This window comes from Pseudovibrio flavus, assembly GCF_009711345.1.
GTDB classification, from domain to species: Bacteria; Pseudomonadota; Alphaproteobacteria; order Rhizobiales; family Stappiaceae; genus Pseudovibrio; species Pseudovibrio flavus.
On record NZ_SMMA01000060.1, the window covers coordinates 72,290 to 118,409 of the forward strand.

The 46,120-nt window shown below is 52.3% G+C and carries 41 protein-coding genes and 1 tRNA gene; 18 read left to right on the plus strand and 24 right to left on the minus strand.

Features of this window, described 5'->3' with window-relative positions; genetic code table 11:
* The first annotated feature begins 63 nt into the window (after positions 1 to 63).
* The 6 genes from E1162_RS08660 to sseA all read left to right on the plus strand — a co-directional run bounded on the left by E1162_RS08660 (position 64) and on the right by sseA (position 6,146).
* Positions 64 to 138, plus strand: a tRNA-Asn gene (locus tag E1162_RS08660).
* A gap of 362 nt (positions 139 to 500) precedes the next feature.
* Positions 501 to 1,139 (plus strand): hypothetical protein, encoded by a 639-nt coding sequence (locus tag E1162_RS08665; RefSeq protein WP_155129527.1) that lies wholly within the window; start codon positions 501 to 503, stop codon positions 1,137 to 1,139.
* Between the two features lie 219 nt (positions 1,140 to 1,358).
* Positions 1,359 to 2,402: a cysteine synthase A gene (locus E1162_RS08670; protein ID WP_155129530.1), complete on the plus strand. Its 1,044-nt coding sequence runs from the start codon at positions 1,359 to 1,361 to the stop codon at positions 2,400 to 2,402.
* 611 nt (positions 2,403 to 3,013) lie between these two features.
* Complete coding sequence (gene cls, locus E1162_RS08675; RefSeq protein WP_155129533.1) at positions 3,014 to 4,435, plus strand: cardiolipin synthase; 1,422 nt, start codon at positions 3,014 to 3,016, stop codon at positions 4,433 to 4,435.
* 134 nt (positions 4,436 to 4,569) lie between these two features.
* Entirely contained in the window at positions 4,570 to 5,283 is a 714-nt protein-coding gene (locus E1162_RS08680; RefSeq protein WP_155129536.1) for an alanyl-tRNA editing protein, read from the plus strand.
* 14 nt (positions 5,284 to 5,297) lie between these two features.
* A complete protein-coding gene (gene sseA, locus E1162_RS08685) occupies positions 5,298 to 6,146 on the plus strand; it encodes a 3-mercaptopyruvate sulfurtransferase (protein WP_155129539.1) in 849 nt (282 codons plus the stop codon).
* Positions 6,147 to 6,239: 93 nt separating this feature from the next.
* Here sseA and E1162_RS08690 read toward each other — a convergent pair whose 3' ends face one another.
* The 8 genes from E1162_RS08690 to E1162_RS08725 all read right to left on the minus strand — a co-directional run bounded on the left by E1162_RS08690 (position 6,240) and on the right by E1162_RS08725 (position 14,917).
* The gene (locus E1162_RS08690) at positions 6,240 to 7,034 is read right to left on the minus strand and encodes an amino acid ABC transporter ATP-binding protein (RefSeq protein WP_155129542.1); all 795 of its coding nucleotides are present in this window, start codon (positions 7,032 to 7,034) and stop codon (positions 6,240 to 6,242) included.
* A 42-nt stretch (positions 7,035 to 7,076) separates the two neighbouring features.
* Positions 7,077 to 8,204, minus strand: a complete 1,128-nt coding sequence (locus E1162_RS08695) for an amino acid ABC transporter permease (protein WP_155129545.1) — start codon at positions 8,202 to 8,204, stop codon at positions 7,077 to 7,079.
* A gap of 1 nt (position 8,205) precedes the next feature.
* On the minus strand, positions 8,206 to 9,402 hold the full coding sequence (locus tag E1162_RS08700) for an amino acid ABC transporter permease (RefSeq protein ID WP_155129548.1): 1,197 nt from the start codon (positions 9,400 to 9,402) through the stop codon (positions 8,206 to 8,208).
* 84 nt (positions 9,403 to 9,486) lie between these two features.
* The gene (locus E1162_RS08705) at positions 9,487 to 10,518 is read right to left on the minus strand and encodes an amino acid ABC transporter substrate-binding protein (protein ID WP_155129551.1); all 1,032 of its coding nucleotides are present in this window, start codon (positions 10,516 to 10,518) and stop codon (positions 9,487 to 9,489) included.
* 547 nt (positions 10,519 to 11,065) lie between these two features.
* Positions 11,066 to 11,401: a lipid-A-disaccharide synthase N-terminal domain-containing protein gene (locus tag E1162_RS08710; RefSeq protein ID WP_155129554.1), complete on the minus strand. Its 336-nt coding sequence runs from the start codon at positions 11,399 to 11,401 to the stop codon at positions 11,066 to 11,068.
* The gene (locus E1162_RS08715; RefSeq protein WP_155129557.1) at positions 11,401 to 12,183 is read right to left on the minus strand and encodes a glycosyltransferase family 2 protein; all 783 of its coding nucleotides are present in this window, start codon (positions 12,181 to 12,183) and stop codon (positions 11,401 to 11,403) included. Before E1162_RS08715 ends, E1162_RS08710 begins: the two co-directional genes overlap by 1 nt.
* A gap of 78 nt (positions 12,184 to 12,261) precedes the next feature.
* The gene (locus E1162_RS08720) at positions 12,262 to 12,942 is read right to left on the minus strand and encodes a phosphatase PAP2 family protein (protein ID WP_257098872.1); all 681 of its coding nucleotides are present in this window, start codon (positions 12,940 to 12,942) and stop codon (positions 12,262 to 12,264) included.
* 250 nt (positions 12,943 to 13,192) lie between these two features.
* The gene (locus tag E1162_RS08725; protein WP_155129563.1) at positions 13,193 to 14,917 is read right to left on the minus strand and encodes an ArnT family glycosyltransferase; all 1,725 of its coding nucleotides are present in this window, start codon (positions 14,915 to 14,917) and stop codon (positions 13,193 to 13,195) included.
* Between the two features lie 311 nt (positions 14,918 to 15,228).
* Here E1162_RS08725 and E1162_RS08730 point away from each other — a divergent pair, with 311 nt between their 5' ends.
* Entirely contained in the window at positions 15,229 to 15,849 is a 621-nt protein-coding gene (locus tag E1162_RS08730; protein ID WP_155129566.1) for a CAP domain-containing protein, read from the plus strand.
* A 149-nt stretch (positions 15,850 to 15,998) separates the two neighbouring features.
* Entirely contained in the window at positions 15,999 to 18,044 is a 2,046-nt protein-coding gene (locus E1162_RS08735) for a M3 family metallopeptidase (RefSeq protein WP_155129569.1), read from the plus strand.
* A 190-nt stretch (positions 18,045 to 18,234) separates the two neighbouring features.
* Here the strand turns inward: E1162_RS08735 and E1162_RS08740 are convergent, their stop codons facing one another.
* The 7 genes from E1162_RS08740 to E1162_RS08770 all read right to left on the minus strand — a co-directional run bounded on the left by E1162_RS08740 (position 18,235) and on the right by E1162_RS08770 (position 25,397).
* Entirely contained in the window at positions 18,235 to 18,627 is a 393-nt protein-coding gene (locus E1162_RS08740; protein WP_155129572.1) for a DUF423 domain-containing protein, read from the minus strand.
* A 182-nt stretch (positions 18,628 to 18,809) separates the two neighbouring features.
* The gene (locus E1162_RS08745) at positions 18,810 to 19,238 is read right to left on the minus strand and encodes a GNAT family N-acetyltransferase (RefSeq protein ID WP_155129575.1); all 429 of its coding nucleotides are present in this window, start codon (positions 19,236 to 19,238) and stop codon (positions 18,810 to 18,812) included.
* A gap of 14 nt (positions 19,239 to 19,252) precedes the next feature.
* Positions 19,253 to 21,079 (minus strand): single-stranded-DNA-specific exonuclease RecJ, encoded by a 1,827-nt coding sequence (gene recJ, locus E1162_RS08750; RefSeq protein WP_155129578.1) that lies wholly within the window; start codon positions 21,077 to 21,079, stop codon positions 19,253 to 19,255.
* Positions 21,080 to 21,173: 94 nt separating this feature from the next.
* Positions 21,174 to 22,169 (minus strand): class II fructose-bisphosphatase, encoded by a 996-nt coding sequence (glpX, locus tag E1162_RS08755; RefSeq protein ID WP_155129581.1) that lies wholly within the window; start codon positions 22,167 to 22,169, stop codon positions 21,174 to 21,176.
* A gap of 60 nt (positions 22,170 to 22,229) precedes the next feature.
* Entirely contained in the window at positions 22,230 to 23,555 is a 1,326-nt protein-coding gene (locus tag E1162_RS08760) for a homoserine dehydrogenase (protein WP_155129584.1), read from the minus strand.
* Between the two features lie 24 nt (positions 23,556 to 23,579).
* Positions 23,580 to 24,797, minus strand: a complete 1,218-nt coding sequence (locus E1162_RS08765; protein WP_155129587.1) for an LL-diaminopimelate aminotransferase — start codon at positions 24,795 to 24,797, stop codon at positions 23,580 to 23,582.
* 273 nt (positions 24,798 to 25,070) lie between these two features.
* Complete coding sequence (locus E1162_RS08770) at positions 25,071 to 25,397, minus strand: hypothetical protein (RefSeq protein WP_155129590.1); 327 nt, start codon at positions 25,395 to 25,397, stop codon at positions 25,071 to 25,073.
* A gap of 471 nt (positions 25,398 to 25,868) precedes the next feature.
* On the opposite strand from E1162_RS08770, the gene E1162_RS08775 reads away from it, so the two are divergent.
* Both E1162_RS08775 and E1162_RS08780 read left to right on the plus strand, forming a co-directional pair.
* Positions 25,869 to 27,677 (plus strand): PHA/PHB synthase family protein, encoded by a 1,809-nt coding sequence (locus E1162_RS08775; RefSeq protein ID WP_155129844.1) that lies wholly within the window; start codon positions 25,869 to 25,871, stop codon positions 27,675 to 27,677.
* Positions 27,678 to 27,728: 51 nt separating this feature from the next.
* Positions 27,729 to 28,349, plus strand: coding sequence for a DUF6653 family protein (locus tag E1162_RS08780; protein ID WP_155129593.1), 621 nt, complete (start codon positions 27,729 to 27,731; stop codon positions 28,347 to 28,349).
* A 71-nt stretch (positions 28,350 to 28,420) separates the two neighbouring features.
* On the opposite strand, the gene E1162_RS08785 is transcribed toward E1162_RS08780, so the two are convergent.
* The 3 genes from E1162_RS08785 to rplM form a co-directional block, all read right to left on the minus strand.
* Positions 28,421 to 29,974, minus strand: coding sequence for a M14 family zinc carboxypeptidase (locus E1162_RS08785; RefSeq protein WP_155129596.1), 1,554 nt, complete (start codon positions 29,972 to 29,974; stop codon positions 28,421 to 28,423).
* Positions 29,975 to 30,324: 350 nt separating this feature from the next.
* Positions 30,325 to 30,801 carry a 30S ribosomal protein S9 gene (gene rpsI, locus E1162_RS08790; protein ID WP_155129599.1) on the minus strand — a complete coding sequence of 159 codons (477 nt, stop codon included), beginning with the start codon at positions 30,799 to 30,801 and terminating at the stop codon, positions 30,325 to 30,327.
* 10 nt (positions 30,802 to 30,811) lie between these two features.
* A complete protein-coding gene (rplM, locus tag E1162_RS08795; RefSeq protein ID WP_155129602.1) occupies positions 30,812 to 31,273 on the minus strand; it encodes a 50S ribosomal protein L13 in 462 nt (153 codons plus the stop codon).
* A gap of 284 nt (positions 31,274 to 31,557) precedes the next feature.
* Here rplM and E1162_RS08800 point away from each other — a divergent pair, with 284 nt between their 5' ends.
* Positions 31,558 to 31,878 carry a hypothetical protein gene (locus tag E1162_RS08800; protein WP_155129605.1) on the plus strand — a complete coding sequence of 107 codons (321 nt, stop codon included), beginning with the start codon at positions 31,558 to 31,560 and terminating at the stop codon, positions 31,876 to 31,878.
* A gap of 2 nt (positions 31,879 to 31,880) precedes the next feature.
* Here E1162_RS08800 and E1162_RS08805 read toward each other — a convergent pair whose 3' ends face one another.
* Both E1162_RS08805 and E1162_RS08810 read right to left on the minus strand, forming a co-directional pair.
* Positions 31,881 to 32,366: a hypothetical protein gene (locus E1162_RS08805; protein WP_155129608.1), complete on the minus strand. Its 486-nt coding sequence runs from the start codon at positions 32,364 to 32,366 to the stop codon at positions 31,881 to 31,883.
* Between the two features lie 302 nt (positions 32,367 to 32,668).
* The gene (locus tag E1162_RS08810) at positions 32,669 to 33,100 is read right to left on the minus strand and encodes a PaaI family thioesterase (RefSeq protein WP_257098873.1); all 432 of its coding nucleotides are present in this window, start codon (positions 33,098 to 33,100) and stop codon (positions 32,669 to 32,671) included.
* Between the two features lie 205 nt (positions 33,101 to 33,305).
* On the opposite strand from E1162_RS08810, the gene E1162_RS08815 reads away from it, so the two are divergent.
* On the plus strand, positions 33,306 to 34,133 hold the full coding sequence (locus E1162_RS08815; protein WP_155129611.1) for an enoyl-CoA hydratase: 828 nt from the start codon (positions 33,306 to 33,308) through the stop codon (positions 34,131 to 34,133).
* Between the two features lie 14 nt (positions 34,134 to 34,147).
* Positions 34,148 to 34,597, plus strand: a complete 450-nt coding sequence (locus tag E1162_RS08820; protein WP_155129614.1) for a CoA-binding protein — start codon at positions 34,148 to 34,150, stop codon at positions 34,595 to 34,597.
* A gap of 56 nt (positions 34,598 to 34,653) precedes the next feature.
* On the opposite strand, the gene E1162_RS08825 is transcribed toward E1162_RS08820, so the two are convergent.
* Positions 34,654 to 36,342: a tetratricopeptide repeat-containing sulfotransferase family protein gene (locus tag E1162_RS08825; protein WP_371311866.1), complete on the minus strand. Its 1,689-nt coding sequence runs from the start codon at positions 36,340 to 36,342 to the stop codon at positions 34,654 to 34,656.
* 286 nt (positions 36,343 to 36,628) lie between these two features.
* Between E1162_RS08825 and E1162_RS08830 the strand changes: the two genes are divergently transcribed.
* Positions 36,629 to 37,912, plus strand: a complete 1,284-nt coding sequence (locus E1162_RS08830; protein ID WP_155129620.1) for an O-acetylhomoserine aminocarboxypropyltransferase — start codon at positions 36,629 to 36,631, stop codon at positions 37,910 to 37,912.
* 89 nt (positions 37,913 to 38,001) lie between these two features.
* On the opposite strand, the gene E1162_RS08835 is transcribed toward E1162_RS08830, so the two are convergent.
* Positions 38,002 to 39,114 (minus strand): COX15/CtaA family protein, encoded by a 1,113-nt coding sequence (locus E1162_RS08835; protein WP_155129623.1) that lies wholly within the window; start codon positions 39,112 to 39,114, stop codon positions 38,002 to 38,004.
* A gap of 163 nt (positions 39,115 to 39,277) precedes the next feature.
* On the opposite strand from E1162_RS08835, the gene E1162_RS08840 reads away from it, so the two are divergent.
* Positions 39,278 to 39,481, plus strand: coding sequence for a DUF2842 domain-containing protein (locus E1162_RS08840; protein ID WP_155129626.1), 204 nt, complete (start codon positions 39,278 to 39,280; stop codon positions 39,479 to 39,481).
* Positions 39,482 to 39,514: 33 nt separating this feature from the next.
* Here the strand turns inward: E1162_RS08840 and E1162_RS08845 are convergent, their stop codons facing one another.
* The gene (locus E1162_RS08845) at positions 39,515 to 40,588 is read right to left on the minus strand and encodes a polysaccharide deacetylase family protein (RefSeq protein ID WP_155129628.1); all 1,074 of its coding nucleotides are present in this window, start codon (positions 40,586 to 40,588) and stop codon (positions 39,515 to 39,517) included.
* A gap of 125 nt (positions 40,589 to 40,713) precedes the next feature.
* Between E1162_RS08845 and E1162_RS08850 the strand changes: the two genes are divergently transcribed.
* Entirely contained in the window at positions 40,714 to 41,883 is a 1,170-nt protein-coding gene (locus tag E1162_RS08850; protein WP_155129631.1) for a GNAT family N-acetyltransferase, read from the plus strand.
* A 49-nt stretch (positions 41,884 to 41,932) separates the two neighbouring features.
* Here the strand turns inward: E1162_RS08850 and E1162_RS08855 are convergent, their stop codons facing one another.
* The gene (locus E1162_RS08855) at positions 41,933 to 44,197 is read right to left on the minus strand and encodes a sugar transporter (protein ID WP_371311867.1); all 2,265 of its coding nucleotides are present in this window, start codon (positions 44,195 to 44,197) and stop codon (positions 41,933 to 41,935) included.
* A gap of 220 nt (positions 44,198 to 44,417) precedes the next feature.
* Between E1162_RS08855 and E1162_RS08860 the strand changes: the two genes are divergently transcribed.
* Both E1162_RS08860 and E1162_RS08865 read left to right on the plus strand, forming a co-directional pair.
* A complete protein-coding gene (locus tag E1162_RS08860; RefSeq protein WP_155129634.1) occupies positions 44,418 to 44,975 on the plus strand; it encodes a polysaccharide biosynthesis/export family protein in 558 nt (185 codons plus the stop codon).
* Between the two features lie 130 nt (positions 44,976 to 45,105).
* Positions 45,106 to 46,120: glycosyltransferase (locus E1162_RS08865; protein ID WP_155129637.1), on the plus strand; the 1,015-nt coding region annotated here is incomplete at its 3' end.

A 46,120-nucleotide genomic window follows, 5' to 3' on the forward strand; every position in this document is an offset into this window, starting at 1 on the left:
TCTTGTGTCACTATCTCAACGGATAGTGTTATATATACCTTTCTTTGAAAGGGTTTGGGATATTCCCCGGTAGCTCAGTGGTAGAGCAAGCGACTGTTAATCGCTTGGTCGCTGGTTCGAATCCGGCCCGGGGAGCCACTTTTTTCTTCCCCCTCTCCCATGACACGATTGTGAAACGGCTCTTAAGCTGCTGTTTTCTTTAAAGCGCTGCGTTTACGGCCACGGTTTATTAACCGCTATATATTCCCCAAGGGAATGTGGCAGGTACGCCGCACAATCGCCCTTTTCTCGTTAAAATAAAATTACTTAGCCAAAAGATCAGGGCTACATATCAAGGGCAACTACATCACATTCTAGAAAGAAAGCCGCCCTACAATCTATGCTTTGTAGAACGACCTTTTTCGCCCTCTATATTACGTAAACGTAAGGTGGGGAGATTAAGTGAAAAAGCTCCGATACACCAACACCCTGAAAAGAATTAAAAAAGCGGGTTAAATGAAATGATCGGGACACTTCTTTACCCTAATACCGGACATCACACTTTCTATGCAGCCTCAATGATGGTCGCAGCGAGCTTGGCGATTTTAACGCCAGCAATCGCAACGGCTCATGACAGCATGAGAGGCAAAGCGGAAACCAAGATCGACAAGCCGCAAACCACTGCCATTCCTCAAGATTATCTAGCAGTTACAGTAGGTAAGCCTGCCAAGCCAGAGAATGTAGATCCGCTGGAAGGCGATTTTGCGATCTGGGTTGGCACTGTAAAGCTTGATGGCAAAGACACCCTTTGGGTAGAGCTTATCGATGACTATGGCGAGGTGATTTACAACTCCCGCATAGAGCCAAACGAGACCCATATTCTGCCTGACGGTAGGGCTATCGCGGTCCGCTCGGCCAAAGCCAATCTTGGTGAGCAGAAGCCGAAAATCAAATCACCATTCCCGCTCAATAAGTCCCAAAATCGTGTATCCTCTCAAAAGCCGATCATCGTTACGCAGCAAGCGCATTACGCTCTTGATAAGAAGCTGCAAGTCGAATTCATCGAGTTTGAAGAGAGCAATGACAGCCAGTCAAAGGCCGATCACCTCCTCAAAGTTGGCAGAAATCTGGACCAACTCTGGCAGGATATGATCGAGTAGAAGGCAAGCTGGTTTCTCAAACAGCTTTCCAAAGTTCATTTGCTAGATTCATATTCTATCTACTTCCGCATTAAGAGTATGCAGTTGCTAAAACGACTGCATCACCAACAGGGTTTGCCTTGAGCGCTCCTTCGCACCACTATAAGTTTTAGGTGGCTAGAAAACCTCGCCCGAAAAGGGCAGAGCCACGCCAAAACGATTGCTGGATGCGAGGAAACGATGCACGTTAGAAACTCCCTCATCGAGGCCATTGGAAATACGCCGCTTATCAAGCTCAAAAAAGCATCTGAGCTAACCGGCTGTGATATCTACGGTAAAGCGGAGTTTATGAACCCCGGCCAGTCGGTTAAGGACCGCGCCGCTCTGTTCATCATCGAAGATGCTATCCGCTCCGGCAAACTCAAGCCCGGCGGCGTGATCGTAGAAGGCACTGCTGGCAACACCGGCATCGGCCTTTCTCTGGTGGGAAATGCGCTTGGCTTTCGCAGCGTGATTGTTATTCCCGAGACGCAATCACAAGAAAAGAAAGACATGCTGCGCATCGCCGGTGCTCAATTGATTGAAGTACCAGCAGCACCCTATTCCAGCCCCAACAACTACGTCAAAATCTCAGGACGCCTTGCAGCACAGCTCAACGAGAGCGAGCCAAATGGCGCGATCTGGGCCAACCAGTTTGACAATACCGCGAACAGGAACGGGCATATCACCACCACAGCGCAAGAGATCTATCAGCAGACCGATGGAAAGGTAGACGGGTTCATCTGCGCAGTTGGTACAGGCGGAACTCTTGCCGGTGTGGGCATGGGCCTGAAAGACAGAAATCAGGATATCAAGATTGGTCTTGCAGACCCACACGGCGCGGCGCTTTACAATTACTACGCCAATGGCGAACTGAAAGCAGAAGGTTCGTCCATCACCGAGGGTATTGGACAAGGACGCATCACCGCAAACCTTGAAGACGCGCCAATAGACCTGCCGTTTCGCATTTCAGATAGTGAAGCGCTGGAGGTTGTATTCGACCTTTTAGAGCATGAAGGTCTATGCCTTGGCGGCTCCTCCGGCATCAATATCGCAGGAGCAATGCACATGGCCAAAGAAATGGGTCCGGGCAATACCATTGTGACCATTCTTTGCGACTATGGAACCCGCTATCAGGCCAAGCTCTTTAATCCAGAATTCTTGCGCTCAAAGGATCTACCCGTCCCAAACTGGATGGAAAGAAAACCACAGATCTCTGTACCCTTTGAAAGCGTAAAAGCCTGACCTTGGAACTCCCGAGGATCACTGTCGCCCCATCGCCGCCCCTTCACAAATAAAACCAGAATGGGCGGCACCTACTGCGTCTCTAGCCGCCTTAAACGTAAGACGTAGCTCTGTCGCCGCATACAGCTTTGGCCCGATCCGGTAAGCGACGCTGATTGACCCGTCACACCGCCAAAGCCGCTCACGAGAACACTTTCCAGCCGTAATACGCACAAAACATGCTGAACTCACTTCGCAGCTAACGTGACACGCAGTGTTGATCTCATCAAAAACACCAGTGCTTTCCTGAAGTTTCTCCCCGTGAGAGCGCCTAAGCGACTAACACCCTAAAAAATCATAAAAAAGCGCCAAACCACTGCCATTGGTTGAGCATTAAAGCGGAGACCACCTAACGTTCTCTGCCCACCAAAACCAACAAGAATAGACCGAAGGCAAACCTTTCCCTCTGAACACAAGAGAGGGAGTTTTCACCAACCCATCAACACTCTCATCACTTCAAGCGCACCTCCCTCAACTCGCGGAGTATTTTTATCTCTCAGTGACTTGTCAGAGGGACGCGAATGCCCTCAGTATGCTACTTAAAGACGAGTGTTTAGATCAACAGATGCAATATGATCGATATCGTTCCGCTAATAACGTTGTCCGCGCTGTTCTTTTATCTGCTGGCTGCCATCTGCGCGGCCCGCGAGATTATGTGGAGCCGCACCTCTCAGGGCAGCATCGCGTGGCTACTCTCCCTCTTCTTTCTGCCGTTTCCTACCGCGATCCTCTACATGATTTTCGCATGGAAGAAGTTTGATGATTACAGCCGCATCCTCTTGGAAAACGGCGTCTTCGAAGACGATATCTTCAAGCGACACGGAGCGCTGGTAGACCACAGGGCAAACGAAGAGTGGCCGGTTCATAACCGCATCACGCCGCTACCTTTTTTGAAAGGCAACCAGACTGAGTTGCTTATTGATGGCACTGCGACTTTCGATTCTATTCTGGAGGGAATCCGCAACGCTAAGGAGTACATTCTCTTCCAGTTCTTCATTGTTCGTGATGATGAATTGGGCAAGAAAATCGCTGCCGCCCTTATTGAGCGCGCTCTGAACGGTGTAGCCGTCTATTTCCTCTATGATGATGTTGGCTCCCGTAGCCTGCCACAACACTACCTTGACCGTTTAACCGAAGCAGGCGTTCAAGTGAGCGGCTTTAACGAGCGCCACAAACTGCTGCGCGTATTGGGCCCAATGCGCCTCAACTACCGCAACCACCGCAAAGTCGTTGTGATTGATCACAAATACTGCTGGATCGGCGGACACAATGTCGGCATCGAATATCTTGGAGAAGACCCGCACTTCGGTCATTGGCGAGATACACATGTGAAGGTATCCGGCCCTGCAGCGCTTGGCGCGGGCCTCTCCTTTGCGGAGGACTGGCAGTGGTCTACAGGCACCACCCTTGACCTGTCCCTTCCAGAAGATATCGAAGTCTTTGGTGATGAACCGGTCCTCGTTATGCCAACCGGTCCGGCGGACCCGCTAGAGGATTGCTCTATCGCGTTTGTGGAGACAATTTCCCGCGCTCGTGAGCGTCTTTGGATTGTTAGCCCCTACTTCGTGCCGGGCCTTGAGATTTTGACAGCGCTTTATGCAGCAGCTCTACGCGGCGTTGACGTGCGCATTCTTCTTCCCAAAAAAGCTGACCACCGCCTTGTTTGGCTGGCAAGCTATGCCCACGCAGATGATCTGGCGAGCCACGGCATCAAAGTCTATCGCTATCTGGATGGCTTTCTGCATCAAAAAGTCGTTCTGGTGGATGATAAGCTTGCAGGTGTTGGTACGGTCAATTTCGATAACCGTTCCTTCAGCATCAATTTCGAAATCACGCTCTGGTTCACAAAAAAGCACTCGGTGGAAGCTGTGGCTGAAATGCTGGAGCAGGATTTCACCAAGGCGCAGCAGACCGATAAGCAGGAACTTTATAACAGGCCGTACATCTTCAGAATTTTGGCGCAGGCGGCCAAGCTTCTATCACCTATTCTCTAGACCTGTGTGGCTTCTAGCGCTCGTTAGTTGTGTTGAAACACCCTCAAGCTTTGCTGGCAATTTTCACGCCCACACAGGCAAGAAAATCCATTAGGATCTCCTTGATTCCGAAAAGATATTTGAAAGACACCCGTATGAGCCAACCCCTTTTCATTGAAGACGCCTATTTGCGTAGCTGTGAGGCAACTGTAACCGGCATCACCGATGGCGGCGTTATTCTGGATCGCACGATTTTCTACCCGACCGGCGGCGGCCAGCCCGGAGATAGCGGTGCACTTGAGCTTGCAGATGGCACACGGCTGACCATTGTCGACACTGTTAAAGGTGAAAATCCGGGTGAAATCATTCACGTGTTGGAGGAAGGTAGCCCCCTACCCAAAGTTGGCGATGCGCTGACCATTCATATCGACTGGGAGGTTCGCTACAAGCGCATGCGGGTGCACACTGCCATGCATCTTTTGTCGGTTGTTCTTCCCTATGCGGTGCCAGGCGGACAGATCGCTGATGGCACCGGACGTCTTGACTTCAACATCCCCGAACCCAATCTGGATAAAGACGAGATTACAAACGCGCTTCAAAGCCTCGTCGATGCAGATCATCCGGTAACGCAAGACTGGATAACTGACAAGGAACTTGAGGCAAACCCTGAACTTGTGAAAACCATGAGCGTAAAACCTCCAATGGGCACAGGGCGGGTTCGTCTAGTAAAAATAGGCGAAGACATTGACCTACAGCCATGCGGCGGAACCCACGTTTCTAACACCGCGCAAATTGGTCGTGTTCAAATTGGCAAGATTGAAAAAAAGGGCAAGCTCAACAGGCGCGTTCGCCTTGCATTGCTTGATTAGGAGAGGATAGCGAAATGGTTTCCAGTTCATTGGTAAGTTGTGACTGGCTGGAAGAACATCTTGGAGCGCCGGATCTGGTGGTTCTCGACTGTTCTTGGTACCTGCCAGACATGGGCCGTGACGCCCGCGCTGAATATGCCACAGCGCATATTCCAGGTGCCATCTTCTTCGACATTGACGCACATTCTGACAAGACCACTGACCTGCCTCATATGCTTCCAACCGCTGATGCTTTCCAAAAAGCGATGCAGGAAATGGGCATTGGCGATGGCAAAACTGTTGTTGTCTACGATGGCATGGGTATGTTCTCGGCAGCCCGCGTTTGGTGGACGCTGAAACTCTTCGGTCTTGATGACGTGTTCGTTCTCAATGGCGGCCTGCCAAAATGGAAAGCAGAAAACCGCCCACTTACCGCAGATGTTAAAACCTATCAGCCTGCCCATTTCACCATCCGCTTCAACCACGCCATGGTTCGCACTCTTGCTCAGGTTCAAGAGGCCCTCGAAGACGCTGGCACCGTTGTACTGGATGCTCGCTCTGCAGAGCGCTTTGCAGGCAGCGCACCAGAGCCTCGTCCGGGCGTGCGCGCAGGCCATATGAAGGGCGCGAAAAACTTGCCATTCGGTCAGGTTCTAAATGCCGATGGTACCTTCAAGAGCAACGAGGAACTCGCCGCCGTATTCGCAGGCAAAGACATTACACCAAACACGCAAGTCGTCACCTCTTGCGGCTCGGGCGTTACCGCATCCATCCTTGCTCTGGCACTTTCCGAAATCGGCCATCACAAGGCTGCAGTATATGATGGTTCTTGGTCCGAATGGGGCTCCAGCCCACTTACAGAAGTTGTGACTGGCGCGGAGTAATCGCCAATTACATCTCCAGAGTTAGAAACAAAAAAGCCCGCTCGAAAGCGGGCTTTTCTTTTAGCGATATTCGCCAGTTCCTGCTGATAGAAATCAGTGGTGCAGGATCTGGGAAAGGAACAGCTTGGTACGTTCGTGCTGAGGGTTTTCGAAGAACGGCTCTGGCTCGTTCTGCTCAACAATCTGGCCCTGATCCATGAAGATAACGCGGTTTGCCACTTTACGGGCAAAGCCCATTTCGTGGGTTACGCAAAGCATGGTCATGCCTTCTTCAGCCAGACCAACCATTACGTCCAGCACTTCCTTGATCATTTCAGGGTCGAGAGCAGAAGTCGGCTCATCGAACAGCATGATCTTAGGGTTCATGCAAAGCGAACGGGCAATTGCCACACGCTGCTGCTGACCACCGGAAAGCTGACCAGGGTATTTGTTGGCCTGCTCAGGAATTTTCACGCGCTCAAGATAGTGCATGGCAATTTCTTCTGCCTGCTTCTTTGGCATCTTGCGCACCCAGATAGGCGCCAGCGTGCAGTTTTCCAAAATGGTCAAATGCGGGAACAGGTTGAAGTGCTGGAAGCACATGCCAACCTCGCGGCGGATCTCGTCAATCTTCTTAAGGTCAGAAGTCAACTCGATACCATCAACGATGATCTGGCCAGCCTGATGCTCTTCAAGACGGTTGATGCAGCGGATCATAGTAGACTTACCGGAACCGGAAGGACCACAGATAACGATACGCTCACCACGCATAACCTTCAGATTGATGTCACGCAGCACATGAAAGTCACCGTACCACTTGTTCATATCTTTGATTTCGATAGCGACGTCCGTGTCGGATACGCGCATTTTTGAGCGGTCTGCCATGACGGCAACATTATGATCACTCATATTTTTCTCCAAACTCATAAAATCTCTTCAAAGCTACGGACGTTAGTGACGATCGCCAGCGCTTAATTTGCGTTCCAGATACATCGAATATCTCGACATTGCAAAACAGAACACAAAGAAGATAGCGGCGATAAACACATAGAGCTCCACAACTGTGCCATTCCACTTGGAATCTGCAAGCACTGATTGTGTAAGTCCCAGCGGATCAAGCAAGCCAATTACCGAAACCAGCGTTGTATCTTTAAACAGGCCGATGAAGGTATTCACGATTCCCGGAATAGAAATCTTCAAAGCCTGAGGCAGAATGATCAGTCGCATGCTCTGCCAGTAATCAAGGCCAAGCGCATCTGCTGCCTCATACTGCCCTCTTGGCAGCGCGGCCAAACCACCACGGATCACCTCGGCCATATAAGCAGACGCAAACAACGTCACCATAATGACAACACGCAGGATGATGTCGAAGTTGGTGCCACGCGGCAGGAAGTAGCTGAGCAAGGTGGAAGCAACAAACAGCAGCGTAATCAGTGGCACACCACGAATAAACTCGATGAAACCAACACAAAGGCTCTTAATGAAAGGCATGTCCGAATTACGCCCAAGCGCCAGCAGAATACCCAGTGGCAGCGAGAACGCGATACCGGAAACACCGATGATCATGGTGAGCAGAAACCCACCCAGCTTCTTGGATTCCACTTCAGAGAAGATGAAACCATCACCCCAGATCAACATGTACGCAACGAATGGGTACAATAATGACAACAGCATCATCTTCCCGCGATGCGGGGTCTTGTCCCAAAGCAGTGGAACGAGCGCAACACAGAGCAGAACAAAAGCCAAATCAGCACGCCAACGCAAATCATGCGGATAAAAACCATAGATAAACTGGTCAAAACGTGCGCCGACTACAGCCCAGCAGGCTCCGTTGTTAGAAATCTCCAAACAGCTACGATAGGAATCAGCCGTCCAGACAGCATCTAATACCGCCCATTGAACGATGCCCGGCAACATCCAAGCAAGGAACAAGAAGGAAAGGATGGTTAAAGCAGTGTTTAGAGGCGTCGCAAACAGGTTTTCTTTGGTCCAACCAAGCACGCCAGTGGTGGAAGCTGGCGCTGGACGCTGCGGTTTCTCTTCGGTTGCTACATAAGCAATGGAGCTTTTATCACTCATCTTAGCGCTCCTTCAGCTTTACCGACTCATTGTACTTGTTCATCGCAGCAGAGATCAGCAGCGAAGCTGTGAGATAGAATGCCATCAATAGAAGAATAGATTCCAAGGCCCGACCAGTCTGGTTCAGGGTAATTCCGCCCAACGTTCCGGTTACATCCATGTACCCGACAAAAATCGCAAGAGACGAGTTCTTGGTCAGGTTCAAGTAGTTACTGATCATTGGTGGAATAATAATACGCAGCGCCTGCGGTAGAATGATCAGGCGCATGGTGCGGTTTGGGCGTAGGCCCAAAGCGTAAGCCGCTTCTGTTTGCCCCTTGCTGATTGCCTGAATACCCGCACGCACAATTTCAGCAATAAACGCGCCGGTGTAGATAGAAAGCGCCAACCAAAGGGCCACAAGCGAGTTACGCATATGGATGCCGCCCTTGTAGTTAAACCCTTTAAGTTCCGGATATTCTAAAGAAAACGGAGACCCCATTGCGAAAAAGGCAATGGTGGTAGGAATGATAAGAAGCCCTAAACTAACAAGCATTACCGGAGCGATTTGCCCGGTACGTTCCTGACGAGCCCGTGCCCAACGACGGAAATAGATGATACCGGCAACAGAAGCTACCAGAACAGCCAGAACAACCCCCGCTCCATCATGTGAGATTACTGATGGAATATAGAAGCCTCGGTTTGTCGCGACAAAGGCTCCATCAAGCATAGGCGTTGCAGCCTTCGGGCGAGGAAGAATTTCGATGAAGATGCCATAGAGCAAAAGGATCTGCATCAAAACTGGTACGTTACGGCATCCCTCAACGTAGACAGCAAGTAGTCTTGAAACGAGCCAATTTTTAGAAAGTCTCAGAACGCCGGCAACCACACCGATGACGGTCGCAAGAATACACCCAAGAACTGCGACCAGAAGCGTATTGAGAATACCAACAAGCGCGGCCTTCCAGTGCGGAGAGCGCGAGTCATACTCGATCAAACGCTGGTTAATGTCATAGTAGGCCGGTTCAGTTAGAAAACCGAAGCTGAAGTCCTGGCCCTGTGCTGCAAGGTTTACAATAATATTATTGATCAGGAAGGCACCCAGTAGCATTACAATAAACAATGCAATGACCTGGATCGTGGAGGACCGGTACCGGGTATCGGTCCACAACATCCCGATGCGGAACGTCTCCGTCGGAGGAAGTGTTGTTACACTCATGAGCTGCCCGTTCTGCTATTTATAGTTATTTATAAAATAAGGGCGCTATGGTGTTTGCCACAGCGCCCTTATTGCTAGACCGAATTAACGGAATGGAGGCGCGTAGAGCAGACCACCGTCGGTCCACTGTGCGTTCAGGCCACGGGAAAGACCAATTGGGGTGCTTTCGCCGAGGTATTCTTCAAAGAGTTCACCGTAGTTGCCAACGGACTTGATCGCACGAAGAGCGAAGTCGTTGTCGAGGCCAACCATTGCGCCGTACTCACCTTCTGCACCCAGAAGACGTGCGATTTCGGTGTCAGCACCTGGCTCGGTGGACTTTGCTTTCTGATCGTCAGCGTTTGCTGCGGTGATACCCTTCTCTTCAGCGATGATGAGAGAGTTCAGAACCCAGCGTACGATGTCGCTCCACTCTTCGTCGCCCTGACGGACGAGCGGGCCGAGTGGCTCTTTGGAAATGATTTCAGGCAGAACGATGTGATCTGCAGGGTTTTCGAAGCTTGCGCGGCTTGCTGCAAGACCAGAAGCATCGGTGGTGTAAACGTCACACGCACCAGCGAGGTAGTTCTGGCGAGCTTCAGCGTTTGTTTCGATCGGCACTGGCTCGTAAGACATGTTGTTCTTACGGAAGTAGTCAGCGAGGTTCAGCTCGGTTGTTGTACCGGTCTGGATACAAACAGTTGCACCGTCCAGCTGAAGAGCGGACTCAACGCCAAGCGCTTTAGGAACCATGAAGCCCTGACCGTCGTAGTAGTTTACGCCTACGAAGGTGAAGTTCAGGTCAGCATCGCGGCTGAAAGTCCATGTGGTGTTACGTGCCAGCATGTCGATCTCGCCGGAAGCAAGAGCGGTAAAGCGGGTCTTACCAGTGGTGGAAACGAACTCAACAGCGTTCGGGTCACCCAATACAGCAGCAGCAACAGCGCGGCATACGGAAGCGTCAAAGCCCTGCCACTCGCCGTTGTCGTCTGTGAAGGAGAAGCCGGTCAGGCCGGTGGAAACACCGCAGTTCAGCTTGCCACGTGCTTTAACGTCTTCAAGAGTAGATGCGGACGCTGCACCAGCAGTAAGTGCCATCGCTGCGCCGAGTGCTACCGGAAGGAAATTGCGTTTCATAGAATTGGAGCCTCTTCTGTTTCCAATTTTGTGCTTTGCTTAGTCACGAAGCAGCCGACGAACCTGCTACTGCAAGTTCCTCTAGAAAGCGCGTTAATCAACTTTCCAGAGCCCCCCTTGGCCCCAACCGCCTCATACCCATGTATTCCATGATATTTCTTGATGCAGGTCAAGAGCTAAAAACAATACAATTTGGTATAATTAGACGATCAGATGAATTCTATAAGGTTAATTTTCGACCTTTTACCAATATGCACCAATCATAATCATAACAAGCACAAGATTTGTGCATTGCACCAAATGTTTATATTGTCATTTATTCAAATTAACCTTCAGTATAATCAGATCAAATACAACTATACTGAAATAAACAATAAGAGACGGGAAACGAAACCTGCAACTCTAAATAAAATTTTATCAGTATATACCCGTAGTGTTCACAGGGTTTATTTGTGCTCAATTGCCTTAAAACTATGCAATAAAAAACCGCTTGGACTTAACGTCATCCAAGCGGCCTTAGGTAATAATAGATTCTAAAATCAGCGAGTTACCCTAATTTTATTTCTTTAAACGCCCGCCGCTCCCGCTTTTCTTTGTAGATAAGCCAGAGGTTGCGGAAATAAATTATAAGGCCAAGGGATTGCCCTGCAATGTAGACGGGATCTTGCCTAACGATTGAGTACACGAGCAAAAGCACACTACCACCGATGGAAAAAAACCAGAAGGCGACAGGAACGATGGAACGCCCTACCCGTTCTGACGCGACCCATTGAACCACAAACCGCATCATAAAAAGCGCTTGAGCTACAAGGCCAAGAATTACCCAGAAGTCGAGTTGATCTACAAAGACAACCCGCAGCCAATCTAACAGTGAGTTCAGCATTAAACCGCAGGCTCCTTATGCCAATCGGTTTCCTGCGCGGCAGTAACCTGAGTGACATCGGGAAGCGTTCTGCGCCGCTTGATCAGCCACCAGACCCCAACAAGATCCAAAGCCCCCTCAAGCGCACGACCTACAATACCGTATTTGGAATTGCCGAACCGCCGTTCGCGATCAACCACATCAACATGCACAACCTTGAAACCTTCGCGGATTACAAGTGCTGGCATAAACCGGTGCCAACTATCGAAGTATGGCAACGCGAGAAACACATCCCTTCGCACTGCTTTTAGCCCGCAGCCACTATCTCTCGTACCATCCCGAAGCAAGCTGCCCCTAATAGCATTGGCTGCTTTTGATGCGTACCGTTTGAAAACACTCGCTTTGCGCCCGACCCTTTGCCCAGCAGCTATGCCAACTTCTGCCCCACCTGCATCGAGCGCCGCGATCAAATCTGGAATGTAAGCTGGATCATTCTGCCCGTCCCCATCAATGGTAACAACGATCTCGCCCTTGGCATGACGAAGACCTGTGCGAATGGAACAGCTCTGCCCGCAAGATTTTTGATGGTGGAAGCACCGCAACCAAGGAACGTCCCGCGCCTTGTCGATCAGAACCTGCTGAGTTTGATCGGTTGACCCGTCGTCGACAACCAGAACCTCAAAGGCCCGATCATCGAGGGCTGATCCAATTTCATCAACGAGCGAAATAATATTGTCCTGCTCGTCCTTTGCGGGGATCACAACGCTTAAAAAAGGAGAATTATTGTTGGGTTCAACAGCCAATTGACAACGCCTCTTGATGCACAGTTCAGACGCGTTGTCCCTTTTCCGCTTTGTATTAATTCAATTTCAAAACGCCGGCTAGTAAGCCCTGCTTTTAGAGGCCCGAAGCGACCTTAAACTTGCCCAGGATGCGATTGGTGTTATGTGGCCTTTGCCCGTAAACCGGAAACCGATCCTACGCTTAGCCATCCAGCGTGCGCAGTAAAGGGAAAACGCAGCTCCCAAAGCGATGCCTGTTACGACATCGCTCGGGTAGTGAGCTCCCACGAGGATACGGCTAAACGCGATCCAAAAACCAACCACCAATATCAGCCATCGATAACTAGGGAAGATCAAAGCAAGGGCAACGGACATTGCAGCGATTGAGGTTGAATGGCCACTTGGAAAGCTGGTGTAGCGGCTATGCAGCTCTAACGGGGAGAAGAATATTGGCCCCACCTGCTCCATCAGAACCGGGCGAGCGCGGCCTAGCCCCCATTTGAACAACACAACTGTGATACCGCTGGCAGCAACGGTGAAGAAGATGTAAGCCGCGTAGGTATAAAGCGCTGCGAAGCCCACACGGCTTCTGAACGCTAACTGACGAACATCAACGCAAAGCAACCCAAGACATATCACGCCAGAGCCGATCAACATCCAATGGGACTTGCCAATATCGGTTATGCTTCGAGCAAAGCCTTTGAGCTTTTCATCAACGCCCGCTACCCATTGATGGACATGAACATCGAAGAACACGAAGGCTATACCTGCCAAAAGCATTAGAACTGCAAGAATATCTTGGGGCTTAAACGGTGCAGCTGTTGCAGGAGTAACAGCGCTTACCCGATTTGCCCTGCCCCTAACAACTGACAGGCTCCTTCGAAAACTGCTTGGTATCCTCAAAGGGTTCCAAAGGGCTTCGGTAGCACTGCTCCCTTTATCAGCAACGGGTGTCTCCGCTTTGCTCTCTACTCCAACAGTTTTATGAAGTTTGAACTCCTCAGCCGTGTCCCTTTCGGCTACGGATTGGTCAGTCATTCTTAAAAAGCCCGAATTCCAAATTTCGCCCGCCATTGAGATTAATTCCCGATGCCGTGGCAAATTGTTTGAGCGCTACTCCATCCCTAGCAAGAGCTGCGTCAAACGCCCCAATATGTCTTCGCTCCACCACAGCAACACGGCACTCACCCGCCGGTGCATGGCTTAAAAAATCTGCGGCTTGCTCTGCATTTCCAAGTTTCGTTCTCGTCCCCATGAGAAAAACAAAACTCGGTTCGCTGAAGCCCACGCTGACAACCTGCGCGGATTGACAACCGCTTTGTGAATGGATCACCTCCACCAAACGCGAGGAAATCCAAAGCGGTGACATACTTGAAAATACATATACCCAAATAGAAGAGGTTACAACCAGAGCGGATAGGCAGAGGGGGATAACAGAGTGAAGAATCCGGCCCTTAATTATCTGCGACCCAGCGTAAAGCGACAAAAGAAAACCAAAGAAAACCAACACCACTCCGGGCGGCGACGGCCAATCACCCAGAACGATGGGGACGATAATCGCGCCCAGCAAAAGCACTAGGCTAATCAAAGGCGCCCAAGCAGCAGACCACGCTCGTAACACCTTCCCTCTCTCGCCCTGCAGCGCTAGCGGATCAAACATTACACCTGCAACCGCCAGCGACAGCGCAGGCATCACTGGCATGGTGTAATGAGGGAGCTTGGTGGAAACCAGCTCGAACACGATCCATGTTGGGACCGCCCAGCATATGGCAAAGAGAAGAAATGGCGATGCACGAAGCTTCAAAAACGCCTTAGCGTAGCGGATGACATAGACGTTCAGAGGCCAGAAGATCACAAAAGCAACCAGAAAATGAGTGAAGGGCGGCGCCCCATGCCCTTCTTTTCCAGTGCCGACTTTAGCTAGAAAATCACCACCTAGCGCCTGCTTATAAAAGGCACCGTCCGTTGCGATAAAAATCGCGATAAACCACGGTAGAACAAGCACTAGAAACAGCACAAGGCCGTAAAGGTTCCATAGTTTCTTTAGGGGAATAAGCGAGCGATCAAAGACGGATAAGGCCACTACAGTTAGGCCAACCACCAAAACTATAATCGGCCCCTTGATGAGAACACCGCCAGCAAGGGCAGCCCAAAACAGTAGCTTAAGCCATAGACTTGCCTGCTCTACGGGCCTTAACCAAAGCCTTGCCAATGCCCCCATAGAAAGAACAGTGAACGCCAATAACGTGGCGTCCGTCTTGGCTATGTGACTTTCAGCGTTGAGGATGATGGATGACGCTGTCAAAAGCCCTGCCGTAAACGCAGCGGGTGACGACATAAATGCAAGCGCAAGCCAGTAGGTGAATAGAACCGCCAGCGCACCTCCAGCGACCGATGGCAACCGGTAAACCCAAAGCGGAGCCTCAGCGCCAAAGCCGAGCACTTTGGCAACGCCGACTTGTAGCCAGTGAATCCCAACAGGCTTTTTGTTTCGTGCCTGATCCTGAAAGCGAATGGAAACATAATCGCCTGTTTCCATCATCTGTTTGGAGGCTTGCGTAAAGCGCGGTTCATCGCGGTCAAGCGGGGGAACCTGATTGATACCGGGCAAAAATAACAGCAGACTGAACGCAAGAAGAACGACAGGCGCTATCCAGCGCGCCCCAAGCAGCTTTAGCACCACAGGCACACTAAGCGACGTTTCCGTTTGTTGGCCTTGCTCAGAAGAAGAGCGGCCCTCGCTTGCTGCCTGCATACCTACCCGTTCCGTTTTAGCCCTCTACAGCGCCTCAACCTGAAGGCAAGCTGAAGACAGCCAAATTTTCCCGCAACGTCGCTAGGCTGACAAACCTACCCTTTTCGCCCCAGAGAATTGCTTGGATAACCCTATGGGACCTGTGAAAACTGGAAGGTTTCATGAACGCCTGCCACACTTTTCCAAGCCAAGCTGATAAATAGACAAGTAAGAATTCGGGCTCCCCCACCTCATCCCCAAGGCTGTTGCTTATCTAGAGCCAGCAGCGTCAGGCAACGGGCATTGTTCTGTGCTCATGCGAAAGGTTTAAAATGATAAGATCTGAAAAGATCACGGGCTTTTTGCTGCAAAAATCACGAGTGACTGCACTCGCGCTTGCATCATCTCTGGCTATTCTTAGCGCAGGTTGTAGTTCTATTAGTGACTTCACCTCAAACGCAGAACTCCAACATGCACGCGTTAACGAGCATGAAGTCCTTCGCCAAACCAACGCTTGGCGCGCACAGCACGGCATGAAACCGCTGAAGCTGGACAAGCACCTCAATGAGGTATCGCAGGATATGGCAGACCATATTGCCCGCCGCGATTCCCTTGACACACCCCGCCACTCCGCATCCAGCCTCATGCGTCGCACCGCTGCCAACGATTATAAGTCCTCCGCAGGTGCAGAAAACCTCGGCGCAGGCTATGCCAATATTTCCGCAGTTATGCATGGTTGGAAGACGTCGGCAGATCACAACAAGAACCTGCTGAACCCGCATGTTACCCATCTTGGCGTCGCCCGCACCAACCGCCCTGATGGCACCTACCGCAATTTCTGGGTAATGACGCTGGCCGCACCGCGCCCGATTGAAGCGCCAAAGCCAGCGGAATCCAGCGCGACTAAGACCGCGCAAACAACACTCAGCATCAACGGCATGAAAGTGCGCTAAACGCGTAACAACGACCAAAGATTAAAGGCCCGGACACGCTCCGGGCCTTTGTTTTTTCAGTGCTCAACTTTCTTTCTATTAAAGCCGGGGTTTACGCTGCACGGCCGCGCCACCATATTCAGCTGGTAGAATTCAAAGTGGAGCAAAAGATGAGCGTATCGCCAAACATTCTTCTGGAGACTTGGAAAACAGCCTACGGCATTCCTCCGTTTGCGCAGATCAAGCCGGAAGACTTTGAGCCAGCCTTTGATGTTGCCCTGAAAGCGGCAGAAGAAGAGGTGCAGGCTATCGCGGACAACCCGCAGGCTCCGACCTTCGAGAACACCATTATCGCCATGGAAAAGGCGGGCAAGCAGCTGGAACAGGTTGCAGGCGTGTTCTTCAACCTTACCGGCTCTAATACCAACGAGACATTGCAGCAGACCGAACGCACTGTTGTGCCAAAGCTCGCCGCCTATGGCGCACGGGTAAAGCTGAACCCTACCCTGTTCAACCGCATCAAAACACTCAAGGACAATGAAGCCTCCCTTGGCCTTGATGCTGAACAGGCCCGCGTTCTTGAGCGCTATTACACCAGCTTTGTTCGTGCAGGTGCCGCCCTTGGCGAGCAAGACAAAAAGCGGATGGCTGAAATTAGCGAGCGTCTTGCAACACTGGGCACCCAGTTTGCGCAAAACGTTCTTGCAGATGAAGCAGACTACAAACTCGTTCTGGAAAACGTTGAAGATCTCGAAGGCCTGCCTGAATTCCTCGTCGAGGCAGCGAAAGAGGCTGCCCGCGAGCGCGGACTAGACGACAAGCACGTTATCACCCTCTCACGGTCTTCCATCGAGCCATTCTTGCAGTTCTCCACCCGCCGCGATCTGCGTCAGGAAGCATTCGAAGCGTGGTCAAAGCGCGGCGAGACCGGCGGCAAGACAGATAACCGCGACCTCGTTCGTGAAACCATCGCCCTGCGCAAAGAACGCGCCTCCCTGCTCGGCTTTGATAGCTTTGCCCACTTCAAAACAGAAGACACAATGGCGAAGACACCCGAAGCAGTGAACGAGCTTTTGATGAATGTCTGGGCTCCGGCCAAATCTCGCGCGCTGGAAGAGGCAGGTAGCCTCGCCGCTCTCTCCAAAGCAGCTGGCGGACCAGACGCAATCGCTCCTTGGGATTGGCGCCACTATGCAGAAAAGCTACGCAAGGCAGAGCATGATCTGGACGAAGCCGAGCTAAAACCATACTTCCAACTCGACAAGATGATCGAGGCTGCTTTCTACACGGCTAACCGCCTGTTTGGTCTCAGCTTCAAAGAGCTGGATGGCATTTCCCTTTATCATGATGATGCACGCGTCTTTGAGGTTCTGGACCGCTCCGGCAACCATCTCGGCATCTTTATCGGTGACTACTTTGCCCGCTCTTCCAAACGCTCCGGCGCATGGATGAGCGCGTTTAGAGAACAGCACGGCCTTGAAGGCGAAGTACGCCCGATCATCGTGAACGTGATGAACTTCTCCAAAGCACCAGCAGGCCAGCAAACCCTGCTAACCTTTGATGATGCCCGCACCCTCTTCCACGAATTTGGTCATGCCCTGCACGGCCTCATGTCCAACGTCACCTTCCCGCTGATCTCGGGAACCAGCGTTGCCCGTGACTTTGTGGAGCTGCCGTCCCAGCTTTACGAACACTGGCTGTCCGAGCCTGAAGTACTTCGCAAGTTTGCTGTTCACTATCAGACCGGCGAGCCTATTCCAGAAGCATTGATGCAACGCTTGCTGGATGCCTCTAACTTCAACCAAGGCTTTGCGACGGTTGAGTATCTGGCAACGGCTATTGTCGATATGGCGATCCACTCCCGCGACCATGCGGCGGACTTTGATCCGATCGGCTTTGAGCGTGAGGTTCTGGCAGAAATCGACATGCCTAGCGAAATCATCATGCGCCACCGCGTACCGCACCTTGCGCACGCGTTCTGCGGTGATGGCTACTCGGCAGGCTACTACAGCTATATGTGGTCGGAAGTGATGGACGCAGATGCATTTGAAGCGTTCAAGGAAGCAGGTGATCCATTCCACGAAGAGACCGCACGCAAGTTGGAAGAACACATCTATTCTGCTGGCGGCAAACAGGACCCAGCGGACGCCTACATGGCATTCCGTGGCCGTATGCCGGAAGTAGAAGCACTTTTGAAAGGTCGCGGCCTTATCTAAGGCTGCGATCCTGCAATAATTGGTAGAACCACAAGCCTCGCACAAGCGCTGGGTACTATGGTTTTGAAGTAATGTTCCTGATGGGACGTTGCTAAATGATGCACCAAACTTCATAAGCGGGTGGCTTTCACCCGCTTTTTTTTCATGAAAAATCAGTTTTCAGAGGAAGTTAGATGCAGCGGCTCCGCTTCTAGCGGCGTTTGAAAGCACGGGCGATACCGCCCAAGGCAACAAACAGCCAGCCTACAATCATCAAAAGACCGCCAAATGGAGCAGCATTCAGGAAAAGGCTACGGCCAACGAAGAAGCGCAGGGCGAGATCACCGCAAAACAAACCAAGCCCGCCGAAAACAAGCAGCATACCAAGCGCGACAAAACGAGAGCGTGTAAGCGCAACAGCAATACCCATTGCAATGAAGGCGCCAGCGTGAAGCATCATCATCTGTGCGATGATATCGATGTAGGAGCTGCCAACGATGTGCGAAGAGTAGGCCGAAGCGATAACGGCAATCATGCCTGCCACACCGCCGAGCGATAGCCCGAGACCCAAACCAGATGAGAGTTTTGCTGTGTCGTGTGTCATAGAGCGCGCTGTTCCTCTACTCCCGTTAAGCACAATATATAAGGGAACAATGCTAGATTGCACCCTTACCAAGGTGTGCATGAGGAGAGCGGGCATTGCAAGCCCTCTGGCAAACACCGCCCCCAAAAAGAACTGGGAAGGTAAAGGCTTTCAGTATTGAAAAGCCAAAGGTAGGCAGGAAATCAGCGTGCCATATCGATTTTATCAAGGCCCGGTGCATATCCGTTTGGCGTAACGCGAACCACCTTAAAACCCATCAACTCATAAAACCCGCGCGTATGCTGCGAAGTATCAATTGTAACTTTTGCGTTTGGGTCCAGCCGGTAAATTTCATCCAGCCTGTGCTGAACCAGAGCTCGGCCATAGCCAATACCTTGATAGTCGTATCCGACCATACCCCACATAAAGCCGTAGCTATCCCCTTTGCGGAAAAAGCCACCACAGGCAACAGGACGCCCCCCTTCCAGTATGGTGTAGTAAGGGTCATGCACCGCTTTCAAAAACGCGACGAATTCAGAAAGCTCGTGATCAGCAAAGTACTTGGGCATGTTTGAACGAAAGAGCTCGATACAGTCGCCATAGTCTTTGTCTTCGTATGGTCTTATTTTCATCGAGCTCCTCGAATCTATTGTTTGCAGCGCGCAGGATCACAAACGTCTATTATCCGCATTTGCACCTTGGGCTGTCCTTGCCATGTATCAATTGATAGCGTGCCAGCGATGTGTAGAGCCCGCCCGCGAGCGCCCATAAGAGCCTTGCCAAGCGGTTGATCTTCCGCCTTAAAAGCAATGGCCTTAAGCGTGCTGCCATCATTGCCGCCCAAGGTAGCGCGAATATGTCCTTTACCGACCACATCCACATATTTGATATTGGCAGATGGTAGTACGAAGATTGGCTCAGGATGAGCTGCTCCGTAAGGCCCTGCCTTTTCAAGAAGTTCCAGAAGGTCAAGACGCGCACCTGCAACGGTGAGAACCCCATCAACGGTAAGCTCCTGATTGCTCAACGCTTCCTCGACATCAGCAGAGAGGCGCTCATCCATGAAAGCCTCAAGCTCATCCAGCTTGTCGCGGTGAACGGTCATACCCGCAGCCATGGCGTGGCCGCCGCCTTTCATCAAGATACCGGCATCAACTGCCGCTCTAACGGCAGAGCCAAGGTCAACGCCCTGTACGGAACGGCCAGAGCCAGTACCAATACCGTCAGCATTAAATGCAATTGCGAAGGACGGGCGCTGATAGCGCTCCTTCAAGCGGGACGCGATAAGGCCAACAACACCGGGATGCCATCCATCTGAACCAGTCAACATCACCGCAGGGCCGCCAGCTTTTGCTTCCATCTTTTGGAATGCCTGTCCCTCACCTTCTTCGAGCATAATTGCTTCCAGCGCCTGACGCTCTTGGTTGAGGCGCTCAAGAGTTGCGGCAATGCGTTCAGCTTCATTACGATCTTCGCAAGTCAGCAGCTTCGCACCGAGCGCAGAATCGCCAATACGGCCGCCAGCGTTGATGCGCGGACCAAGCATAAAGCCAAGGTGATACGGTGTTGGTTTGCCGCTGACGCGGGAAATATCGGAAAGAGCAGAGAGGCCAACGTTACGCCGCTGCGCCATGACTTGAAGGCCCTTGACCACGTAAGCGCGATTCAAACCTTTGAGCGGCACCACATCGCACACTGTTCCCAGTGCGACAACATCAAGCATATCCATCAGGTTCGGAAGTCGAGCCGCCATAGGGCCGCCGAACTGACGAATCTCTCGGCTCAGTGCCACAAGGAACAGGAAGGTCACGCCAACAGCTGCTAGGTGCCCCTGCCCCGACAGATCATCCTGACGGTTCGGGTTTACAAGCGCATGTACATTCGGGAAGGTTTCACCAACCTGATGGTGATCCAGAACAACAACTTCCAGACCAAGCTTCTCAGCCGTCTCGAATGCCTCAAACGAGGTACTGCCACAGTCCACGGTAATAAGCAGCCGAGCGCCAGATTCGTAAAGCTGGGTGAGCGCGGTCGGGTTCGGGCCGTAACCGTCGATAATGCGGTCAGGAATATAAAGATCAGGCGTAATACCAAACGCCTTTAGGTAACGCACCAACAGCGCAGATGATGTTGCGCCGTCTACGTCATAGTCACCAAAAACAGCAATGCGCGTGCCTTCAGCAATTGCCTTCATGACACGCTTGGCGGCTTTGTCCATGTCCACCAAGGTGGAAGGGTCCGGCATTAGATCCTTGATTGTCGGATCCAGAAACTGCTCGGCATCCTGCAGAGCCACCTCACGACCAGCCAGCACACGACCAACGACCTCGTGGATTTCTGTTCGCTGAGAAATAGCCATAGCCTGTGATGCAGCTTTTGCATCCAGACGCTCGCGCCAGACTTTTCCGTTGGCTGAGCGGTTTACGCCCAAAACGGTGCGACGGGCTTCATTAGACAAAACAGACGAGCTCATGAGGAGGACCTGCAATTAAGACTTCGGACAAAGCAAACGGGCGGATACATATTGCACCCGCCCGTCAAAATTAAAATTCAAACCACGCAGGAACTTAATCCAGATGGAATTTTTCCAGCTGGGTGTGCTGTGCCTCGATATAGCGCACGGTGCCGGTGGTGGAACGCATAACCACAGTGTGAGTGGTGATTGCGTTACGGCCCAGCTTCACACCTTTAAGGAAGTTGCCATCGGTCACGCCGGTTGCCGCAAACAGAACGTCGCCGCAAGCCAGTTCTTCGAGGGTGTATTTGCGGTTCGCATCGTCGATGCCCATGCGTTTAGCGCGCTCGCGCTGCTCTTCACGGGTGATAACAAGACGACCCTGCATCTGACCACCGATACAGCGCAGAGCTGCAGCAGCCAGAACACCTTCAGGCGCGCCGCCAATACCGACGTAAAGGTCGATACCAGTTTCTTCGGAGTTGGTGGTGTGAATGATGCCTGCAACGTCACCATCACCGATAAGGTAGATGGAAGCGCCGGTTGCGCGGATATCATCAATCAGCTTTGCGTGACGTGGGCGGTCAAGTACGCACACGGTCAGCTCGCTCACCTCAACGCCTTTTGCCTTGGCAACGTTTTCGAGGTTGGTTGCAATTGGCAGGTCCAGATCAATGGTGCCAGCAGGGTAGCCAGGACCGATTGCAATCTTTTCCATATAGCTGTCTGGTGCGTTAAGCAGGCCGCCTTCCGGTGCCAGTGCAATCACGGCGATGGAGTTAGGCATGTTCTTCGCGCAAAGGGTGGTGCCTTCAAGCGGATCCAGTGCGATGTCTACCTTCGCACCAGCCTTGGTACCAACCTTCTCACCGATGTAGAGCATAGGCGCTTCATCGCGCTCGCCTTCACCGATAACAACCGTACCGTCAATCGGAAGCTGGTTCAGTTCCCGACGCATCGCATCTACCGCTGCCTGGTCGGCAGCCTTCTCGTCACCGCGACCACGAAGACGCGCTGCAGAAACCGCTGCACGTTCTGTTACACGTGCCAGTTCCAGTGTGAGAATACGGTCCAGAACGGTTTCTTCGTCCTTCTGACGCTCAGCCATATTTACCTTTTTAACCTCTTGGGTTCTCCATGAGGGCCGGGAGATGGCCCTTGGGAGGTATTACTTCAATTTCTCGATCCGCAGAACCTGCGGCTTGCCCATGGTTACATTGTCGGAAGCAATTGCTTCCAGAGCTTCGCGAATTGCTAGCTCGGTCGTTTCATAGGTTATCAGGATAACCGGCTGCGGCTCGGCAGGCTTGGTTGACCCTGGCGCAAAACTTTTTGCTTCACGGCTGCGCTGAACGATGGATTCCAGAGAGATGTTCTTCTCTGCCATACGCCGCGCAATCGTTGCAAAGGCACCTGGAATGTCCACCACAGAAAGACGAATGTAATAGCCGCCCTCGTGTAGTCGCATCCGCGCCTTTTCATAGGGAGCCAATGTCTCGGCCTTCTGGCCAAACACTGCCTGCATATTGCCACGGGCAATATCTGCAATATCGGAAACAACTGAAGATGCTGTTGCATCACCACCTGCGCCCGGACCAACCAGAATAACCTCGCCCACCGCGTCACCATCTACGGCAACCGCGTTCAGCACCCCGTCAATGCGCGCAATGGCGGATGACTTAGGCACCATGGTTGGATGCACCCTCTGTTCGATGCCACTGTCAGTACGCTGCGCCACGCCCAACAGCTTGATCCGGTAACCCAGCTCATCGGCAGCCTTGATATCCGCGGTCGTAATGGACGTAATGCCCTCCACATGGATAGCATCACTGTCCACCTCGCAACCAAATGCGAGAGAGGTCAGCAGAGCAAGCTTATGCGCGGTGTCAAAGCCTTCGATGTCAAAGGTTGGATCGGCCTCCGCATACCCCAAACGCTGCGCATCGGCAAGACATTCTGCAAAGGAAAGTCCTTCGCGCTCCATGCGGGTGAGAATGTAGTTACAGGTACCGTTCATGATGCCGTAAACGCGCTCTACATCGTTACCGGCAAGAGACTCGCGCATGGTCTTCACAATCGGAATACCACCAGCGACGGCAGCCTCATAGTTGAGGCTGACGCCCTGTTCTTCAGCCAGACGAGACAGCTCTACCGCATGTTTTGCAAGAAGGGCTTTGTTCGCTGTTACGACGTGCTTGCCAGCCTTGAGAGCTGCCATAACACTTTCGTAGGCAGAACCGTCTTCACCGCCGATCAGCTCGACAAAAACATCGATTCGCTCGCTTGTTGCCAGAGCAACCGGATCGTCGAACCATTCGACCTTTGTCAGGTCAACGCCACGATCCTTGTTGCGGGAGCGTGCGCAAACGGCTGTCAGCTCGATTGTGCGCCCGCACCGCTTTTCAAGCAAATCTGCTTTGTTCAAAATGATCTTTACAAGTGAAGCACCTACGGTTCCTAGTCCCGCGATGCCGATCCGCAAATAGGTATCCATCTGTCCGTCTAGTTTCGAGTAAAATCAGCGCGACTCTTCAGCCGACTGCAAATTATTATTTCCGATCCCGCATTCATCAAAGAACCGGCGAATGCCGCGTGCTGCCTGACGAATACGCTGCTCGTTCTCTACAAGGCCGATACGAACATAGTCGTCGCCGTGCTCACCAAAACCAATGCCCGGTGCAACGGCTACGTCAGCCTTTTCAATCAACAGCTTGGAAAATTCAAGTGAGCCTTTAGCCTTGAACGGCTCTGGAATTGGACACCAGGCAAACATACTTGCCTCTGGTGCAGGGATCTTCCAGCCAGCGCGGCCGAAGGATTCCACCAGAACGTCACGGCGCTTGCGGTACACTTCACGCATCTGGACAATACAGTCATCCGGACCATTAAGCGCAGTCGCAGCAGCAACCTGAATTGGGGTAAACGCACCATAATCGAGGTAGGACTTTACGCGTGCGAGAGCGGCGATAAGACGCTCGTTACCAACTGCAAAGCCCATACGCCAACCCGGCATGGAGAAAGTTTTGGAGAGCGAAGTAAACTCAACCGCAACATCCATAGCGCCCGGAACCTGCAAAATAGAAGGTGGCGGTGTGTCACCGAAGAAGATTTCCGCGTATGCCAAGTCGGAAAGCACAAAGATTTCGTGCTTGCGAGCAAAGGCAACAACGTCCTTATAAAACTCCAGATCCGCACATGCTGCTGTCGGGTTTGCAGGGTAGCAAAGCACAACGGCAATTGGTTTTGGAATGGAGTGAATAACGGCGCGTTCAAGCGCTTCGAAAAGCTCAGGTCCCGGCTCCGCAGGAATGGAACGCAAAGAACCACCGGCCATCAAGAACCCGAAGGCATGAATTGGGTAACTTGGGTTCGGTACAAGAATAACATCGCCCGGCGCGGTGATCGCCTGCGCCATGTTGGCAAAGCCTTCTTTGGAACCAAGGGTGGCAACAATCTGCGTTTCAGGGTTCAGCTTAACCCCGAAGCGGCGCTCGTAGTAGTTAGCCTGTGCGCGGCGTAGACCCGGAATGCCTTTGGAAGCGGAATAACGGTGTGTACGCGGGTTCTTGACAGTTTCCGTCAGCTTGTCAACGATGTGCTGCGGGGTCGGCAGATCAGGGTTGCCCATGCCCATATCAATGATATCGGCGCCCGCCGCTCGTGCTTTCGCCTTTAGACGGTTAACCTGTTCAAAGACATAGGGCGGCAGCCGACGTGTCTTATGAAAATCGTCCATACCGAAAGCCTCGCGTTTCCTTAATTTGTATCTTGTTGAGTAATTTGGATTTTGGACGCAGCTTCTTCTGCGCATCTTGGGTTTTAGCAGCTAGCAAACAAATTTGCATTCGCCGCCCCCCCAGTAGCACACCACTTTTTCTCGTTATTCTGATGGTTTCGCAAACTTTTTTGCAAAACCCTGAAATATCTGCATCAACAATGGAGCTATTATTCAGTTTTTCAGAAAGTAGAACCGCGTGCGACCACTTAAGGGCAAGAAAATTCGATCGCTTTACTGTGCGTTCTGTCTGGCGGAATCCGCAATGGCCTGTAGTTCTTCCACCTGACTCTTGAAGTCAGAGTTCTGCGCCGCTTCAGACTGGGTGTCTTCAGCAATAGCAAGCAGACGAGACTTTTCTACAGTGCGTTGCTCATCTGGCAACAGCCCTTCATCAGAAAAATCTGCAGGCTCATAGGCAGGGCCGGTGGCCGTCTGCTGGGTCTCTTCGTCAAGCGCTTCATAAAGGGTCATCTTTTCGCCCAAGGCACAAGAAGCAAGGCCTGTACACACCAGCATGCTGGCTACCAAGCGTACCATACCCTCTCTACTTAGGGTCATTTGCCTTTCCTCCCGGATAACGACTGCCCATCCGGCCATAACCGGAACGCGCAATCGAAGCGTTTTAACGAGTTGAAGCTGTATAGCCTTGCTCGCACTCACTCATCAACCAAGTTTACCGCAAATGCCTATCGAATCTGCGGATTTCTCACAGGAGCCTTTCCTATGGCTTAACAGTTTTCAATCGCAATCATAACTCCTGTTATCTTCTATCATAGAGGAACTTTGAGTAAAAATGCGGCACTGCAATACAAGGTGAACACCCAACGCCTAACGCTTGAGCACCTATCGCCTATGGTTTCATAGGAGCTTGAATAGAAATAGGTTATAATACCCTAATATTTACACCCCATCATTCGGGGGCTGTCCAAACTATCCTTAGCTGGTTTTAAAAGCATAGATTTTTAATAGTTTTTGACTGGAGAGCGGCCTCGAATGCTTAGTATTGATCATGGAGAACTGCTGAAAGCGATGGCTGGCGATTCCAAAAACCCCATGCTCCAGTACATCCTCGATAATCCTGAGGAATTTTCGAAGAATCTTGCGCGCGTTTTCGAGAACGGCGGCAAGGCTTTATCTGCATATCTTGAACCACGGGAGAAGGGCCAACGCGGGCCGGAAGGGTCAGAGCACCTGACAACCGTTGTGAAGACGCTGTCGGAAGTGGGCGAGTACTGGATGAAGGACCCTGCCCGCGCCATGGAAGCGCAAACCCGCCTCTGGCAAGGCTACATGGGAATTTGGAACAACACCTTGAAGCGCATGGGCGGCGAGGAAGAACCGCCTATCGTCACACCAGATGATGCTGACAAGCGCTTCAAAGACCCTGAATGGACGGACAACAACTTCTTCGACTTCCTCAAACAGATGTACCTTGAAACCGCCAACTGGGCGGAAGACATGGTAAATGAGGCCGAGGATATTGACGCGCATACCCGCATGAAAGCGGAGTTTTTCGTCAAACAGATCACCAATGCGCTATCGCCTTCCAACTTCGTTCTGACGAACCCTGAACTCCTGCGCGAGACGATGTCCTCCAATGCAGAAAACCTCGTGCGCGGCATGAAACACCTTGCTGAAGACATTGAGGAAGGGCACGGAGAACTCAAAATCCGCCAGACCCGCACGCAGGACTTTGAAGTGGGCGGCAATCTTGCGACCACACCGGGCAAGGTCATCATGCAAAATGATGTCTGCCAGCTCATTCAGTACGAGCCTGTGACGACCAAGGTGTTCAAGCGGCCACTACTCGTCGTACCGCCGTGGATCAACAAGTACTACATTCTTGATCTTAACCCGCAGAAATCATTCATTAAGTGGGCCGTAGAACAAGGGCACACCGTCTTTGTCATCTCATGGATCAACCCTGATGAAAGCCAAGCGGCGAAAAGCTGGGACCATTACATGCAGGAGGGCATCCTGCAGTCCATCGAGCAGATCAAAAAGACCACCGCTCAATCAACCATCAATGCAGTAGGCTACTGTGTCGGCGGTACTCTTTTGGCGATCACCCTCGCCTATCTGGAAAAGACAGGGCAAGCCGACCGTATCGCCAGCGCCACGTTCCTGACCACGCAGGTTGACTTCGAGCATGCTGGTGACCTTCTGGTCTTTGTTGATGATGAGCAGGTCACAAATCTGGAAGAGGCCATGAACCGCCGTGGCTATCTGGAAGGCGGCAAGATGGCGGCAGCTTTCAATATGCTGCGGCCGAACGACCTCATCTGGACGTACGTGGTCAACAATTACCTCAAGGGCAAAGAACCGTTCCCGTTTGACCTGCTTTACTGGAACTCTGATTCCACGCGCATGACGGCAGCAAACCAATCGTTCTATCTGCGCAATCTCTACCTCAACAACATGTTCTCCAAGGGAGAGCTGGAGATCGCCGGCATCAAGGTTTCGCCGACGGATATCAAAATTCCGGTCTACACTCTGGCAACCAAAGAAGATCACATCGCCCCTGCCCGTTCGGTGCTTAAAGGCGCAAGCCTGTTCAGCGGTCCGGTGGAATTCGTTCTTTCCGGCTCCGGCCATATTGCAGGCGTGGTCAACCCGCCAGAAAAGAACAAGTACCAGTACTGGACCGCACCGCAGATTTTGGAAGACCTCGATGAATGGTTGAGCGCCGCCGATGAAACAACCGGTTCATGGTGGCCACATTGGGATAAATGGATCAAAAACCTGAACTCAGATGTGCAGAATGCGCGTAAACTCGGCGCACGTCGCACAAAACTACTGGAAGATGCCCCCGGCAGTTATGTTAAAGTGAAAGCATAAAGTTCGAGGGCGCCGAAACACGGGCAATCAGGTTGTTGCAGGCGCTTGTTGGTGGTTCAAGGAGATAGAACAATCAGCACCAATCGTCACAGCACGCAGGGCTTCCGGCCAAAGCAGCTCCCTGTCGGGCAGATTAAACTCATGGGTATGGATGTGCGCAATTGGGGCAAGAACCAGAGCGCACTAACTTTCTATTCCCGCTTGCTGGCCCTACCCTACTTTGTTGCAGCACTGTGGACCCACACACTATGGGATATGCAGAGCGCACTGGGGCTATGTGCGCTTGGCATTGCGTGGCTTTGGCTAACACCGCGCCTCTACAAAGGCTCAGGCTCTGCAAATAGCTGGTACGTACGCGCCCATTTCGGCCAGCGCATTTGGCTCAACAGAATGTCCGTTCCAGTCCCGCCGGAAGTACACTTTCGCGCTCTTGCCATGGCTTTTGCTGGCGTTGTGGGCTTTGGCGTAGCGATTTGGGGCGCAACTGACGCAAACATCGTGCTTGCAGCCTCAGGCGTTGCAGTTGCTTATGCAGGACGCCTCGGATTTCTGGATCAGATGGCAAAGCTTTACGCGCAGATGCAAAATGCGCATCCGGTCTACAAAAACTGGCAGAGAACACCAGACAACGATAACGCTCTAGGCATCACCAAACAGGTGGCTAAATCCTGACGGAGCGGTTCATTTTTGAATAGAAAAAGGCGGGTCACCTGAACCCGCCTTTTCTTTAGTCCCTAAGAAAGTCAGTTGAGCCGCGATACTGGCAGCAGGCCATTGCCCAAATAGGCTCTAAACGGACCTTCCTGATAAATCGCATTCGCAGAATCCGGCTCCAGCATTAGGCCAGCCAGAACGCCCTCCGCCCCAAGCGTCGGCACGACCAGATCGCCACGCTTCAGCGTTATCTCTTCGCTCTTCGTTTTCAGATCCATTTTGCCAATGAAGTCACGAATACCCTTCTTGTAGGTATCACCAGCTTCAAAAGAAACCACCTGCATCTGCGTGATATTGGCTGGACGCTCGCTCTCAACTCGCTCAAACGGGATATGATGAGCACCGAGAATATCAGCAAAAATGTCCTGATCGCTCCGAATAACATAGGCTTTCGGCAGAGAAAGGAAGCTGCCTGCAACGATCCGGTCCTGATTAACAAACGACTGCATGACGCTCTCACCGCTTTCGACGGCGGTAAGCGGCACGTCTACACGCGGTTGCTTGTCATTCTTGGCAAAGGCAACATCAAGAGCAATCTTACGCTCGCCCTTAGGGCCAGAATTCCACTCGGCCTTAGCGCGGCGGGTTAGCTCCAGAATTTCGTCATGGCGCACATCAATAGTTTCAAGCAGCGTCTGAGCACTCACATACTGCTTGCGCACCCGCTCCTTGATGTTTCGAGGCGTCTCGAACTGCTGGTCTTTCCCATCAAGACGGTTTTCGACGAGAACCGAAAGCGCTCCCTGCATAGCGGCATAGTTCCGTAAGTTGGAAATTCCCAAACCACCACGGCTCACGCTCTGTTCCAAGGTAGTGACCTCACCGCGATAGCGCTGTGCAGCAAGCCCCTTCTCTTCGACCGCCGCGATCAACTCCGGTAGAAATACCTCTTCAGAGAACTGGCGCAGTGCATAGTCGATGTTCGGGTTGTTGCCCACTTCGAACTGCGCTTCTACGTCAGTGTAAAAGCCCTGCTTCTTGGAAAGGACGGATTTGGAGATACCGGACTCGTGCGCGTCGTAAACAACATCAGGCGTGAAGGCATCCAGCGCATCAACGTACAAGCGCGCCTCACCGGAAAGCAGCGTAACATAGTCGACGTTCGGGTTTTCTTTGGCGGCATTGTAGCGCGAAGACAGGTCTCGCCCATCCGGATTAGCCATCGCAATAAACACGAAGTTCATAGAGTCAAGCAACGAGGAAAGCGGACCAACGGCGATATCGCGCGCAAGCATCTGCAAGGCTTCGGCGCCGGACGGCTCATTGCCGTGCTGGGAGCCGATGAGCATAACGGTCAGCCGGTCTGTCCCGAGCGCACGACGCTCATGAAATGCCGCAGACTTCGAAAGCAGAAGGGCCTCAACAGGCCGTCCACCGGCTGACTTTCCAAGCCAGCGCACACTGGCAACGCTGCTCTTTGCTGCAAGCTCGCTATAGAACTTGGAGATCTCGGAGGACGACGGCAAAGCATAATCTCCGGTCGCCTCAAACGGCGTCTGCAGGTTCACAGCCTCAGCCACCTGCCCCGTACAAAGCAACGCTGCGAGCGCGTAAATAGGAAAGCTGCGTTTCGTGCCGCTCATAAATAACTCTACAAGACCTAATGAAGACAAAGATGTTTCCAAGGCAGATAGAGCGTTTTATCGCAGAGGAATATTCGGCATTCTGACTAAATTGAGTAGTTTTTACTTATAGGCCGAACAAAAATATCTAAGAGGAAGCTCGCGGCCTCCCCAATCGATAAGCATAGCAGCACCGTGGTAGCGCCAGCCTTAAGCCCAGCTTATGAGCACCACCTCAGGCAACACAAGCGCACCTTGGAACCGTGACTTCCAGCAGCTCGCCCCAGCTCCGAAAACAACGCCCGCCCAAACGCAAAAAAGGCGCCCCGAAGGACGCCTTTTCCGAAATAGTCTTTCCAGACCAGAAGCGATTAACGCTTGGAGAACTGGAAGGAACGACGTGCTTTTGCACGGCCGTACTTCTTACGTTCAACAACGCGGCTATCGCGGGTCAGGAAGCCTTCCTTCTTCAGGATAGGACGCAGCTCTGGCTCGTAGTAGGTCAGGGCTTTAGAAATGCCGTGACGTACTGCGCCAGCCTGACCAGACAGACCACCACCGGTTACGGTGACGTTGATGTCGTACTGGCCATCGCGGTCGGTCAGCATGATCGGCTGACGAAGGATCAGCTGAAGTACTGGACGCGCGAAGTATGCGTTGAATTCTTTACCGTTTACGATGATCTTGCCGGTACCTGGCTTGATCCAAACGCGTGCGATAGCGTCTTTACGCTTACCGGTTGCGTATGCACGGCCTTGAGCGTCGAGCTTCTGTACATGTACAGGAGCTTCAGCTTCTACTGGGGCGATTGCCTCGCCCAGATCTTCAAGAGAATGAAGGTCGGACATAAGTTACCCCTTAGCGCTTAGCGTTCTTAGCATTGACGCCCTTGAAGTCCACCACTTCTGGGGACTGGGCTTCATGCGGATGTTCTGCGGAAGCGTATACACGCAGGTTCTTCAGCTGTTTGTTGCTGAGAGGACCACCAGGCATCATGCGCTGAACAGCTTTTTCCAGAACGCGTTCTGGGAAACGGCCTTCCATGATAGCGCGAGCAGTACGCTCTTTGATACCGCCTGGGTAACCGGTGTGCCAGTAGTACTTTTTGTTTTCGTACTTCTTGCCGGTCAGGACAACTTTGTCAGCGTTGATGACGATTACGTTGTCACCATCGTCGATGTGCGGAGTGAAGGTCGCTTTGTGCTTGCCGCGCAGACGGTTTGCGATGAAAGACGCCAGACGTCCAACCACAACACCTTCAGCGTCGATCAAGATCCACTTTTTCTCGACCTCTGCCACTTTGGTAGAGTGCGTTTTCATTATTTCTGTACCGATATTAGGACAGTTGAAATTACTTGGGAGAGCGAGCGTCAGCGAGTATGTCCGCGACACTGTTTCTCTTCGGCTGGGTTGATAGGGTAGGAACGGCCCTTCGTCAAGCACCTTTTTTACACTCGCCATTTTGAAAATCGTTATAAATCAATAACTTAAAAAAACGGTATTATATTACCACACTTTTTTCGTGGGTTTTGAGGCGATTCCCACAAGCCAAAGCACGAAAATCCCCCTCGCCCTTCATTTAACTGTGCGGTAACATGGCCTCTATGGCTAGTGCTAGGACCAGTTTGCTCTGTCTTTCAATGCTCGTAGGTTTAACGATGCCTGCAGGTGCGCTGGAGTTTCGGCCCCCACCCGCCAAAGACGGCTTTTCCTATCCCGAATGCTATTGCACCAATAGAGGCATAAAAGTTGAGCTGGGAGATTACTCCTGCCTGACCATTGGCAGCAAGCAGGTTTTCGCGCAGTGCCAGATGTCGCTCAACAACCCCATGTGGCGAACCATTCAGGAAGGTTGTCCGCAGGCGAGCTTGATCGAAAACGACAAGCCTTTAGCTAGCCAACGAACCGATAACCAGAAAAACTAGATTTATAGAGAAGCGACCTGACCGCTTATGCTGGCGATCTGATGTGCCAAACCTTCCAGCCCCATTTCAAAAAACAGGAAGTCAGCACCAAAACAAACGGCGTAGTAGCTCATTGCCCAACCCGCTAGGCGATAATCCTTCAGCGACACGGGGGCATACTGAGCGGGATAAACCCAGCCCCAACGGCTGCGAGCAAACACGATGTTCGTCAGGTTATTGGCAAGCACCAGATTAAAGAACGCAAGCGTTGCAAAGACGGCAGGATAACCAAGGAAAGCCGTTCCATCAAAGAACGACCACTCTCTAAACGCACCCATAAAGCGTGGAGCGTCTGCAACGTACAGATCCCAAAGAACCGGAACTATCAAAATAATCGCAGCGTTCAGGGCGAGAAAAGCAACATACCCCAAGCCAAGCAGTGTCGGCACCAGACGAATAGGTGCAATGAAAAAGTCCAATAGGAAATAAAGAAGATCCCGCAAGAACATCGCCGCCCCCGATTATTCAAATCAGCTACCGCGGCTCCCTACCCAATCAACCGCGTGCCTATAGACAGAAGTCTAACGGCATGTTCGGGGATACGACAAGATTAAACCTCATAAAAAGAGCGGTTTAATCGCAAGAAATAGCCAATACTTAACAAGGGGTTTCTTGAATATCCTAAAAAGAGGAAAACAAGCGCCTGAAACCGCGCATCAACTGCCCATACGCTTCACAATGGCAAACTTTTCCAGCTCCGAAAAAGCCCATATCTGCAGCAGACAACTGATTCCCCTAGGGGACGAAACAATCACGAAGGCGGGATGGAATAGGTCGCGGTCGCATGCGCGATAATGTCATCGCTGCCGTCATTGGCGATCTCGCAGTCAACCACCACAAGGCGCTTGCCCTTTTTAAGAATGCGGCAGGTGGCGATAATATTGCCCGCCTCTGCCTTGCGCAGGAAGTTGATGTTGAGATTGGTGGTCACAGCCAAAGCCTGCGGCCCGATGCTGGAGAGAATGACAGCGTACGCGGCAAAGTCCGCCAGTGTCATCAGCGAGGGACCGGAAACAGTGCCGCCGGGACGAAGATGATCATCCCCCGCCTCAAGCCGAACACGGGCTACGCCCGGTTCAAGCTTTTCGACGAAGTAGACCCGTCCATTTGCATGCATTTGTGGGAAAACAGCGTCGAGAAAAGCCGTCAACTCTTCTGGCGACATCCGCACTGGCATATCCATGAAGCCCCTCCTCTTCACGGGCTCTCTTATTACACAGATTCTACTAGGGCGCGAGCTGCCCCTTAGTAGTAACCGGTAAGTAGATGGGAAGGGATATTGGCAGTATTTACAGCATCCAGATCATTTTGGCCGCGAAGTCTTGCGCTTTTTGCGCTCCCGTCGCAAAGATGGGGCCGACAAGAAATCCATGCGTGGGGAGAACTCTATGAGCGGTACACAAGCAGCTCAGGCAACCAACGAGGCAAAGCCGCTGGTCGCAACTTTGGTCCATAACGGCGTAAAACGCATCGTCATGCAGCGCCCGGAGCGTATGAACGCGCTCTCACTGGACATGATGGCCGCGCTCAAGGCAGAACTCCTCAGCGCGGCAGAGGACCCGGAAGTTCGCGTTGTCCTGCTGGGCGCTGAAGGCAAGGTGTTCTGCGCAGGCCACGATCTGAAAGAGCTTACCGCAGCACGCGCTGAAGAAGATGGCGGCAAGGCATTCTACCTGAAAACCTTCGAGCAATGCGCAGACCTGATGCAGACCATCGTTAATCTGCCAGTGCCGGTCATTGCCGTTGTAACCGGCGTTGCCACGGCTGCAGGCTGTCAGTTGGTTGCGACTTGTGATCTTGCAATCGCAACCGACAACGCAACCTTCTGCACACCGGGTGTAAACATCGGCCTGTTCTGCTCCACTCCAATGGTTGCGCTGACCCGCAGCGCTTCCCCTAAGCAGGCTATGGAAATGCTGCTGACCGGTGAGAGCATCGATGCATCTACCGCAAAAGACTTCGGCCTGATTAACCGCATCGTACCGCGTGACTACTTGGAAACAGTCGTACAGAAGTATGCTGAAACAATCGCAGCCAAGTCCGCCCTTACTGTGAAAATCGGCAAGGAAGCCTTCTACAAGCAGTTGGAAATGCCTCTTGGCCAAGCCTACGAATATACCGCACAGGTAATGACAGAAAACATGCTGGCGAACGACGCAGAAGAAGGCATCAACGCTTTCTTTCAAAAGCGTAAGCCGGAATGGAAAAACAGCTAATAGAGATTACCAGTATGAGTGAAAGCACCCTCACCGTAAATCACGCGGCCTATGAAGACAGCTACATCTCTGATGTGCTGAGCGAAGCCCGCACCATCGCTGTTGTGGGCGCAAGCCCTAAGGAAGAGCGCCCAAGCTTCCACGTCATGGAATTCCTGATCCATAAGGGATACAAGGTCGTTCCAATCAATCCGGGCCTTGCAGGCGGCGAAATCCTCGGCCAGACCGTTTACGCCTCCCTCGCCGACGTTCCGTTTGCGATCGACATGGTAGACATCTTCCGCAACGCAGAAGCTGCTGGCGGTGTAGTTGATGAAGCACTTGCTCTTGAAAGCCTGCCAAAGGCCATCTGGATGCAGCTTCAGGTGATCAACCCGGAAGCTGCAAGCCGCGCTGAAGAAAAAGGCGTGAAGGTGGTTATGGACCGCTGCCCGAAGATCGAGATCCCTCGACTGGGCCTATAAGCCAAGAAACAACGAAGGGGCCGAAAGGCCCCTTTTCTTTTCCCAGATGAAATCAATTAGTCCTTCTGGAATAGCGACGCCAAGGACGTGTCCTCATAAGCACGCCATAGGTGGCGAGCATCCTTGGAAAAGCGTTTGGCAGCTTGGTGGTTCGGGTCGCCGTCCGGCGCTTCCTGCATCTCGAACGGCGCAAGAACGTCTTCTTCGAACGCTAGTCCGAGGTAGGAAAGCAAACGCTGGCTGACACCGAGCGGATCGTCCACCAAATCCTCACAGTTGAGGTGATAAACGGCGCCCGGCAGCACCTCGTCCCAATGCGCCATCAGGGCATCATACTGGCCGCGATACCACTTCAGCTCTTCCGGCGTATAGCCATAGATCGCGCTGTTACCAAAGTGCCGCTTGAATATTGCCAAGTTGCTCGCGTTGGTCTCACAAGCCACATTGATAATCTTGGCATTCGGCAAAATCGCTTTGATAAAGCCAACGTACTGCCAGTTGTTGAGCTGCTTATCACAAACGAACGCTGTCAAACTGTTCAGCTGCTTTATGAGCGCCAGATACTGACCGCCAAGGCCTGTGCGCTGCGCTGGTCCCAAATTCTGGAACTCATCGAAGAACTCACCTGGACGCTGTGAGAAGCATAGGCGCTGAAGGTAGCTCAGCTCTCCCCCGCCATGAACTTTAGAGTGGCTCGCAAGCATCTGCTCCACCAAGGTGGAACCGCTTTGCGGCATACCGACAATGAAAATCGGACGCTTCGAGTTGGCACCGCCTTCAAAGCTGGCACAAAACTCGGCGCTAAAGCACTCACGGATAGAAGCAAGCTGCAGCTCTAGCGCTTCTCTGTCGAATGGCAGATTGCGCGAGCGAATACGGTTGGAGATGATAAACGCGGCGGCGGCATCTTCAAAGCGCTGCTCACGCTCATAAACAAGCGCCAAACCATTGGCGAGGTGCGAGCGTTCCTGACTGTTCTCTGGCAACACCACAAGCAGCTTTTCCGCCGCTTTAAAGAGCCAGTCATTGGAAGAAACTTTGTTAAGCGCGGAAAGGCGCTGGAAGGCTTCTGGGTTGAAGCCTTGTGCAAGAACCGTGTTGAATTCCTGTTCTGCCTTTTCAAAGAGACCAAGCTCTTCAAAGGCACGGCCAAGACGAATGCGCGCGCACTGATAGCTCGGGTGAAGCTCCAAGCCCTTTTGCAGCGCAGCTGCTGCTTCTCTTGCTCTTGCGTTGGTAAGATAGAAGGTACCGAGCATGAACCATGTTTCGGCGTTCGATGGCTCGATCTTCAAAGCCTTAAGCAACGCCTCAAGCGCTTCATCGGTATAAAAACAGGCTTCGCTGCTGCGTGAAAGCGCAAGGTGCGCATCGCGGCTTTCCGGTACGGCCTCAACCCATCGGCGGGCGACCCCAAGCGCGTCAACGGCATCACCACTCAAAGAGACGGCGCGAAACAGCTGGCGATAAACATCTTCAGAATGCGGATATTCAAATACAAGCAGGCTTAGTTCGTCGGTAGCGTCATCAATCAGGTCAAGACTAATCAAGCACGCACTCTTGATAAGGCGTGTTGCAAGGCAAGCAGGAAACAGCTTCAACCGACTTTCACATCGCTCAAGCGCATCCTGATAGTGCCCGCTGTCAACTAGGCTCTGTATTTCCTGCACGGCCTTGGGCAACTTCAGCTCTACGCCGCGCCCGCCTACGGGGACGTTTCGGCCTAGATTTTTAGAAGTAGCCACTCCGGCCATCCTGTTCTCCGCTTCCTGCTCAATTTCTTTTTATTTTTATATAGAACTAAGTGGATTGGCTTGCGCCAAAGTTGCTTATGTAATTGTTTAATTTGCCCACGTCAAAATACCCACGGTTCCGCTAGTCCTTGCAAATCCATGGACTTCACCTCATAGTTGCCCAAGGGTGAATCCGTAGGGGCTAAATAGAAGTGCCGCTGGCCCAAGCATCATTCGATCCGATGCAGAGCCCCTTCGCGCAACCTCCGCTTAACATATTGATTCTAGGAGAAGTTAAATGGGCGAGACCTCCCAAGGGTTCAACACTCTAGCGATTCACGCGGGCGCAAAGCCGGATCCAACCACAGGGGCACGCACAACGCCTATTTACCAGACAACATCCTATGTCTTCGAGGATGTTGATCACGCAGCGTCCCTTTTTGGTCTGCAAGCGTTCGGCAACATCTACACCCGTATTACCAATCCTACAACAGCTGTTCTTGAAGAGCGTGTAGCAACCCTTGAAGGCGGCACCGCTGCCCTTGCTGTTGCTTCAGGCCACTCTGCCCAGCTTATTGCGTTCCACGCTGTTATGTCTCCGGGCTGCAACATCGTTGCACCTAAGCGCCTTTACGGCGGCACCATCAACCAGTTGGCGCACTCCTTTAAGAACTTCGGCTGGGAAGTCAACTGGGCAGAAGATGTCTCCCCAGCTGCTTTTGAAAAAGCTATTGATGAGAACACCCGCTGCGTGCTTATCGAGAGCCTTGCAAACCCAGGTGGCATCGTAATGGACATTGCAGCCATTGCAGAAGTTGCCCATGCCAAGGGCGTGCCATTGATGGTGGATAACACCATGGCAACCCCTTACCTGTGCCAGCCGATCAAGCACGGCGCGGACATCGTTCTCTACTCGCTCACCAAGTTCATGGCAGGTCATGGTAACTCCATGGGCGGCGCGATCGTTGATGCTGGCAGCTTCGACTGGTCCGCAAGCGACAAGTTCCCGATGCTTTCCACCGCACGTCCTGAATATAACGGCATGGTGCTGCATGAAACCTTCGGCCCGATGGCATTTGCTATCTGCGCTCGCGTACTTGGCCTGCGTGACCTTGGTCCGGCTATCTCACCGCAGAACTCCTTTAACATCCTGACCGGCATTGAAACTCTTGCACTGCGCATGCAGCGTCATTCCGACAATGCTTTGAAAGTGGCTGAGTTCCTTCAAGGTCACGAGAAGGTTGGCTGGGTTTCCTACGCAGGTCTTGAAAACGACCCATACTATGCCCTGCATAAGGTCTACTGCCCGAAAGGCGCAGGCGCTGTATTCACGTTCGGCCTGAAGGGCGGATATGACGCTGGCCTTGCACTAGTGAAGTCGCTGAAGCTCTTCTCCCACCTTGCAAACATCGGCGACACCCGTTCGCTGGTTATCCATCCAGCGTCCACCACACACCGTCAGCTCACCGATGAGCAGAAGATTTCTGCAGGTGCAGGCCCTGACGTTGTTCGCCTGTCCATCGGCATTGAAGACGCAGAAGACATCATCGCTGATCTGGAACAGGCACTAGCAAACTGCTAAGGGCAATCTGCTAAGGACTGGCAGAAAGCTAAAATACAAAAAGGGCGCCATGAGCGCCCTTTTTCTTTTCCAAAACGGAAGAGGATCTATCAGGCGGCGGCCTCAACAGCCCCTGCCCGCGCTTTTTGAGCTTGCGGGCGAAGGATCTTCAAAAGAGCCACCTGCTCTACACAGAGCGCCAGCAGCACCACGGCAAAGCCTTGGTGCGCAAGGGCGCGATCTAGCGGCACATGACCCAGTAGCGTAACGATGCCGAGGATCACCTGAAACACCACCGCGATAGCCACAAAGTGCGCGTTACGGCGAAGCTTCTTGTTGTTGGAGCCCTTCATCAAACGCCAGCTCTGGTAAGCGATAACTGCCGTTAGAATATAAGCCACCATGCGGTGCTGAAACTGAACGGTCATCACGTTCTCGGTAAAGTTCAACCACCAAGGTGACATGGAGAACAGCCCAGTTGGAATGATTTTACCGTCCATGAGCGGCCAAGTGTTGAATGTAAGCCCAGCATTAAGGCCTGCAACAAGCGCGCCCATGAAGAGCTGCACAAACAGCAAAATAAGTATGAACCATGCAAAGCCGGAATAGCGTTCCTCGCCCTTTTCAAGCACGGGAGAACCGCTCCCTTCTGTTCGCAAACGCGTTATCAGATAATAGAGATAGGCAAATAAGAAGAACGCAACGGTGAGATGCACAGCAAGGCGGTACTGGCTAACGTCAACACGATTAACAAGGCCGGATGCCACCATCCACCAGCCGATTGCCCCCTGTAGGCCGCCCATGAACAGCGCAAAAACGAGGCGCGGCTTCAACCACGGCTCAACCTGCCCGCGGGCCCAGAACACCACAAGCGGTACAAAGAAAACGACGCCGATTGCGCGGCCAAGCAGCCTATGACCCCACTCCCACCAGAAGATGAACTTGAACTCCTCCAAGCTCATGCCGGCGTTGATCAATTTGTACTGAGGTATCTCTCTGTACTTGTCGAATTCTTCCATCCACTCTGCGTGGGAAAGCGGCGGAATGGCACCGTGAATTGGCTTCCATTCGGTAATCGAAAGACCGGAATCTGTTAGCCGCGTAGCGCCGCCAACGACCACCATTGCGGCGATCATGACACAGATCAGTAGGAGCCAACGGGAGATCATAAGTCTGTCTTTCCTGATCTTTTCAGGAAGAACGGGGTTGTGGAGGTCAGTCATAGTGCTTCGTTTGCTATCAATTGGTTACCAGCGACTATATACGTTTAAACCACAAGTCATATTGTCCATTGGAATGGACATGGCATACTAGGGTTGTATATGTGCAAACTCTTACGCTTGTCTGATCCGGCAAGATCAAAGCCAATACCAACCGGAGAACTTCATGTCCTCTAGCCTTCGCCGATTTATCGGAATGGTCGCCCTTGTTCTTTTTGTAATTGTTTATTGTTTCATCGCACTGGTCATTGGCGATCTAACAATGGTGGGCAAGCACTGGGCTGTGCAGATAACATATTTCGCAATTGCAGGGCTGGTATGGATTTTCCCCGCCCATTCGATCATCAAGTGGATGTATAAAAAGGGCTAGGCCCACGTCTATGGCGACAATGAAGGGGCGAAACTACGCCCCTTTTAGCTTTGTGCGTAACCGCGTGACCCATTGGTGAACAACAAACGCATGACCTGCCATGAGCAGGCGGAGCATTCCAAGGTCTTGAAAATATCCGTTCAGCGATACTCGTGGCAGCGCAAATAGGTTGTCTTGGGCCTTACCCTTCAGAACGCCTGGCTTAGTCGTGACTGCGGCTGTAAAATCCAGCGCTTCAACGGTTTTCTGGCTTGCATCATCAACGGCCCATGCACCGCCATAAGGGTATGCGAACAGACGAGGATGCAAACCCAGCTCCTGCTGCATGCGCTCCATGCCCAAGGAGATCGAAGCAACTCGCTCCCCTTCACTGAGACGGGCCATAGCATGATGATCGAAAGTATGCGCTTCAAAGGAGACTAGAGGCTCCTTTGCCCACTCGCGAAGCTCGTCCCAGTCCAGAACCAGCTCTTTGCACAACTCGGCAATATCAAAACCATAAGCCTGACTTGCCGCCACAATAAAGCGTCGCTGCGCGTGTTCATCCAGCTCGCTGATCATCAACAAGCGCAATTCGCGATAGGCTATGGTTTTAGCCTCCAACGTGGACATATCGTAGGAAAGAGAACGCTCTTCGAACTCCAGCTCGAAGCGTTCATTGTCGCGCACCAGTCGTTCCAGCACCAACCACCATGGCTGGGTGCTGCGATCATTAAGGCCGCTGCAAATGAAGACCGTAAGCGGCACGCCGTGCTTCTTCAAAATCGGGAAAGCAACATCGCGGTTATCACGGTATCCGTCATCAAAGGTGAAAGTTGCAAACCGCTTGGCAGACCTTTTGCCAGGGTCATTGATACGCTCCACCGCCTCTTGCAGCGAGACAATGTCGTACCCTTCCCTTCTGACGTGGAGAATCACCTCTTCAAGGAACTCAGGCGTGATCTCCAGCTCCTTATTAGGTTGAAAAACGTAATCGTCAGCCGCCTTCACACGGTGCAGTGTAAATATTATTCCGCACCCGGCCGTAAAGGGAGCCATAACACGGCAAAGAAAGCGGTTTCCCAGAACCTTCTGCCCAAGCCGTATTGCACCGTAATTTGCGCTCATAACTTCCCCTAAATCAAAAACAAGAATTTTAAATACTCAGAATTCGTTTAGAATCACCTGATAAAATTACTCATGTTGATTTAATAGAAAAGAGGCACCAATTGCTCTGTGCACCGAAAGCAGACATGCGGAACGGTTTAAACAACGTGACCACCCCAAAAATCGAAGTTTTTCAGGATTTTTCCAATCCAAAGCTGTTGGACGCTTGGGAAGAACTGGAAAAAAACGGAACTGGCACACCTTATAATTCTTGGGCATGGGCGAGCAGCTGGTACACACATATCGGTGCGGCTCGGGGAATCAAACCCTACGTAATCGTCGCATACGTTGAAGATGAGCCGGTCGCGCTCCTGCCTCTCGCTCTGCAGCGCAAGGCTAGCCTCACCGTTATTCGCTTCCTTGCAGACAAGATCGGCAACCAGAATACGGGCTTCTGGAAGACCGAGCTACTTGAGGGCGGAGAGTTTTCAAGCATTGCCGCAGCCCTGCGTCAGGCTATTCACGAAAGCGGATGCGACATCATCCAGCTACGCAATATGTCCCAGACCATTGAAGGGCTACCAAACCCGCTTTTCAGAGTAAGTGACCAGCTTAGCACCAACGCCATTTATCCGTTTGAGCTCTTCGCGCCCTCGCAAGACTTTATGGAGGCGAGGCGCTCCAAGAGAACCCGCTCCGGCGTTCGTCAAAAGCGCCGCCGCCTGCAGGGGGAAAGCGAACTGGTCTTCGTGGACCACAAGGATCTGGAAACCCAAGCAAGCACTCTGGATACGCTTATTCGCCAGCGCGATGAGCGACAGGCGCTAACAGGCATCCCAAACGCCTTCAGCGTGCCTGAGGTACGCGCGTTCCTGCACGACTTCTTGAAACTGAGCGCCGAGCCCCGCTCTGGTGTTCGCGCCACCATGCACTCGATCGAACTGGATGGAGAGGTGCTTGCCACCAACTTTGGCGCCCTCTGCCACAAGACATTTTATTGCTACTCGCTGTCTATCATCAGCGATGAACGTACGCGCAACAGTCCCGGCCTTATCCTGAGCTTCGACCTCATTGCCCAGATGTGCGACGACGGGTTGGAACGCTTTGACTATGGCGTTGGCAAAGAAGACTACAAACTTGGATGGGCTGAACCAGACTACCTGCGAGACTGGATTGAAGCAACCACAGCCAAGGGCCGCGCACTAGCTGCAACAACGGCTGCACTGCTAAAAGGTAAGCAGATGCTACGCGACAACAAGCTGTTTTGGAAAACCTACCGCTCTGTAAGAGGGGCTCTCAGACGCGCAGGCCTCTAAAGGCCAGCCCCTCCCCACAAAGCTAAAAGAGTAAACGGATATGGCTGTCTTACGCAGCCATATCAGAATTGTAGCGGGCAGCAACTTCATCGCCGCTAATGCGCTCAACCTCAACCGGTGCGCCGGTATGCTGCTCAAGAACGCTCAACGCTCTTTCCAACTCAGGTCCAGCCGGAGAACCATCGGTCGCAACAATCACACGGTCAGCTTCGGAAAGCATCTGCGCACAGATAAGGCTCGGCTCAATCAAGCCCAGATCAGCGACAATCACATCATAGGTGAGATCAAGCGCTTCCATAATCAGGCTGTAACGGCCATTTTGAACCACAGAGTCGTCAATGCGCACGCCGCCAGCTTCAATAACATGAGCGCGAGAAACAGGGTCACGATGAATGACGTTGGTAAAGGCTGCGCTACCTTCCAGAAGCTCGGAGAAGCCCGGTGCCTGATCATGAAGATCACGGCCCATGTAGTTCAGCTCTTCATCGGAGAACGCATCATCATCAAAGTTCGGCGTGTAGACATCAGAGCGCACTTCAAGGAAGAGCGGCATAATTCCGCCCTCAGCAATCTTGCGCGTGCAATCAAATGCAACTTTGTTGGAAAGCGCTTCACTATCAACGCTTAGAACAACGATACGGCGTACGCTGGTAGCCCGACTTGCTTCTTGAATAGCCTCTGGCATTTCAAGGTTCTCAAGACCTGCAGCATCTTCCATTGCATCACGGGCAAACTCTTCCGCAGCCTCGTCCTGCTTCTCTTCTTCTGCCGTTTTTGCATCCGAAGCAGATGAGCGGGAAAGCAAACGGTTCTGGAATGAACCGGCAGCACCGCGAACAGCATCCACCACCATTTCCGTTGCGCCCTTCTTTTCCATTCCGCGAGCAACAAGCGCACGGGACTGTTTAGGACGCGGAACAAGATAACTCTCTCTGCGAAGCGCATCACCATTGACCAGCGCTTTTACAGCAACACCGATGATACCGATGAACAGGAACGCGAAGGCAGAAAGGGCTGCCAGCAGCGTTGTTTTAATGCCATCAGCTTCCATCGGAACGGTTGCACGGGAAATCACGCGGGAGTCTGCATGCAGCACGCCAACGCCCTGCAGCAATTCTGCATCACGCAGGCGGGCACGAACGGCCTCAAGCTGAGCGGCTTTGGCTTTTGCATCGCGCTCAAGCTCCTGCAGCTTCACGGTATCTGAGCCAGAACGAGCGGCGTCTTGCTTGAGCACTTCCAACTGCTTGTTCAAATCCGCAACGCGCTGACCGGCTATCGCCGCGTCATTTTCCAGCCCCTGCATGATCTTGCGAGCTTCGGACCGGATCTGCTGGTCATAACCTGCAAGCTGCGAACGAAGGCCTTTAATCTGCGGGTGTCCCGGTAGCAAAGTAGTAGAAAGCTCGGCAATACGGGTCTGCAGCTCGATCTGGCGCTCACGCAAACGCTGGATGAGGATGGAGTTCAAAACCTCGCTGGCACTTTCAAGGTTACCACCGGTTTCAAGAAGGCGTTTGATTAGCTGGGCGCGCGCTTCTGCTTCCAGTCGCTGCGCAACAGCTGCGGAGACCTGAGAGGAAACTTCTGAAAGCTGCTGCTGGCTCAGTGTCTGGGAGGAAGTGCCAAGCAGAAGATCAGCACTAGCGCGGAACTCCGCAACTTTGCGCTCCGCAGCTTCCACTTCCTTCTGCAAGCGTTTCATCTGCGGCTGCAAAGCGGCGGCAGCACTGTCGCTTGCTGTGCGTTTTGTGGTTTCTTGCAGCGCACGGTATTCGCGCACCACTTCATTGGCAATCACGGCCGCCAACTCTGGATCGGTAGATGTAAAGTTGACGGAGATGACGCGCGAACCTTTTACGCGGTAAACCTCCAACGCGCCTGCAAGCTTGGATACAGCAGCCTCTTCACGAGAGGATTGGCTTTGGTCTTCCCGCAAGCCAAGAGAGATCAACGCTTTGGAAATTGGACCGGGTTCGCCGCCCCCAGCAAAAGAACTATCGTCTGCAAGGTCGAGTTTTTGCACCACTTGGCGGGCAAGATCAGCAGAGCGCATCAACTGCACTTGGCTTTCAACGCCCTCCTCGTCCAGCAGAGCGCGTTCGGTTTCAATTCCGCGCTCAATACCGGGATAGGAAAAACCAGCTGTGTCGATGAGAACCTTGGATTCTGCCGTGTACTTGTCACTACCTAAAGAGCCAAGAAAAACGACAAGAACACTGAACGCAATTGCAAGCGGCACGAGCCAGAGGAAGGAATGAAAAACCTTCTTCAGGAGAACGCCAAGATCAAGAAACACATCTTCCTGCGGCACTACAAAACCTCACGCAACGCTAGCTACATTGTCCACATTTACAATGAACAATGAACGAACAGGGTAACCAAGGCGTTAAAACCTCTTGAGAAACTAACGGCATTTTTATAGCGGACTTGACAAAGAGACTCTTAATATATGTTGGATTGAACTACCGAAATTCAGCAATTCTTAACCATATCCACACACAGTTCCCGTCAAACAATTCATGAGGTACGTGATGAAACTGCGCCTGATCGCAGCTTTGGCTGTTACAGCTGCCCTTACTGGTTGCAGCTCCTATCAGCAGCCACCTCCAGTATTCCATGAAGTGTTGCTCCAGCCTTACATGCTAGAGACGAGCGATCAGGTCCGCGTGATCGTTTATGGCCAGACCGACCTTTCTAACACCTACAGCGTTGATCAAGCTGGCTTTATCTCCTTCCCTCTCGTTGGGCAGGTTAAAGCGCGGGGCTTAACGCAGGAACAGCTTGCCAAAAGCATTGAAGGAAAGCTGAGAAGCGGCTTCATTCGTAACCCGAATGTTTCCGTAGAGGTCGCCGACTATAGACCTATCTTTGTTATGGGTGAAGTAACCGGCGCTGGCCAGTATCCGTTTATCTCTGGCATGACCGCGCAAAACGCAATTGCGACGGCGGGCGGTTTCTCTCCAAGAGCCTATCAAAAGACGGTGGACATTACCCGACAGATTAACGGCGAAATCTTCAGCGGCCGCGTTCTCATCACCGATCCCCTGCGACCGGGCGATACAATTTACGTCAGAGAGCGTCTGTTCTAGGCAGTTAACCATTCGTTAGTCCTACAACTTAATCAGATAATCACGAATTCTCCCCTACAAGATATAATTAGATTTAATTGACGAGGACTCCCGGTGATCTCGGGCGTCCTTCTGGGGGATTTTTCGGGCAATGCGAAAACCGTCCATGCGGATCATTCACTGTGTACGCGCACCTATCGGTGGCGCTTTCCGGCATGTCGTCGATCTTTGCCGGCAGCAAAGTAAAGATGGCCACGACGTTGGCTTGCTTTGCGATAGCCAGACCGGCGGCGAAACCGCAGCAAGAACACTTGAAGACCTTTCCGCGCATTTAAGCCTTGGTGTGCACCGCCTTCCCATTGCCCGCAGCTTGCACCCTCGTGATGCAGTGACGATTTTCAAAGCGCATGCACTACTGAAAACCCTAGATCCCGACGTTATTCACGGACACGGAGCAAAGGGCGGCGTAATCTCGCGCCTCGTTGGCAGTGCGTTAAAGCGTTCCAATCCAGACCTACAGCGCATCTACTCCCCTCATGGCGGTTCGTTGCACTACAAAGCATCTTCTTCGGTTGGCTTTGTATACCTGAACCTTGAGCGCATCCTCACAAAGATGAGCGACGGCTTTTCCTTCGTTTGCAACTTTGAGCGCGAGCGCTTTGACAGGAAAATCGGCCTCGGAACTGTCAAAAGCATCATCGGCTACAATGGCCTGCATCCGAGTGAGTTTAATGATAGCCCGCTGGACGACAACGCATCGGACTTCCTCTTCCTCGGAGAAATGAGGGACCTGAAAGGCGTTGACCTCTTGATCGGTGCAATCGCCCGCCTGAACAGTGATCGGCAGACACCAGTTACGGTAAGCCTCGTCGGTGATGGTCCTGATCTAGAGCGTTATCAGCGTCTCAGTGAGGATTTGGGGCAAAAGGATAACATCACCTTCCACGGCAGGCTTCCTATCAGCAGCGCTCTTCCGCTCGGCCGCATTGGCGTTTTGCCATCTCGTGCAGAGAGCTTTCCCTATGTCGTTCTGGAAATGATCGCCGCAGGTAAACCTCTGCTGGCGACCAATGTGGGCGGCATTCCGGAAATCTACCGTGATCAGAGCGACAGCCTTCTTAATCCTGATAGTGCCGAAGAGCTCTTCTCGGCGATGAAGGCCGCTT

Coding starts and splice junctions, on each gene's coding strand:
- E1162_RS08665 (WP_155129527.1), top strand. CDS start 501: ATGATCGGGACACTTCTTTACCCTAATACCGGACATCACACTTTCTAT.
- E1162_RS08670 (WP_155129530.1), top strand. CDS start 1,359: ATGCACGTTAGAAACTCCCTCATCGAGGCCATTGGAAATACGCCGCTT.
- cls (WP_155129533.1), top strand. CDS start 3,014: ATGATCGATATCGTTCCGCTAATAACGTTGTCCGCGCTGTTCTTTTAT.
- E1162_RS08680 (WP_155129536.1), top strand. CDS start 4,570: ATGAGCCAACCCCTTTTCATTGAAGACGCCTATTTGCGTAGCTGTGAG.
- sseA (WP_155129539.1), top strand. CDS start 5,298: ATGGTTTCCAGTTCATTGGTAAGTTGTGACTGGCTGGAAGAACATCTT.
- E1162_RS08690 (WP_155129542.1), bottom strand. CDS start 7,034: ATGAGTGATCATAATGTTGCCGTCATGGCAGACCGCTCAAAAATGCGC.
- E1162_RS08695 (WP_155129545.1), bottom strand. CDS start 8,204: ATGAGTGATAAAAGCTCCATTGCTTATGTAGCAACCGAAGAGAAACCG.
- E1162_RS08700 (WP_155129548.1), bottom strand. CDS start 9,402: ATGAGTGTAACAACACTTCCTCCGACGGAGACGTTCCGCATCGGGATG.
- E1162_RS08705 (WP_155129551.1), bottom strand. CDS start 10,518: ATGAAACGCAATTTCCTTCCGGTAGCACTCGGCGCAGCGATGGCACTT.
- E1162_RS08710 (WP_155129554.1), bottom strand. CDS start 11,401: ATGCTGAACTCACTGTTAGATTGGCTGCGGGTTGTCTTTGTAGATCAA.
- E1162_RS08720 (WP_257098872.1), bottom strand. CDS start 12,942: ATGCTTTTGGCAGGTATAGCCTTCGTGTTCTTCGATGTTCATGTCCAT.
- E1162_RS08725 (WP_155129563.1), bottom strand. CDS start 14,917: ATGCAGGCAGCAAGCGAGGGCCGCTCTTCTTCTGAGCAAGGCCAACAA.
- E1162_RS08730 (WP_155129566.1), top strand. CDS start 15,229: ATGATAAGATCTGAAAAGATCACGGGCTTTTTGCTGCAAAAATCACGA.
- E1162_RS08735 (WP_155129569.1), top strand. CDS start 15,999: ATGAGCGTATCGCCAAACATTCTTCTGGAGACTTGGAAAACAGCCTAC.
- E1162_RS08740 (WP_155129572.1), bottom strand. CDS start 18,627: ATGACACACGACACAGCAAAACTCTCATCTGGTTTGGGTCTCGGGCTA.
- E1162_RS08745 (WP_155129575.1), bottom strand. CDS start 19,238: ATGAAAATAAGACCATACGAAGACAAAGACTATGGCGACTGTATCGAG.
- recJ (WP_155129578.1), bottom strand. CDS start 21,079: ATGAGCTCGTCTGTTTTGTCTAATGAAGCCCGTCGCACCGTTTTGGGC.
- glpX (WP_155129581.1), bottom strand. CDS start 22,169: ATGGCTGAGCGTCAGAAGGACGAAGAAACCGTTCTGGACCGTATTCTC.
- E1162_RS08760 (WP_155129584.1), bottom strand. CDS start 23,555: ATGGATACCTATTTGCGGATCGGCATCGCGGGACTAGGAACCGTAGGT.
- E1162_RS08765 (WP_155129587.1), bottom strand. CDS start 24,797: ATGGACGATTTTCATAAGACACGTCGGCTGCCGCCCTATGTCTTTGAA.
- E1162_RS08770 (WP_155129590.1), bottom strand. CDS start 25,397: ATGACCCTAAGTAGAGAGGGTATGGTACGCTTGGTAGCCAGCATGCTG.
- E1162_RS08775 (WP_155129844.1), top strand. CDS start 25,869: ATGGCTGGCGATTCCAAAAACCCCATGCTCCAGTACATCCTCGATAAT.
- E1162_RS08785 (WP_155129596.1), bottom strand. CDS start 29,974: ATGAGCGGCACGAAACGCAGCTTTCCTATTTACGCGCTCGCAGCGTTG.
- rpsI (WP_155129599.1), bottom strand. CDS start 30,801: ATGTCCGACCTTCATTCTCTTGAAGATCTGGGCGAGGCAATCGCCCCA.
- rplM (WP_155129602.1), bottom strand. CDS start 31,273: ATGAAAACGCACTCTACCAAAGTGGCAGAGGTCGAGAAAAAGTGGATC.
- E1162_RS08800 (WP_155129605.1), top strand. CDS start 31,558: ATGGCTAGTGCTAGGACCAGTTTGCTCTGTCTTTCAATGCTCGTAGGT.
- E1162_RS08805 (WP_155129608.1), bottom strand. CDS start 32,366: ATGTTCTTGCGGGATCTTCTTTATTTCCTATTGGACTTTTTCATTGCA.
- E1162_RS08810 (WP_257098873.1), bottom strand. CDS start 33,100: ATGGATATGCCAGTGCGGATGTCGCCAGAAGAGTTGACGGCTTTTCTC.
- E1162_RS08815 (WP_155129611.1), top strand. CDS start 33,306: ATGAGCGGTACACAAGCAGCTCAGGCAACCAACGAGGCAAAGCCGCTG.
- E1162_RS08820 (WP_155129614.1), top strand. CDS start 34,148: ATGAGTGAAAGCACCCTCACCGTAAATCACGCGGCCTATGAAGACAGC.
- E1162_RS08830 (WP_155129620.1), top strand. CDS start 36,629: ATGGGCGAGACCTCCCAAGGGTTCAACACTCTAGCGATTCACGCGGGC.
- E1162_RS08835 (WP_155129623.1), bottom strand. CDS start 39,114: ATGACTGACCTCCACAACCCCGTTCTTCCTGAAAAGATCAGGAAAGAC.
- E1162_RS08840 (WP_155129626.1), top strand. CDS start 39,278: ATGTCCTCTAGCCTTCGCCGATTTATCGGAATGGTCGCCCTTGTTCTT.
- E1162_RS08845 (WP_155129628.1), bottom strand. CDS start 40,588: ATGAGCGCAAATTACGGTGCAATACGGCTTGGGCAGAAGGTTCTGGGA.
- E1162_RS08850 (WP_155129631.1), top strand. CDS start 40,714: ATGCGGAACGGTTTAAACAACGTGACCACCCCAAAAATCGAAGTTTTT.
- E1162_RS08860 (WP_155129634.1), top strand. CDS start 44,418: ATGAAACTGCGCCTGATCGCAGCTTTGGCTGTTACAGCTGCCCTTACT.